The sequence below is a fragment of the Macrococcus epidermidis genome (assembly GCF_003259695.1).
GTDB classification, from domain to species: domain Bacteria; phylum Bacillota; class Bacilli; order Staphylococcales; family Staphylococcaceae; genus Macrococcoides; species Macrococcoides epidermidis.
This window is the reverse complement of record NZ_PZJH01000005.1, coordinates 57,672-107,730: the sequence shown is the minus strand read 5'-3', so window position 1 is coordinate 107,730 and position 50,059 is coordinate 57,672. Positions and strand designations below refer to the sequence as shown.

At 36.6% G+C, this 50,059-nt stretch carries 57 protein-coding genes, 3 tRNA genes and 1 riboswitch; of the genes, 4 read left to right on the top strand and 56 right to left on the bottom strand.

Annotated elements, in window-relative coordinates; all coding sequences use genetic code 11:
- Positions 1–174 precede the first annotated feature (174 nt).
- The 19 genes from BHU61_RS10555 to BHU61_RS10470 form a co-directional block, all read right to left on the bottom strand.
- Positions 175–248: transfer RNA gene (locus tag BHU61_RS10555), tRNA-Gly, on the bottom strand.
- Positions 249–274: 26 nt separating this feature from the next.
- Positions 275–357: transfer RNA gene (locus BHU61_RS10550), tRNA-Leu, on the bottom strand.
- Between the two features lie 137 nt (positions 358–494).
- Positions 495–566, bottom strand: a tRNA-Glu gene (locus BHU61_RS10545).
- Positions 567–734: 168 nt separating this feature from the next.
- Positions 735–1,184, bottom strand: coding sequence for a SprT family protein (locus BHU61_RS10540; RefSeq protein ID WP_111716746.1), 450 nt, complete (start codon positions 1,182–1,184; stop codon positions 735–737).
- On the bottom strand, positions 1,174–3,324 hold the full coding sequence (locus BHU61_RS10535; protein WP_111716744.1) for a Tex family protein: 2,151 nt from the start codon (positions 3,322–3,324) through the stop codon (positions 1,174–1,176). Before BHU61_RS10535 ends, BHU61_RS10540 begins: the two co-directional genes overlap by 11 nt.
- A gap of 80 nt (positions 3,325–3,404) precedes the next feature.
- Positions 3,405–4,172, bottom strand: coding sequence for an RNA polymerase sigma factor SigB (sigB, locus tag BHU61_RS10530; RefSeq protein ID WP_099581373.1), 768 nt, complete (start codon positions 4,170–4,172; stop codon positions 3,405–3,407).
- Between the two features lie 10 nt (positions 4,173–4,182).
- Positions 4,183–4,623 (bottom strand): anti-sigma B factor RsbW, encoded by a 441-nt coding sequence (gene rsbW / locus BHU61_RS10525; protein ID WP_111716742.1) that lies wholly within the window; start codon positions 4,621–4,623, stop codon positions 4,183–4,185.
- A 1-nt stretch (position 4,624) separates the two neighbouring features.
- Positions 4,625–4,951, bottom strand: a complete 327-nt coding sequence (locus BHU61_RS10520) for an anti-sigma factor antagonist (RefSeq protein WP_111716740.1) — start codon at positions 4,949–4,951, stop codon at positions 4,625–4,627.
- Between the two features lie 89 nt (positions 4,952–5,040).
- Positions 5,041–6,039, bottom strand: a complete 999-nt coding sequence (locus tag BHU61_RS10515) for a SpoIIE family protein phosphatase (protein WP_372486733.1) — start codon at positions 6,037–6,039, stop codon at positions 5,041–5,043.
- Positions 6,040–6,097: 58 nt separating this feature from the next.
- Positions 6,098–6,460, bottom strand: coding sequence for a type II toxin-antitoxin system PemK/MazF family toxin (locus tag BHU61_RS10510; protein WP_096078043.1), 363 nt, complete (start codon positions 6,458–6,460; stop codon positions 6,098–6,100).
- Positions 6,461–6,607, bottom strand: a complete 147-nt coding sequence (locus BHU61_RS13475) for a hypothetical protein (protein WP_170122538.1) — start codon at positions 6,605–6,607, stop codon at positions 6,461–6,463. It abuts the gene before it with no gap.
- 62 nt (positions 6,608–6,669) lie between these two features.
- On the bottom strand, positions 6,670–7,815 hold the full coding sequence (gene alr / locus BHU61_RS10505; protein WP_111716736.1) for an alanine racemase: 1,146 nt from the start codon (positions 7,813–7,815) through the stop codon (positions 6,670–6,672).
- Positions 7,816–7,871: 56 nt separating this feature from the next.
- A complete protein-coding gene (gene acpS, locus BHU61_RS10500) occupies positions 7,872–8,210 on the bottom strand; it encodes a holo-ACP synthase (protein WP_111716735.1) in 339 nt (112 codons plus the stop codon).
- On the bottom strand, positions 8,203–8,682 hold the full coding sequence (locus tag BHU61_RS10495) for a PH domain-containing protein (protein WP_111716733.1): 480 nt from the start codon (positions 8,680–8,682) through the stop codon (positions 8,203–8,205). Before BHU61_RS10495 ends, acpS begins: the two co-directional genes overlap by 8 nt.
- Positions 8,675–10,180: a PH domain-containing protein gene (locus BHU61_RS10490; protein ID WP_111716731.1), complete on the bottom strand. Its 1,506-nt coding sequence runs from the start codon at positions 10,178–10,180 to the stop codon at positions 8,675–8,677. Before BHU61_RS10490 ends, BHU61_RS10495 begins: the two co-directional genes overlap by 8 nt.
- Entirely contained in the window at positions 10,167–10,646 is a 480-nt protein-coding gene (locus BHU61_RS10485) for a PH domain-containing protein (protein ID WP_170122537.1), read from the bottom strand. The genes BHU61_RS10490 and BHU61_RS10485 overlap by 14 nt, the downstream gene beginning before the upstream one ends.
- Positions 10,647–11,034: 388 nt before the next feature.
- A complete protein-coding gene (gene cshA, locus BHU61_RS10480; protein WP_111716727.1) occupies positions 11,035–12,552 on the bottom strand; it encodes a degradosome RNA helicase CshA in 1,518 nt (505 codons plus the stop codon).
- 268 nt (positions 12,553–12,820) lie between these two features.
- Positions 12,821–14,158, bottom strand: a complete 1,338-nt coding sequence (locus BHU61_RS10475; RefSeq protein ID WP_111716726.1) for a UDP-N-acetylmuramoyl-tripeptide--D-alanyl-D-alanine ligase — start codon at positions 14,156–14,158, stop codon at positions 12,821–12,823.
- 5 nt (positions 14,159–14,163) lie between these two features.
- Positions 14,164–15,234 carry a D-alanine--D-alanine ligase gene (locus tag BHU61_RS10470; RefSeq protein WP_111716722.1) on the bottom strand — a complete coding sequence of 357 codons (1,071 nt, stop codon included), beginning with the start codon at positions 15,232–15,234 and terminating at the stop codon, positions 14,164–14,166.
- 170 nt (positions 15,235–15,404) lie between these two features.
- On the opposite strand from BHU61_RS10470, the gene BHU61_RS10465 reads away from it, so the two are divergent.
- Positions 15,405–16,616 carry an FtsW/RodA/SpoVE family cell cycle protein gene (locus BHU61_RS10465; protein WP_111716720.1) on the top strand — a complete coding sequence of 404 codons (1,212 nt, stop codon included), beginning with the start codon at positions 15,405–15,407 and terminating at the stop codon, positions 16,614–16,616.
- Positions 16,617–16,728: 112 nt separating this feature from the next.
- On the opposite strand, the gene BHU61_RS13615 is transcribed toward BHU61_RS10465, so the two are convergent.
- Entirely contained in the window at positions 16,729–16,863 is a 135-nt protein-coding gene (locus tag BHU61_RS13615) for an Lmo0850 family protein (RefSeq protein ID WP_165958643.1), read from the bottom strand.
- Positions 16,864–17,071: 208 nt separating this feature from the next.
- Here BHU61_RS13615 and cls point away from each other — a divergent pair, with 208 nt between their 5' ends.
- Entirely contained in the window at positions 17,072–18,547 is a 1,476-nt protein-coding gene (gene cls / locus BHU61_RS10460) for a cardiolipin synthase (RefSeq protein ID WP_111716718.1), read from the top strand.
- 265 nt (positions 18,548–18,812) lie between these two features.
- Positions 18,813–19,442 carry an HD domain-containing protein gene (locus tag BHU61_RS10455; RefSeq protein WP_111716716.1) on the top strand — a complete coding sequence of 210 codons (630 nt, stop codon included), beginning with the start codon at positions 18,813–18,815 and terminating at the stop codon, positions 19,440–19,442.
- A gap of 439 nt (positions 19,443–19,881) precedes the next feature.
- Here BHU61_RS10455 and yidC read toward each other — a convergent pair whose 3' ends face one another.
- From yidC to BHU61_RS10415, 8 genes are all read right to left on the bottom strand, one after another.
- Positions 19,882–20,742, bottom strand: coding sequence for a membrane protein insertase YidC (yidC, locus tag BHU61_RS10450; protein ID WP_111716714.1), 861 nt, complete (start codon positions 20,740–20,742; stop codon positions 19,882–19,884).
- A gap of 79 nt (positions 20,743–20,821) precedes the next feature.
- On the bottom strand, positions 20,822–21,463 hold the full coding sequence (gene thiE / locus BHU61_RS10445; protein WP_111716713.1) for a thiamine phosphate synthase: 642 nt from the start codon (positions 21,461–21,463) through the stop codon (positions 20,822–20,824).
- 3 nt (positions 21,464–21,466) lie between these two features.
- Positions 21,467–22,249 carry a hydroxyethylthiazole kinase gene (gene thiM / locus BHU61_RS10440; RefSeq protein WP_379883823.1) on the bottom strand — a complete coding sequence of 261 codons (783 nt, stop codon included), beginning with the start codon at positions 22,247–22,249 and terminating at the stop codon, positions 21,467–21,469.
- The gene (gene thiD, locus BHU61_RS10435; protein ID WP_111716709.1) at positions 22,249–23,046 is read right to left on the bottom strand and encodes a bifunctional hydroxymethylpyrimidine kinase/phosphomethylpyrimidine kinase; all 798 of its coding nucleotides are present in this window, start codon (positions 23,044–23,046) and stop codon (positions 22,249–22,251) included. The genes thiM and thiD overlap by 1 nt, the downstream gene beginning before the upstream one ends.
- The gene (gene tenA / locus BHU61_RS10430; RefSeq protein WP_111716707.1) at positions 23,039–23,716 is read right to left on the bottom strand and encodes a thiaminase II; all 678 of its coding nucleotides are present in this window, start codon (positions 23,714–23,716) and stop codon (positions 23,039–23,041) included. Before tenA ends, thiD begins: the two co-directional genes overlap by 8 nt.
- Before the next feature lie 82 nt (positions 23,717–23,798).
- Positions 23,799–23,894: riboswitch (TPP riboswitch) on the bottom strand.
- 86 nt (positions 23,895–23,980) lie between these two features.
- The gene (locus BHU61_RS13700) at positions 23,981–24,541 is read right to left on the bottom strand and encodes a transglycosylase family protein (RefSeq protein WP_111716706.1); all 561 of its coding nucleotides are present in this window, start codon (positions 24,539–24,541) and stop codon (positions 23,981–23,983) included.
- Positions 24,542–24,860: 319 nt separating this feature from the next.
- Complete coding sequence (locus BHU61_RS10420) at positions 24,861–25,700, bottom strand: LysM peptidoglycan-binding domain-containing protein (RefSeq protein WP_111716704.1); 840 nt, start codon at positions 25,698–25,700, stop codon at positions 24,861–24,863.
- A 230-nt stretch (positions 25,701–25,930) separates the two neighbouring features.
- Complete coding sequence (locus BHU61_RS10415) at positions 25,931–26,671, bottom strand: single-stranded DNA-binding protein (RefSeq protein ID WP_170122536.1); 741 nt, start codon at positions 26,669–26,671, stop codon at positions 25,931–25,933.
- Positions 26,672–26,879: 208 nt separating this feature from the next.
- Between BHU61_RS10415 and BHU61_RS10410 the strand changes: the two genes are divergently transcribed.
- Complete coding sequence (locus BHU61_RS10410; RefSeq protein ID WP_111716701.1) at positions 26,880–27,314, top strand: YwpF family protein; 435 nt, start codon at positions 26,880–26,882, stop codon at positions 27,312–27,314.
- Between the two features lie 50 nt (positions 27,315–27,364).
- On the opposite strand, the gene fabZ is transcribed toward BHU61_RS10410, so the two are convergent.
- From fabZ to BHU61_RS10270, 28 genes are all read right to left on the bottom strand, one after another.
- Positions 27,365–27,802 carry a 3-hydroxyacyl-ACP dehydratase FabZ gene (gene fabZ / locus BHU61_RS10405; protein ID WP_111716699.1) on the bottom strand — a complete coding sequence of 146 codons (438 nt, stop codon included), beginning with the start codon at positions 27,800–27,802 and terminating at the stop codon, positions 27,365–27,367.
- Entirely contained in the window at positions 27,802–28,026 is a 225-nt protein-coding gene (locus BHU61_RS13600) for a DNA-directed RNA polymerase subunit beta (RefSeq protein WP_239243277.1), read from the bottom strand. The genes fabZ and BHU61_RS13600 overlap by 1 nt, the downstream gene beginning before the upstream one ends.
- A 32-nt stretch (positions 28,027–28,058) precedes the next feature.
- The gene (gene murA, locus BHU61_RS10395) at positions 28,059–29,342 is read right to left on the bottom strand and encodes a UDP-N-acetylglucosamine 1-carboxyvinyltransferase (RefSeq protein WP_111716698.1); all 1,284 of its coding nucleotides are present in this window, start codon (positions 29,340–29,342) and stop codon (positions 28,059–28,061) included.
- Between the two features lie 127 nt (positions 29,343–29,469).
- Positions 29,470–29,691 (bottom strand): DUF1146 domain-containing protein, encoded by a 222-nt coding sequence (locus tag BHU61_RS10390; protein WP_111716696.1) that lies wholly within the window; start codon positions 29,689–29,691, stop codon positions 29,470–29,472.
- A gap of 215 nt (positions 29,692–29,906) precedes the next feature.
- The gene (locus tag BHU61_RS10385; protein ID WP_111716694.1) at positions 29,907–30,317 is read right to left on the bottom strand and encodes a F0F1 ATP synthase subunit epsilon; all 411 of its coding nucleotides are present in this window, start codon (positions 30,315–30,317) and stop codon (positions 29,907–29,909) included.
- A gap of 20 nt (positions 30,318–30,337) precedes the next feature.
- The gene (atpD, locus tag BHU61_RS10380) at positions 30,338–31,753 is read right to left on the bottom strand and encodes a F0F1 ATP synthase subunit beta (protein ID WP_099581428.1); all 1,416 of its coding nucleotides are present in this window, start codon (positions 31,751–31,753) and stop codon (positions 30,338–30,340) included.
- Between the two features lie 18 nt (positions 31,754–31,771).
- Positions 31,772–32,638 (bottom strand): ATP synthase F1 subunit gamma, encoded by an 867-nt coding sequence (gene atpG / locus BHU61_RS10375; protein WP_111716692.1) that lies wholly within the window; start codon positions 32,636–32,638, stop codon positions 31,772–31,774.
- A gap of 35 nt (positions 32,639–32,673) precedes the next feature.
- A complete protein-coding gene (gene atpA, locus BHU61_RS10370; RefSeq protein ID WP_111716690.1) occupies positions 32,674–34,185 on the bottom strand; it encodes a F0F1 ATP synthase subunit alpha in 1,512 nt (503 codons plus the stop codon).
- A gap of 22 nt (positions 34,186–34,207) precedes the next feature.
- Positions 34,208–34,741, bottom strand: a complete 534-nt coding sequence (gene atpH, locus BHU61_RS10365) for an ATP synthase F1 subunit delta (RefSeq protein WP_111716688.1) — start codon at positions 34,739–34,741, stop codon at positions 34,208–34,210.
- Positions 34,741–35,283, bottom strand: a complete 543-nt coding sequence (locus BHU61_RS10360; RefSeq protein ID WP_111716749.1) for a F0F1 ATP synthase subunit B — start codon at positions 35,281–35,283, stop codon at positions 34,741–34,743. The genes atpH and BHU61_RS10360 overlap by 1 nt, the downstream gene beginning before the upstream one ends.
- A gap of 65 nt (positions 35,284–35,348) precedes the next feature.
- Positions 35,349–35,561: a F0F1 ATP synthase subunit C gene (gene atpE, locus BHU61_RS10355; RefSeq protein ID WP_041636195.1), complete on the bottom strand. Its 213-nt coding sequence runs from the start codon at positions 35,559–35,561 to the stop codon at positions 35,349–35,351.
- A gap of 49 nt (positions 35,562–35,610) precedes the next feature.
- Entirely contained in the window at positions 35,611–36,336 is a 726-nt protein-coding gene (gene atpB / locus BHU61_RS10350) for a F0F1 ATP synthase subunit A (protein ID WP_111716687.1), read from the bottom strand.
- 23 nt (positions 36,337–36,359) lie between these two features.
- Positions 36,360–36,713 (bottom strand): ATP synthase subunit I, encoded by a 354-nt coding sequence (locus tag BHU61_RS10345; RefSeq protein ID WP_111716685.1) that lies wholly within the window; start codon positions 36,711–36,713, stop codon positions 36,360–36,362.
- 179 nt (positions 36,714–36,892) lie between these two features.
- A complete protein-coding gene (gene wecB, locus BHU61_RS10340) occupies positions 36,893–38,041 on the bottom strand; it encodes a non-hydrolyzing UDP-N-acetylglucosamine 2-epimerase (RefSeq protein WP_111716683.1) in 1,149 nt (382 codons plus the stop codon).
- 17 nt (positions 38,042–38,058) lie between these two features.
- Positions 38,059–38,688 (bottom strand): uracil phosphoribosyltransferase, encoded by a 630-nt coding sequence (gene upp, locus BHU61_RS10335; RefSeq protein WP_099581446.1) that lies wholly within the window; start codon positions 38,686–38,688, stop codon positions 38,059–38,061.
- 68 nt (positions 38,689–38,756) lie between these two features.
- Positions 38,757–39,992, bottom strand: coding sequence for a serine hydroxymethyltransferase (glyA, locus tag BHU61_RS10330; RefSeq protein WP_199798226.1), 1,236 nt, complete (start codon positions 39,990–39,992; stop codon positions 38,757–38,759).
- 23 nt (positions 39,993–40,015) lie between these two features.
- On the bottom strand, positions 40,016–40,537 hold the full coding sequence (locus BHU61_RS10325) for a TIGR01440 family protein (protein WP_111716679.1): 522 nt from the start codon (positions 40,535–40,537) through the stop codon (positions 40,016–40,018).
- Complete coding sequence (gene rpiB, locus BHU61_RS10320; protein ID WP_111716677.1) at positions 40,530–40,976, bottom strand: ribose 5-phosphate isomerase B; 447 nt, start codon at positions 40,974–40,976, stop codon at positions 40,530–40,532. Before rpiB ends, BHU61_RS10325 begins: the two co-directional genes overlap by 8 nt.
- Before the next feature lie 93 nt (positions 40,977–41,069).
- Positions 41,070–41,495: a low molecular weight protein arginine phosphatase gene (locus BHU61_RS10315; protein WP_111716676.1), complete on the bottom strand. Its 426-nt coding sequence runs from the start codon at positions 41,493–41,495 to the stop codon at positions 41,070–41,072.
- Positions 41,496–41,503: 8 nt separating this feature from the next.
- Positions 41,504–42,508 (bottom strand): L-threonylcarbamoyladenylate synthase, encoded by a 1,005-nt coding sequence (locus BHU61_RS10310; protein WP_111716674.1) that lies wholly within the window; start codon positions 42,506–42,508, stop codon positions 41,504–41,506.
- 87 nt (positions 42,509–42,595) lie between these two features.
- Positions 42,596–43,438, bottom strand: a complete 843-nt coding sequence (gene prmC, locus BHU61_RS10305) for a peptide chain release factor N(5)-glutamine methyltransferase (protein ID WP_170122535.1) — start codon at positions 43,436–43,438, stop codon at positions 42,596–42,598.
- Positions 43,425–44,501: a peptide chain release factor 1 gene (gene prfA / locus BHU61_RS10300; protein WP_099581460.1), complete on the bottom strand. Its 1,077-nt coding sequence runs from the start codon at positions 44,499–44,501 to the stop codon at positions 43,425–43,427. Before prfA ends, prmC begins: the two co-directional genes overlap by 14 nt.
- Positions 44,502–44,543: 42 nt before the next feature.
- Positions 44,544–45,119, bottom strand: coding sequence for a thymidine kinase (locus tag BHU61_RS10295; protein ID WP_111716671.1), 576 nt, complete (start codon positions 45,117–45,119; stop codon positions 44,544–44,546).
- Positions 45,120–45,256: 137 nt separating this feature from the next.
- On the bottom strand, positions 45,257–45,511 hold the full coding sequence (locus tag BHU61_RS10290; protein ID WP_099581464.1) for a type B 50S ribosomal protein L31: 255 nt from the start codon (positions 45,509–45,511) through the stop codon (positions 45,257–45,259).
- Positions 45,512–45,627: 116 nt separating this feature from the next.
- On the bottom strand, positions 45,628–46,944 hold the full coding sequence (rho, locus tag BHU61_RS10285; RefSeq protein ID WP_096078001.1) for a transcription termination factor Rho: 1,317 nt from the start codon (positions 46,942–46,944) through the stop codon (positions 45,628–45,630).
- Positions 46,945–47,108: 164 nt separating this feature from the next.
- On the bottom strand, positions 47,109–48,086 hold the full coding sequence (gene glpX, locus BHU61_RS10280; protein WP_111716670.1) for a class II fructose-bisphosphatase: 978 nt from the start codon (positions 48,084–48,086) through the stop codon (positions 47,109–47,111).
- Positions 48,087–48,236: 150 nt separating this feature from the next.
- On the bottom strand, positions 48,237–48,566 hold the full coding sequence (locus BHU61_RS10275) for a winged helix-turn-helix transcriptional regulator (RefSeq protein WP_111716668.1): 330 nt from the start codon (positions 48,564–48,566) through the stop codon (positions 48,237–48,239).
- Positions 48,567–48,693: 127 nt separating this feature from the next.
- Positions 48,694–49,950, bottom strand: coding sequence for a UDP-N-acetylglucosamine 1-carboxyvinyltransferase (locus BHU61_RS10270; RefSeq protein ID WP_111716666.1), 1,257 nt, complete (start codon positions 49,948–49,950; stop codon positions 48,694–48,696).
- Positions 49,951–50,059: the final 109 nt, after the last annotated feature.

Here is a 50,059-nt window from a genome sequence, read left to right as displayed (position 1 = left end):
GCCGCCAGCGTTCATCCTGAGCCAGGATCAAACTCTCCATAATAGTTTGTTTGATAATGCTCTTTGATTGCTTATGGCAATCACTCTTGGGAGTGAACTAAGTTCACTCAAATTATTGGAATTAACGTTGACATATTGTCATTCAGTTTTCAATGTTCATGTTTTAAAAATTTATGGAGCGGGTGATCGGAATCGAACCGACAACATCAGCTTGGAAGGCTGAGGTTTTACCACTAAACTACACCCGCATTATTATTATGTGTTAAAAGTAAAGTGCGACCGAGAGGATTTGAACCTCCACTGGAATACTCCAACTAGGCCCTCAACCTAGCGCGTCTGCCGTTCCGCCACGATCGCGCGTTGGCATGTTCTCACTCGTTATCTCTTTTAACGACAAGATTAAGTATATAATGTTTTGATTAATAAGTCAACAACTTTTTAAAAGTTTTTTTAATTTCTTAAATCTTTTATTAAGATTGTTAATTTATTAAAAGTGACCCCTACGGGATTCGAACCCGTGTTACCGCCGTGAAAGGGCGGTGTCTTAACCGCTTGACCAAGGGGCCGTGTTTTTAACAACGAAATTAATCTTATAATGATTCAGAAATAAAGTCAACAGTTTTTATAAAAAAACTTCTCGAATTGTAAACTTTCCTATCAATCCTTTAAAAAAGCATTATAAATGACACTAAAATACACAAATGAAAACAGCGCACCCATGGGTACGCTGCGCTTTACCATACTTTTGTTATTGAGATTTCTCCCAAACACTTCGAACATTTATACTTCCCTGTATTCACTTTACGTTTTCTTAAGTAAGTCTGTCCGCATTTTTTACATGCATATGTGTATTTATAACCTTTGACAGAAGGAATCATCTCACAAAATCTAGGCGCTCCAACTTTTTCAGATAGATTTTTAAAGTCTTTATCGCGATGTTTATATCCTTTCCCTGCTAGATGTAAGTGATAATGCACGAGCTCATGTTTAATAATATCAACAACCGCATTCTCGCCGAAAGTAATATATTGCTTCGGATTAATCTCTATATTATGACTGTTCAATAAATATCTGCCACCAGTAGTGCGTAAGCGATTGTTAAATGTCGCAAGATGCTCAAAAGGTTTATCAAAATATTCAATGGAGATACGTTCAACTAGCTGCTGTAAATCACTATTTTGCATTTGGATCCTTCATTGTTAATGCAACTTTACCTTTATCTTCAAAGATATCTTCAATCCACACATCGACAATATCTCCGACTGACACTACATCTGTAGGATGCTTAACAAATTTATTTGATAATTTTGAAATGTGCACTAAACCATCCTGTTTCACGCCAATATCTACAAATGCACCAAAGTCTACTACGTTACGTACAGTACCTGATAATTTCATCCCTTTACGTAAATCTTCTATTGATAGAACATCCGACTTAAGTAACGGTGTTTCAAAATCTTCACGTGGATCTCTTCCAGGTGCAATAAGTGCTGCAATGATATCTTCTAAAGTCGGTACACCGATAGAAAGTTTATCTGATGTTTGTTCCAGATTCAGTTGATTCAGTTTTTCTTTTAATGCATCGGTACCTAAATCATCAATTGTCATACCAATCGATTCGATTAACGCATATGTCGCATCATAACTTTCAGGGTGTATACCTGTATTATCTAACGGTTCACTACCATCAGGTATTCGCATAAATCCGATACTTTGTTCAAACGTCTTTTTACCGAGCCTCGGAATCTTAGCAATTTCTTTATTATGTTTAATAGGTCCATTCTCTTCACGATGTTTAATGATATTCTCAGCGACTGTAGAAGATAATCCTGAAACATACTGTAATAACGGAGCTGATGCTGTATTTACATTGACTCCAACTTTATTCACTGCAGTTTCTACAACAAATGATAAAGCTTCATTTAACGCTTTTTGGTTAACGTCATGCTGGTATTGGCCTACACCGATAGATTTTGGATCAATTTTCACAAGTTCTGATAACGGATCCTGTACACGGCGACCGATTGAAACCGCACTTCTCTCTTCTACCTGAAAATCAGGAAACTCTTTACGTGCTAGATCACTGGCAGAATAAACTGATGCTCCCGCTTCATTCACGATAATATATTTTACATCTAAATTATTTTCTTTAATAAGTGCTGCAACAAATTGTTCTGATTCACGACTTGCAGTACCGTTACCTATCGCGATTAATTCAACATTGTTCTTTGAAATTAACTCAAGCAGCTTCTTCTTTGATTCTGCTACTTTACTTACTGGCGGATGTGGATAGATAACTGCTTTTTCAACAAATGTACCAAACGCATTGATTACTGCTAATTTACATCCCGTTCTGTAAGCTGGATCTAGACCAAGAATGACTTTACCTTTAAGTGGTGCTTGTAATAAAAGATTCTCCAAGTTAACAGAGAAAATATCAATTGCCTGTGTTTCAGCTTTTTCAGTTAGTTCATTACGAATTTCACGTTCAATAGATGGTAATATTAAACGCTTTAATGCTTCTTCAATTGCCAGCTCAATATATTGATTTGAATCGACTTCTTTTTTTACCATCTGTTTGCGGATATATGTTTTTATACGTGTATCGTCGACATTTACACCTACTTTTAGTACACCTTCTTTTTCACCACGGTTAATCGCGAGTGTACGATGCGGTACAATCTTATTCACTTTTTCTGAGTAGTCATAATACATTTCAAATACTGCTTTTTCATCTTCGGCTTTTTTCTTCTTAGTAGTTACAATCAGACCATTTGTCTCTACAAACTTTAATATGTATTCTCGATACTTCGGCTCATCTGAAATAATTTCAGCAATAATATCAATCGCACCATTGATTGCAGCTTCAACATCTTCAACCTCTTCATTTATAAAGTTTCGTGCCTCACTTACAATATCTTTCCCTTCAAAAGAAAGGATCATCTGTGCCAAAGGCTCAAGACCTTTACGCTTCGCTTCTGTAGCACGTGTCTTCTTCTTTTGTTTAAACGGACGATATAAGTCTTCTACACGTTGAAGCTTCACCTGCTCCATGATTTCCTGACGTAATTCATCTGTAAGCAAACCTTGTGCTTCAATTGTTCGGATAACATCATCTTTTCTTTTCTGTAGTGTTTCCATATAGCGATATTCAGTTTCAATATCTTTAATTTCAACTTCATCTAATCCACCTGTTACTTCTTTACGGTAACGTGCGATAAATGGCACTGTATTCTTTTCTTCTAAAAGGTTCAATACAGATTCAATCTGTTCTTTTTTAAATGGTAATTTTTCAATAATTAAATCAATAATATGTTTTTGCATAGCTGCCTCCTTAAGATACGTATATTTTACCACAATAGAAAAACTGCTGAAAACAGTCGCTTGTTTTCAGCAGTTATAATTTAACTTTTTTGAACAGCATCGCGTAACTTTTTAATCGCTGTACGTTGTAACCTTGAAACATGCATTTGACTTAATCCGATTTTCTCGCCTGTTTCTTTTTGGCTTAAACCTTCTATAAATGTGCATTGAATAATTTCTTTTTCACGATCAGACAAAATCGGCAATACTTTTTCTAAAATCATACGCTTTTCAGTTAATTCATAACCTTCTTCAGTATCACCCATTACATCAAGTAATGTCACTGTTGAGCCATCTTTATCAGCTTCGATAGAATGATCGACACTCAGTGCATTATAACTTTGACCCATCTCCATCGCTTCCAGTACTTCTTCTTCAGATGCTTCAATATAATCAGCAATTTCTTTAATTTTAGGAGAACGGCCGAGTTCATTTGTTAACTCATCTGTCGCTTTCTTTATCTTTGGCCCGATTTCTTTGATACGTCTCGGTACGTGCACACTCCACGTTTTATCTCTTAAATATCGTTTGATTTCTCCAATGACTGTCGGCACTAAAAACGCTTCAAATTTACGGTCAAAACTTACATCAAATCGGTTAATGGCACCAAGTAAGCCGACCATACCAACCTGTACTAAGTCTTCATGATGACTTTGACCTTTTGAATAGCGATATGCTAATGATTCAACTAACTTCTTATAATGCATAACAAGTTCGTTTTGAGCCATTTCATCTTTAGTATCTTGATAAAGCTTTATCCAAGCATTTATCTCTTCTGGAGTAACATCATTATAATTAGAACTGGTCATGAAGTTACACCTACTCCCCCGCAATATACTTTGTCATACTAATTGTAACACCGCTATCTTTCTTAACGTTTACTTCATCCATTAATGATTCGATTAAGAATAACCCTAATCCACCTTCACGAATAAAATCGATATTTTCATTTTCCTGATAAGGTCCTAATTCTGATTTAGCACGTTCATAATCAAAGCTTGTACCAGAATCAGAAACGATTACTTCTACTTTGTCTTCAAAAATGACATATCCAACTAATACATCACCTTTAACATCACCTTTGTAGGCATGTTTCACTGCATTGGTAACTGCTTCACTGACAGCAATCTTAGTGTCTTCGATATCATCGTATGAAGCACCAGCTCTATTTAAGATACCTGATAATGTTAATCGTACTAAGCCCACGTACTCAGCGGCTGCAGGAAATCTCATTTCGACATAATCATATGTTTTTTCCATATTATTCTCCCTCCACCGGCTGGTTAACATGCATAAGATCTTTTAATCCTGTAATATCAAATAATCGCTCTATACGACTATTTACACCTAATACATATAACTCTTTATTGTTTTTATTGAGTTCTTTTAATGTACCGACAAATAAGCCTAAGCCAGTACTATCCATATATGTAACTTCATCAATATGTAAATGAATATCATGTGTTCCTGCACTTCTGATAGGGACTAATACTTCTTGTAATTGTGGCACAGTTGCAACATCTAACTCTCCTGCGACATTAATCTGATAAAAACCTTCTTGTTCAATCGTATCGATAGTTAAGTTCATGAATATTCTCCTTAAAATCATAAAATTTATAAATACTTAAAATATTATAGTATAAATATGAATACCCCCAACTTGAGGATATAAACATATTATTTTGTTCTTTTTATAATTAATATCGTTAAATCATCTCTTTTTTTAGGATCACCTATCGCAATCAGTTGTTCATAGACGACTTGAACGATATCTTGCGGATGTAAATCTTTGTATTGATAAATGAAACCTAAGAGTTCTTTAGTCGTGATAAAATCACCATTCAGATGACGTATTTCAGATACACCATCCGTATAGACAATGACCATATCACCAATCTCCAGCTCCAGCTCTTCCTGATCATATCGCGTTGATGGATGTACACCAAGTACTAAACCACGTGCATCCAGTTCTTCAAAAGAATCACTTTTTTTACGATAAACGTACCCCGGCTCATGTCCAGCAGATGCATAATAGAATTTATTGTTAATTTCTTCATATAAACCGTAGAACATTGTAACGAACATGTTTTGGTTTACATTCTTTTCGACTACGCGATTTAATCGCTTTAATCCATCACTTGGCAACTGACTGTGTCCATATGAGTCCATACCGAACTTGATCATACTCATCGCAAGTGCTGCCGGAATTCCTTTCCCGATGACATCAGCAACAGCAAAGCTCATCGTACCATCTTTATGATCGATTAAGTTAAAATAATCCCCATTTACGCGATGTGCAGGCACACTAATAGCACCAATCTGAACATTATTAAGATGTGGAATTTGCGTTTTTAACATCGTCGTTTGTAAGCTCGCCGCTAAATCCATTTCTTTATCATGCGCTTCCATCACTCTAACGAGCGCTTTATAATCTCGATATGAAAATCCAAACCCGATAATCATCTCTGTTAGTACGTCCATCGCATAATGCTGTTCAATCGCGTTATAACCGGATTCAACGACGATATCTTTATGAAGTATCACGATTTCTTCAGGCGAGATATCAAGTTCGATCGCTTCAAAGCTCAATGTCTGAACATCTTCTAATGCTGTTTCTTCTTTATGCTCGATATATTGTTTAAGAATTTGAGTATATCGTTCAACAATCTTGTCAATTTGACGCATCCAACTTTCCTCCCTATAAACCTTAAAAGAGACTTTAAGATAACTTATGTTAGCCTAAAGTCTCCGAGTCATCAATAGATAAATTAAGACTAATTGCTAGTGCTGCATCAACTTCCTCCATCTTCTCTTTTGGCAGGTAAGTCAACTTTTCAATAAGTCGATTTTTATCAATTGTTCTTATTTGTTCTAATAAAATCACAGAATCTTTATCTAGATGATGATTGGTCTTACCAATCTCTACGTGGGTTGGGATTTTTGATTTATTGATTTTTGCAGTAATTGCTGCAACTATAACCGTCGGACTATATTTATTTCCTATATCATTTTGAATGATTACTACAGGTCGTTTACCGCCTTGCTCTGAACCTTTAACAGGTGACAAATCAGCTAAATAAACATCGCCGCGTTTCATTTATTCACCATCAGTTTGTACTGACATATGATCCACATTATCATACACTTCACATTCAAGGAGATAATGTTCTGAAGCAATTAACAGGTTAATTTCAGCCATTGATTGATAACCTTCAATCAACTGTTGTTCTTGTAGTTTACTCATCTTTTCTCCTCCAGTTACACGATTAACATAATTTTATCAAAAAATTTGTGGCCGTACCATTTTTATTTTAATAATTCATTATATTTTTCGACCGAACCGTCAGTATTATAAAATTTCGGTAATCTTCTACTTAAACTTGTCAATACTTCATAACTAATCGTCCCGAGTTGCGCTGCCACCTGTTCAATAGATTGCTTGCTATCCGTATGATGATCGATAATAATCGCTTGTGTGCCAACAGGTGTTCCTTTAGGTACACGTGCGATAAACTGATCCATACATATACGCCCGATAATTTCAGCATCAGTTCCTGCAAGATTAATTTTATAACCTTGCAACTTTCGATTTAAGCCATCCGCATAACCTAATGGGAATGTCGCAACCGTTTCTTCATGTTCAGCAGTATACGTCGCACCATAACTAACAGTATCACCAGGCTGTATATCTTTAACGAAATTCACTGTTGAAACAAGCTGCATCGCCGGCTTTAATTTAAGTTTAGAAATACTCTGAATATACTCAGAAGGATAGTACCCATATAAGCTAATACCTAAGCGTAAAGCTGTACATGCTGAAGCATCAAAACGTAAAGCGGCTGCACTATTTTGACAATGAATATATGATGGCAGTTCGTTTGAATGAACGATATCTATAAATTTATTGTATGCAACTGACGCACTGTCATTATCTTCGTCCCCACAACTAAAATGCGTATATACACCTTCAAAGATTGTTTTATCGTGCGCTTGAACAAGATCAACAACTTGTTGATATTCCTGCTTATCACGCATGCCAATGCGACCCATTCCAGTATCCACCTTTAAATGAACCCAGAATGGTTTGTCGTCTTCGTCCAGTAACCGAAGTGCCTCTTCTAACCAGGATAATCCTGGCACAGTTAACGCTAATCTATGTTGACTTGCTTTATGTATATCTTTTGGTTCAATAATACCTAACACTAAAATTTTAGCTTTAATACCGTGCATTCTTAATTCGATTGCTTCATCAAGCGTTGCAACCGCAAAAAATTCAGCACCTTGATTATAAAGGTGTGTCGCAATTTGTACTGACCCTAGCCCATATCCATTTGCTTTAACTACTGCGATAACTGTCTTATTAGGATGTAATCTACCTACAGCTTTAAAGTTTTCATTGATCGCATCAAGATCAACATTGACGAAACTCGGTCTATATATCCTGTCACTCATCTCTCTCACCCCATCATTTAATACTCAAATTTTATCATACTTTTTGGAATAATCCATTATTCCTCTATCACTACATAAGCTGTTGCTACAGTTTCCGAATGTGCGATGCTCACATGTGCATCACTACCTACAATATAAGGCTTTCCATTATCATCATTTAAACAACAGATTTGATTAAATCTAAGTTGCCCAATGCCTGTGCCTAATGCTTTACTATAGGCTTCCTTAACACAGAACCTGCCCGCAAAAAATGCAACCTTACGTTTTTCACTTTCAAAACGATCATACAGTTCGATTTCTTTCGGATGCAAAATACGGTCAATCATCTTTTTATTTTCAAGTGATTTACGAATGCGCTCTAATTCAATAATATCTGTTCCAATACCTTTAATCATGACTGCTCCTTACATCGATGTTATTCATTTTTTGATGGATATATGCTTTTAATGTTTCGGCTTCATGTTCATGGACATAAGGTATTTCCATATCATTTTCAGCTGTAATAACCTTTAATGACTTAATATTAAAACGCTTCATGATAGGGCCTTGTTCCATTTCAACATTTTGAATCGTTACATAAGGCACAATTATTTTTTCTTTATTCCAGATACCGTTTAACGTTGTGATTTCTTCTTCACCTAATTGAAACAGTGATGTTTCATAAGTCAGTTTAGGAAATACAAAGAAATCCAGAACAAAGATTATCAATCCGATTAATGCTATTCCGATAAATACATATGGATGAACTGGAATAAAATCTTTAAACTGAATAAACCATAATACTGCTAAGACGATTAAAAAGACACTCGCTGTTAAACACGCACCAATCTTCATTAGTTTTAAGCTATCTCTATGCATCTTATTCATATTGACGTCGCTCCTTTAACAAGAACCAATCATAGATGTTTGCAGCATCAACTTGTTCGATATAATCTAAACGACATTGTATGCTGTTACTTCCTGATGAAATGCCTAAACCGACACTTCTCAAATCTGCACGATCCATAAATGGTGTGGATGATACGTCTAACCCGATAATGTTCTCTTCTTTAATAAAAGAAGTTTGCATTACAAATACACCACCATTACGCACATTAATCTGATCATCTAAAATAATATAGCCTGAATTTTTATATTTGATGATTGCTGTGATAAGGGTTAACACCATCAGCAGAATAACAATCAACCATGTATATTCAAACCAGTAATATTGAACGATACCACCAACAATTAATAATATTACCCAGGAAACCTGGAAGTATCTGCGGATACTGCGCTTTGGAATAACTTTGTTTACTTCATCAAATTGATACTTCGGAACGAGTCTTTGAATCAATTGATACGCCTCATCACGATTAATAAATGGTAATACTTCTTCATCACCTAAAATGCTGTCTTCTGAACCTTTCATTTCACTCGTTGTAGTGACGACAAATGATGTTTTATTCAATAACTTTCTAAGATAACTTTGTTTTTCTGTGACTTTCTGAATATTTTTTACTGCGATGTATTTATTTTTTCGTTCGAATAAACCATATTTAATGTTGATTAACTCACCGTCAAACTTCACAGTATACTGATGATATTTCAGCGCAGTAATAAATACCCCGATAATATAGCTAAATAAAAGTGCCACTAGAATGATAATACCTACCATCATATAACTTTCTCCAACGATACTTTCCAATTTATCCAAATATCTATCCAAATTAAAAATATCATTCACCTGAGAATAAATCGCACTCACAACCGCAATGACCGTAAACATCGACGCACTTGTTGAACTCATCAAAATTAAATCCATAAAAGATAATTGATAAATCGTTTCATAAGACTTTTCGTCGTATTTAATTATATCCTCTTCTTCATGATTTTCTATTAGACTATCTTGTACAACGGCACCCTGTTGCAATTGAAATTTTCGCTGATTAATATAATCACTTAAAGCTTGAGCATCATTCTTTCCGATACTATTCAATTCAATCCCGTCACCCGCTGTTTTAATATGCATGATGACACCACCAAGCAATTGATTCGCAATCCCTGCAGAAGTATCCATCGTCTGAATTTTACCGATATATATTTCTTTTATTGTACGACTGATAATACCCTTTTGAAGCATTAATTTATCATCTTCAATCCAGTATTTTATTATCTTTGCTTCAATCATGCTAAATATTGCACTCAATAAAGTAAATAATAAGATCAAGATAGCAAAGCCATTATCAAGTAGTGCCTCTTTAGAGAAACCATCTTTGATGATTAAGAACAACCCAAAACCTATCGGAAAGATATTACTTTTTAAAGATTTAAGCAGATTAGATAGATACGTAGAATAATGAAGTGATTTTTTAGTTGCGTCCATGATGAATCTCCTTAATTCTTGCAATAATACGTTCCGCTAACGCTTCAGCTTCTTTTGTTTCCATATAAGGTAGAACAACCATATCTCCACGTGTATAGACAGTAACAACTGCAAGATTAAATTTTTTCATGATAAATCCTTGTTCAATCTTTACTGACTGCATCAAGTCTAGTGGTACAATCTTTCTACTCATGAAAAAAGCACCACTATTCATTTCAAGTGTAGCCTGATTGAGCTGATAACGTGTGTATTTATAACTTAAAAAAATACCGAGTGAAAGAATATAGATGGGTATCAGCATCAATAAGAATATCAAGTATGTATAACGCCATTCATACAACCAATTGATACCAAAATATAATCCCGTACAGATGGCTAAAGTGAGTAACGTATAGATGCTCCATTTAATACGTCTGTATTTAGGAGTATTTGCAGGTTGTGCATGTGGTAACGGTTCAAAATACAATTCAATCGCCTCCATTTATGTAAATTATAACAAAGAACATAAGATTTTCATAAGGTGAGTATTATATGTGAAGTTTGTCTCTGTTTTTTTGTGCGGAAGTGGCGTGAGATTCATTTTGAAAACACTTACTCACGCTTGTTTCTGGTTTCGTTTGCGGAAGTGGCGGCAAATTCATTTTGAAGACACTTACTCTCACTCACTTCTGGTTTCGTTTGCGGAAGTGGCGGCAAATTCATTTTGAAGACACTTACTCACGCTCACTTCTGGTTTTCTACACGGAAGTGGCGGCAAATTCATTTTGAAGACACTTACTCACTCATCCCCAAAAAAAACAAAAAACACCTTAAACTAATCTCTTCGATTAATTCAAGGTGTCTAAAATAACTATTTATTTTTTATGGTCTGCAAATGTTCTTGCTTTAAAAGGTTTTTTTCCGCCTTTTGAAGCACCTGCTTTACCAGAACGATCAAATGATTTACGACGGTTATCTTTACCACCATCTTTAGAACGACTGCGAGATCCGCCTGGACGTCCGCTGTTTCCACCGCGGCCACGGCCATAAGATTTACCGCTTCCGCCTTTACGGCCAAGTGGTTTTTCGAATGTTAATTGTACATCCACATCGTTATTAGATTTAATTAATTCTTGTAATAATGATGCTACTAATTTCACATCACCATGTTCGTTAATTAATTCCTGAGCGATTGACTCGATACGTGCTTCAGTATCTTTTTCAACCCATCCTTTAACTTTCGTCTTAACATCTAATTCACGGGCTTTCATTACTTCACCAGGTGTTGGTGGACGTAAAGCCGTCATTGTACGGTTTTTAGACTTTTCAATTTGACGGATGTAATCCATTTCAACTGGGTTAACGAATGAAATCGCCATACCATGTTTACCGGCACGGCCAGTACGACCGATACGGTGTGTATAACTTTCAACATCTTGAGGAATATCAAAGTTATAAACGTGTGATACGCCAGAAATATCTAATCCACGTGCAGCAACGTCTGTTGCAACAAGGATGTCAATTTGGTCATTTTTAAATTTCTTAAGTACTTCTAAACGTTTCGCTTGAGTGATGTCACCATGTAAACCTTCTGCACGGTATCCTTTAGAGATTAACGCACTTGTTAACTCATCTACGCGACGTTTCGTACGTCCGAATACGATTGCAAGTTCAGGTTGATGAACATCTAAGAAATTCGTGAATGTATCAAACTTCTCTAATTCTTTAACGATTGTGTAATGCTCGTCGATATCAGGGTTTGAATCAACGTTTGTCATTGTCTTAACAATGATAGGATCTTTCATGAACTTTTGAACTAACTCTTGAATGGCTCTCGGCATTGTTGCTGAGAATAACATTGTTTGACGTTGTTCTTTCGGTAATTTATCCATGATAAAACGCATATCATCGATGAATCCCATATTCATCATTTCATCCGCTTCATCTAAGATTAACGTATTGATGTCTTCAGTTTTTAACGTACGACGGTTTAAATGATCGATTACACGACCAGGTGTCCCAACTACGATTTGGGGTTTCTTTTTTAATTCTCTAATTTGACGGTCAATCGGCATTCCACCGAATACTGTCGCTACTTGAATCCCTTGTCCACGACTAAATGCTTTTAATTGTTCAGCAACCTGGACAGCTAATTCACGTGTAGGAGCAAGAATTAAACTTTTGATCCCCTCTTGGCCTCTAACTTTTTCAATTAAAGGAATTCCAAAAGCACCAGTTTTACCAGTACCAGTTTGCGCTTGGCCTAATACGTCACGGCCTGCCATCGTATGAGGGATACTATCCGTTTGAATCGGTGTAGGTTCTGTAAATCCCATTTTCTCCAGCGCATTTATGGTAGGTTCGCTGATACCTAGGTCTCTAAATTTTTGCAATATTATTTCTCCTTTTATCTTTCATAAATTACGCCTCTATAGTGTGCGCATTCGACTTGTCCTCATGGCATAGAGTAATTTTCCACTCTCTTACCTATTCAACTTCTCTATCTTAGCACCTATCGTATATTTTTACAATCAATACAATTGTAAATACAAGTTTAAAAATATCAAAAAAATGACTGTAAGCTATACAGTCATTCATTTTATATGAACCGGAAATATTTTTTATTTATTTTATTTATTACGTTATTTATCCCACAATCATTTAAATGAGATGATTAATAATCGTTTCAAGCGCCATGCCGCGGCTTGCTTTAAATAGTATAACCGTTTCTGGATTTAAATATGGTATAAGTGCTTCTTCAAGTGCTTCTTTCGTTTCAAAATGCATAGCATTCGTGAAATCTTGTGCTTTATCATGGATGTATTTCGCCTCAGTGCCGACAGTAAATAAATGATCAATTGATTTATTTTCGAAATAACCACCTACTGCTTCATGATACATTTTTGAATCAGGACCGAGTTCTAACACATCACTAAACACGATAATCTTCGTCGGAACATCCATGATTGATAACGTATCAATAGAAGCACGCATGCTCGTCGGACTTGCATTATACGCGTCATTGATTAAACGGGATTTATTCTGGCCAATAATTTGTTCCATGCGCATATTTGTTAAATGCAGATGTCCTAAATTATTATTTATTACTGCGTCACTTAATCCAAGTAATCGACCAATTGCGATTGCAATCGTAGCGTTACGTGCATTATGTGCTCCAAGTGTCGGAATACTAAATTGCGCTGCTCCTACTTTAAAAGCAATACTTCTTTCAGATGCTTGTAAGTCATGAATGTAAAAATCATTATCCTGATTAAAGCCGATACTTTTAAAGTCACCATTAGTCTTATCTACTAACTCATTTAATAATGGTTCATCGCCATCATAAAATAATGGCCCCTTTAATCCTTCAGTAATTTCAAACTTAGCTTGTGCAATACCAGCGCGTGACCCTAAGTCACGCATATGACTTTCACCGATATTAGTAATTGCAGCAATATCAGGTTGTACGAGATTTGATAAAAATGCAATCTCACCAAAGCCTGACATACCCATCTCTAATATAGAAATTTCTGTGTCTTCATCTAATTGGCAAAGCGTAATCGGTAGACCGATTTCATTATTGTAGTTCCCCTGCGTCTTCTTAACTTTAAAATTCGGTGCTAAAACAACTTCTACCATATCTTTTGTAGAGGTCTTACCGTTACTGCCTGTAATCGCAATAACTTTCGGATTTACTTCTTCTAAATAAGCTTTACCGATTGCCTGTAATGCGCTTAAAGTATCATCGACCACAACTAGCGGCAAACCTTCAGGCATATTTGGCGCATCGCTTTGCCATAAAGCAGCTGCAGCACCACTTTCAATTGCTTGCGCCACATATTGATGGCCATCAACATGTTCACCTTTAAAAGGGATAAACAATACATCCTCATTAATATGTCTTGAATCAATCGATACACCATCAATCATCACATCATGATTCCCTTTTAACGTGCCATTCGTTTGTTCTGCAATCCATTGTAAATTTCTTTTTATCATCTTAATCAGTCCATTTTGTATTTAATTTTTTTCTTTTCTGCATGACGTTCTTTTGCTAAATTAATCAGTTCAGTAATAAGTTCACTATAACTCATACCCATGTTCTGCCAAAGTAATGGATACATACTAAATTGTGTGAAACCAGGCATCGCATTTGTTTCATTGATGTAAATCGTATTGTCTTCAGTTAAGAAGAAGTCTGCACGAACTAAACCTGAACAATCTGTTGCTTTAAAAGCTTCAACAGCCATATTACGCATTGTTTCCTGAATTTCTGAAGGAATATCAGCTGGAATTTCTAACTGAACTTTCCCGTCTTTATACTTTGATTTATAATCATAAAAATCTACATCTTTGACAACTTCTCCAGGTAATGTCGTTTTAGGATTATCATTCCCTAATACCGCAACTTCGATTTCACGCGCAACGACACCTTGTTCTACTACAAGTTTACGATCAAACTGTAGCGCTTCTTCAATGCCTTGAATTAACTCTTCACGATTCGTACATTTTGAAATGCCGACAGATGATCCTAAGTTCGCAGGTTTAACAAATACCGGATACTCTAATTTATTATTAACAAGCTCTAAAATATTATGCTTATAAGTCTCATATTCACTACGTAAAAAACTTACATATGGTAATTGTGGTAACCCGCGATTTGCAAATAGTTGCTTCATCACTAATTTATCCATAGAACTTGCAGCAGCTAATACTCCATTACCCACATACGGTAAATCTAATACTTCGAATAATCCTTGTATTGTGCCGTCTTCACCATTAGGTCCGTGAAGTAATGGGAAAATGGCATCATAAGATTTACCTTCAGTAGATGCTGTTAATAGATGCATAATAGAGTCATCATTTGATGATGATAATCTTAAAGTTTCGCTATCTTCAATACGTTCAGTGATTTGTGGACCTTTAATCCATTCACCTTCGTTTGTTATATAAATTGTATCTATCGCATATGTTGCTTTGTCCATAGCGTTGATTACTGATTGTGCCGTTAAGATAGAAACTTCATGCTCAGCACTTTTACCGCCATAGACGATACATATATTTTGTTTAGACATGTTAATTCCTCCAGAATATTAATATAATAATACTATCACGATATATGATGATATGCATGTTTTTTATCGAAAGGCGTAAATCATTCATAAAAGAAACATTTATTCCTATAATGTTTCAGCTTATTTATGTATAATAATGACTATAATTTATTTAGAGTAGGAGTTTGGCCATGGCTCAATCAAGTAATACAACACGCACCAAAATTAAGCGCCCATGGATTGAAAAAATCGATTGGTGGCTCATTATTCTTATATTATGTTTTTTTACTGTTAGTTTAACTGTAATCACATCTGCAATGGATGGTCAGCAATATGGTACGAACTTTGCTGAACGTCAAGTATTCTATTATATTCTCGGATTTATTCTCGCATTCAGTATTATGCTTATTAAACCGAAACTGATTAATAAATGGGTTTTCGTACTTTATTTTTTAGGTAATCTGGCCCTGCTCGGCTTACTGATACTACCTGAATCTTCTTTGACACCAACGATTAACGGTGCAAAAAGCTGGTATGTATTCTTTGGACGACTCAGCTTACAACCTTCTGAATTTATGAAGATTATCTTAATCCTGACATTAAGTAAGGTTGTATACGATCACAATCGTTTCACATATTACAAATCTTTTCAGACAGATATCATTTTACTGATGAAGATTGGCTTAACTGCGATTATTCCAATGATATTAATCTTGTTACAAAATGACTTAGGTACAACACTTGTGTTACTGGCGATTATTTTAGGAATTACTGTGGTCTCAGGAGTAACCTGGCGTATCCTTGCACCATTTTTAATTGGGCTTACAGCAATTGGTGCCACGCTTATACTTGCAATCATCTATAAACCTGAACTTATCGATAAAGTACTCGGCATTAAGACGTATCAGCTTGGCCGAATCAACTCATGGCTAAATCCGGCACAGTATAGTGACGGTGAAGGATTCCACTTGATGGAGTCATTAAAAGCTATCGGATCTGGTGGATTATTCGGTAAAGGATTTAAAGGCGGAGAAGTTTACATTCCTGAGAATCATACCGATTTCATCTTTTCAGTTATCGGTGAAGAATTTGGGTTTATTGGTACTGTAATCGTACTCGTATTATTCCTGGCATTATTTACACATTTAATTCGTATGGCACAAGTATCCACAAATCAATTCGCATCTATATTTTTAGTTGGATTAATCAGTATGATTATCTTCCATGTATTTCAAAATATCGGCATGACGATTCAGGTTGTGCCAATTACAGGTATCCCATTACCATTCATTAGCTATGGTGGTAGTGCGCTTTGGGCATTGATGTGTGGGATAGGTGTTGCATTATCTATCTTTTATCACTCTGATGCCGAACAAATTAAAAAGTATAAGCAAGTGAGATAATCAATATCCACATAATAAAACTCTTTATCAACCAATATTGGATGGATAAAGAGTTTTTAATTTAAACAACAAAAAAAGACACTCTAAATTCGAATGTCATCTCATATGTATATTATTTTAATTTTGCGGGTGCTACATGTGGTAACGTACGCATAACTTCAAGTCGTGATTTTGTTTTTGAGATATTAACACCAAGTGAAGAAAGCAGAGTGACAACATTTTTCATTTTTTCCTGAGATTGTTTCATTTCGATCACTCCTAATCAATTTGTTAATACTAGTGTACCCGAAAATAACCAATATAGCTATAGGTCCATAGACTTATTTATGTAAAGATTTTGTGAACAATGATAGTGATTTGTAAAAAACAGATTCATTATGAAAATTGTATAAACACAAAAGTATTTAATTGTTTTTTCATGTATAATAAAGCTAATTCTAAAGGAGGAATGCTTTTTGTCAGTATTCTCAAACATCGATTATTCTCAAGTTTTTTCAATACTTTTCTTTGTTGCATTTGTCTTTAACATATTTTTAGCTTTCGCAATTATCTTTTTAGAACGTAGACAGGCGGGATCCACATGGGCATGGCTACTTGTACTATTCTTCCTGCCGATTATCGGTTTCATAATTTATTTACTATTCGGCCGTCAAATCAAACAGTCAAGTATCTTTAAGTTAGATGAAGAAGATAAAATTGGTCTTCAGCAAATTGTGCATGAACAGATGCATGCAATTGATGAAGATGATCTAATGGTGCGCTCTAAAGAAATTATGAAGCATAAAGATATTATTCGTATGAACTTAAATAATTATTCATCATTTCTGACGACAGATAATGCAGTTGAAATTCTTACAGATGGTCGCAAAAAGTTTGATGCGCTTATCCAGGATATACGTAATGCTGAAGATCATATTCATATTCAATATTATATATTTAAGCGAGACGGTATCGGTAAAGAAATATTAGATGTATTGATGCAGAAGCTTGAAGAAGGTGTCGAAGTTAAGATGCTGTACGATGATATCGGATCTCGTACATTAACTTTATCCCGTTTTAAAACATTTAAGAAGCTTGGCGGGCAGGTAGAAGCATTCTTCCCTTCTCACTTTCCTCTTATTAATTTCAGGATGAACAATCGAAATCATCGTAAGATCGTTGTAATAGATGGAAAAATCGGATATATCGGTGGCTTTAATGTCGGCGATGAGTATTTAGGACTAGATAAACGATTTGGGTATTGGCGAGATACCCATTTACGTGTCGAAGGTGACTCAGTCAATGCATTACAACTACGTTTTATGATGGACTGGAATTCCCAGTCAACGCGTAATTTTATGCATTATGATAAAAAATATTTCCCGGATGTTGATAGTAAAGGCGAAATCGGAATTCAAATTGCTTCGAGTGGGCCAGATTCCAGTGAACAACATATCAAATTCGGTTATCTGAAGATGATTACATCAGCTAAAGAATCTATATTTATTCAGTCACCTTACTTTATACCTGACACTTCTTTGCTTGATGCATTGAAAATCGCTGCGCTTACCGGAGTAGAAGTCAACATCATGATTCCTAACAAACCCGATCATCCTTTCGTATATTGGGCCACATATTCAAACGTCGGTGAACTGATTCAGGCCGGTTGTAATATATTTATCTACGAAAATGGATTTATCCATACGAAGATGATGGTGATTGACGATGAAGTCGCAAGTGTCGGTACAGCAAATATGGACTTTAGAAGTTTTGAACTAAATTTTGAAGTTAACGCATTTATATACGATCATGATATTGCCTATAAATTACGTAAGACGTTTGAAGATGACGTTAAAGTTTCCAGTCAGCTCACACAGGAAATTTATGATCAACGCGTATTACTCATCAGAGTTAAGGAAGCCATTGCAAGATTAATATCACCGATATTATAAAAGAGAGTGAGAAATCAATTCCCACTCCCTTTTTATTTAATGTATCAATAAGAAATCAGCTGCTAAATTTAAGAAAAATACACTATGAACAATCAAATATGTAAATCCTAGTTTCTTTTGTTGTTTCGTGAGTTCGAAATGATATGTATTTTGCATGATTTACATCCCCTTTGTCATATAAATATGTTTTGAATTTTCTGATAATTCGTAATCTTATTATACCAACTTTTTATATAAAGTAAACATTTAAAAGGAGTTGTTTCACATGAATAACAAAGAAGTACTACACATCACCGAATCATTTGTGAAAAATGTGCATAAAGATGAATCGAGCGGTCATGATTATGCGCATATCGAACGTGTCCGAAAAATGGCTGTTGAAATCGCTGAAAAAGAAGATGCTGATCTTTTTATCGTTGAGATGGCAGCGTTATTACATGATACTGTCGACGAGAAATTATTTGATACTATTGCAGCATGGGAACGATTGAATAAATTTTACGAGGAAATTCAACTTCCTATAGAACATCGACAAGCTATTAATCATATTCTTAAATATATGAGCTTTAATGGCGGAAAGAATGAAGGGAAGTTGAAATCGCTTGAAGGCAAAGTTGTTCAGGATGCTGACCGACTTGATGCGTTAGGTGCGATAGGAATTGCCAGAACATTTATGTTTGCCGGAAAGTTTGGTGAAGCGATGTATGATCCAAACATACCTGTTCGCGATGATTTAAGTGACTATCGAACACCGAGTACTGCTATCAATCATTTTTATGAGAAATTATTTAAGCTGATTGACTTGATGAATACAGAAACTGCAAAGACAATGGCAGAAGAACGTAATGCATATATGAAAACATTTATTGAACAATTTAAAAAAGAGTGGTGTTAGTGCGTTTGAAAGCGATTTGGGAAGGGATGATGGAAGTGACTTCAAATTTATTTTGACGACACTTATTACAGGGTTTTGCATTTATGGTGGACGGAAGTGGCTTCAAATCTATTTTGACGACACTTACTCGCTGGATTTAGCTCTGCGCTACACGGAAGTGGCTTCAAATCTATTTTGACGACACATACTCGCTGGATTTAGCTCTGCGGTACACGGAAGTGACTTCAAATTTCGTTTGACGACACTTACTCGCTGGATTTAGCTCTGCGCTACACGGAAGTGGCTTCAAATCTATTTTGACGACACTTACTCGCTGGATTTAGCTCTGCGCTACACGGAAGTGGCTTCAAATCTATTTTGACGACACTTCCGAACCCCTTTCCTCTCACCAATTAAAAAAAGTGACCTCAAATCAATTTTGAGGTCACTTTCTATCTAATTATTTCTTTTTCTTCTTTTTAGATGATACAACTTGCACATTTTTAGTTTTATTTTCTGCTTGATTTTGTTCATGTGCTGCTACTAAAGGTGCAATTTCTTCATGTACTTTCTTCTTATAGAACTTATTCCCTAACCATGTTTGAACAACTAAGAATGCTCCGCCGACAGCCCAATATAATGGTAACGCTGCTGGAGAGATTGCTGACATCCACACGATCATAATCGGTGAGATGAACATCATCATACGCATTTGCGCTTTTTGTTCTTCGGGAATATTCTGCATTGATACATAAGCCTGAATTGCATAGACGATACCTGCAATAACAGTCATTGCAATATCAGTCTTTGTTAAATCGAACCATAAGAAATCTGGATATTTTGTAATACCACCTGATGTCGGATATTTCAATACATAGAATAATCCAGTTACGATTGGTAATTGAATCAGTAAAGGTAAACATCCCATGTTCAGTGGATTGATACCGTTATCTTTGTATAATGCCATCATTTCCTGGTTTGCAGCCATCTTCTCTTCTTGTGTTCGTGCGCGTTTCACACGTTCCTGAATTTCAGTCATCTGCGGCTTGATTAACGCCATCTTTTCTTTCATTACATACTGGTTCTTATATGTACGCATCATAAATGGGAAAAGTGCTAAACGTACGATTAAAGTAATCGCGATGATTGCTAAACCATAGTTATGTCCCATATTTGCACCTAACCAATGGATCAATTGGTCTAACGGATGTACAAATGTATCATAGAAAAATCCAGTACGATTCTCTTCTTTTGAATAATCACAACCCGCTAAAAATAATGCAATTGCAATGATTAACGGCCAAATTGCCTTTTTCTTCATTCTTTCACCTCATAATATTATTCACATAGAGGTTATTTTATCACAAAAAGTGATAATCATAAACAAAAACCATATATTTTTATTTATCTGTATAATATTTCAGGTAATCAGTAACAACCTGTTTAATATCGTCACTTTTCGTAATAGAAGAAATTGTTGAAATGCCATCAGCACCGGCAGCAAGAATCATCTCGCTATTGGCACTTGTAATACCACCGATTGCAACGATCGGAATGTCTTCATCATATAGTCTCATTTTACGAATGAGTTCTATGCCTCCAGGTTTCTTTGCATCACTTTTACTGCTTGTTTCATATACTGGTCCTACACCGATATAATCAACATGCGTCAAATCAGATTGATCATATTCTGCAAAATTACCGACAGAGAGCCCGATAATCTTATCATTGAAATCATCAATGATGTTTTCGATTTTCTCATCATCCTGACCAAGATGAATACCGTCTGCATCAATTTTCTTCGCTAGTTCAATGTCATCGTTAACAATAAACGGTACACCTTTTGCTTTACACATCGCAAAAAGTTTTCGCGCTAATATTTCTTTAGCTTCTCCAGTCAGAGCATTCGGACCTTTTTCTCTAAATTGATATAGCGTTATACCGGCTTCAAGTGCTTCCTGTAATACTCGCTCAAGATTACCGTCAGATGTATCCTGAGTACCTGCAATAAAATAAACGCGCAATAATTTTCTATCAAACATTCGCTACACTTCTTTCACAAGTCTATTCTCTGCCACATCACTTTCCTGTATTAAATATAACTGATCGATTAAATTTACAGCAAAATGTCCCGGCAAAGTGCCGTTAGACGCACGTTCAGCAAACTCTGAGGCAACAGTATATGTCGTCAATGCTTCTGTTAATGTTTCTAACGTTGGTTTAGTTTCATTATATATGAAACTTGCAACAACTGCCCCTAATAAACATCCACCACCAGTGACTTTTGTTAAAAGTGCAGTACCATTCTCAATTAAGTTAATTTTTCCATTCACACAAATTGCATCGATTTCACCTGTTACGACAATCGCACAATTAAATTTATTATATGCAGCACGTGCCACATCTTCAGTTGACAGACTTGTATCTGCATCTGTCCCTTTCATATTCGCCTCCCCTGTCAAAGCTTGTAATTCAGAAGCATTCCCACGAATTACTGTAATATCATATGTTTCTAACAATTTTAAACAGAAATCTTTACGAAATTTAGATGCGCCACATGCAACTGGGTCCAATACGATAGGTACGTCATGGTGATTGGCATATTTTGCAGCAGCCAACATATTTTCAATATCATGTTCTTCAATTGAACCAATATTGATGAGCAATGCACCAGCATGTGTCAGAAATTCGTCCATCTCTAACTTTTCTGTCGCCATCGCAGGGCTGGCACCTAATGCCAGTAGGCCGTTCGCTGTAAAATTTTTAACTACATCATTTGTAATACAAATAATGAGTGGATTATCTTTTCTTATCTGTTCTAATATCATTATTCCATCTCCTGAAATTTAAAGTGATTAACTGGGCCTTGACCATGCCCTAATTCTGGTGTGAATCGGATTGCTGCATCCATATAACGTTTTGCAAGTTGTACAGCTTCTACAATAGATTTTCCTTTCGCAAGTTCAGATGTAATTACTGCTGAATATGTGCATCCAGTGCCATGTGTGTGTTTTGTATCATAACGTTCACCTTTCAAAACAACAAAATCATCTCGAGTAAATAAATAATCTGTAGCATCTCCTTTAAGATGACCTCCTTTAATCAGCACACTGTCAGAACCAATTTCATTGATAAATATTTTACCGGCACGTTTAATATCATCGAGTGTTTCAACTTTCATCTGTACGATTTCCTCAAGCTCCGGAATATTTGGTGTCACAACCGTTGCTACATCTAAAAGTTTCGTACGCACCGCACTACGTCCATTTTCGTCAAGCAATGCATCACCACTTTTAGCTACCATGACAGGATCGATTACATAAGGGATATCATGTTTTACAATATAAGGACGCACGACATCCATGACTTCACTCGTTGCAAGCATTCCTGTCTTCACTGCATCCGGTACGATATCACTATACACACTCTCTAGTTGTGCTGCAATAACATCTACATCCTGGTTAAATACTTGCTGAACGCCTAACGTATTTTGTGCAACAATGCTTGTTACGACACTCATACCATAGACGCCTCTTGATTGAAATACTTTTAAATCTACTGTTGTTCCAGCGCCACCCGTTGGATCTGTTCCTGCAATTGACAAAGCTGTCTTCATATTATTCAACCACACTTTCCCAAGTTTCTTGTGTATAAGCCATATTAAAGAAACGTTTCTCATGTATACAGCTTTCTTTAAAGTTCTTTGTTAATACCGCGCGTTCCGCTTCACTTGCGTGTTCAGCAAATTCATCTACCCAGCCATCCAGATGTTCCATTAACAGCTTCATCTCTGTAGCATAGAAATCTACCCAGTCTTTAAATGGATTGCCGTTGAAATCATGACGTTCTTTCATCTTTAAAGCAACTTGCTGATAAACATATGGACACGGTGCCATCGCGCAAATTGTAAATGCTGCATCACTATAACGATATGCATTAAAATACATGTGTTTAATATAATGATCACTTGTTGGGTACCATTCTCCGTCTTTAATGATTGTTTTATAATCAACCTGTGCATAGTCTGCTAAAGTATAATGTGCAGTTACTTCTCCGTTCATTACAAAATCGATTTGTTCTAATAAAAATTTAATACCTTCTTTATCATCTAATTTCGGAATTAATAAGCTATAAATTTTCGCAAACTCGTTTAAGTAAAGATGGTCTGCTTTTAAATAATGAATCACTGCTTCTTTACTTAAATCACCACGCACCATTCCCTGTATAAATGGGTCATTGTAAATTGACTCAATAATTGGCTCTACTTCTTCTTTTAATTGTTGTGTAAACATCATTTACCTCCTAAAAGTTTATAAAGAAAGCCCATCTCCAAATAGGAAATGGGCTAAATACCATTATTAAAAATATAAAATCAATAAAGGAATTTAACTACTTTCCTACGCTAGCATTATCTAGATCAGGTAAAGGGTTTGACAAAGTCATCTCAGCCAAAAGGCACCCCTAGTAGTAATATATGTATTTAATGTTAGTGTAACGTAATCAAATTATGAAAGCAAGAATTGAAAAAAAGACTAACGACATTGTCGTTAGTCCTAAAATTATAAGCGAAGTCCACATACTGGCCAAGGTTGTGCGCCACGCATGTTATATAAAATTTGAGCACGTTTCGTTTGTTCTGCAGCTGATGCCTGATGCGGATATCCTGATCCACCAACGCCACGCCATGTTTGTAAATTAAACTGATACATACCATAGAACCCGTTTCCAGTATTAATAGATGGATTACCACCAGATTCACATTGTGCTAACGCAGCCCAATTTAAACCTCTGTTAATATAAGTAGTGTTTGTTGTTTTTACAGTTTTTGAACTTGTATAAGCAGTTTTACTTACAGGTGCTTTATACGTAGCTTTTTTGTATGATGTATTTTTGTAAACGACACTATTCTTATTATTAATCTTTAACACTTGGTTCGGATGGATTAAGTTAGATCTTAAGCCATTTGCTGATTTAATTGCTGCAATTGACGTACCATATTTATTTGCAACACTCCATAATGAATCGCCAGCTTTAACTTTGTATGAAGCTGCATCTGCTGTTGAAACTGCCATTGTCGTAGTGATTGCAATTGCTGCTGTAACACTTAAGATTTTTTTCATGTTTATTTTCCTCCGGGAAATGTTTATATTTTATTTTATTGATGAATTCTTTTGAATGAATATGCTTTGTTCTTGTAATTAACTATATCAGAAATAAATATTTCATAGGTTACAGCCAAATAAAAGATACGCTCTTTTATTACGCTTGCGTTACAATAAAAAATAAGAAATAAAGCAATTACCATATAGTGTTAAATATTTAAGGAAAATATCAGAAACCTCGCTATATTATTAATTATGAAGATTGTCACACTTTTGAAACAATACACTAAGATTTATCAAAAAAAGCAGAACGTAAAGTTCTGCTTAAAATTTATTATTAGTATGCTGTTGACCAATGTTGCGCGCCGTGTTGTGTATATAAAATACGTGCACGTTTCCATTGTTCTGCTTCTGAAGCTTGTGCTGGGTTACCAGTTCCGCCTACAGCTGCCCATGTTTGTGGAGAGAATTGGAATAATCCGTAGTAACCTGCTGCGTTAACTGCTCTTGGATTTCCACCTGATTCACGTTGCATGATTAAACGTAAATGTGCGTCTACTGATGAATTACCAGCTGGTGCTGACGTTTGTTGTACTGCAGCGCGTTTAGTTTGTTGTACCGGTGCTTGTTGTACTGGCGCTTTTTGAACTGGTGCTGGTTGTACACGAACTGCTTTTTGAGTTTGTTGTACTGGTTGAGCTTGTGGTTGTGCAGTTGCTGCAGTATTTTGCGTTGTAACCGGTGCTGAAACTGGTGCTGCTACTTTTTTAGCAACAGGTGCTGCTTTTACTGGAGCTGCATTCACATGTTTACGATGTGATTTTTTCTCAACAATTAATAATTGACCTTCTTTTAATTCTTTAGAAGATTCAATTTTATTCCATTTTTTTAATTCAGTAATTCTTACGTCGAATTTACGTGCGATTTTACCTAAAGTATCTCCAGCTTTAACTTCGTATTTACCTTTAACTAGTACTTCTAACTTTTGGTCAGGAACGATTACGTCTGATTCTAATTTATTGATCTTTTTAATCTTTTCGATTGTAGTGTCATATTTATCTGCAATCGTCCATAAAGATTCACCTTGAGCGACTTTATGTTCTTTTGCGTCTGCTTGTGTTGTAGCTACGCCTGTAGTAAGTATTGCCATTGTAGTAATTGCTGCTAATTTTTTCATTATATATAATTCCTCCGAATAGTCTCTTTTATCAATAACACTACTTTATCACGATTTTACATTTCTTTGGTTACAGCATTATTATAAGTAACTTCCTTAAATTACAAATATATTACAGCCTTATCTCAATTCGATACAAAAACCGTCTATCGCTCCGGCACGAGCGATAGACGGTTTAATTTGGGAGGTGTATTAGGATGTGAGGTGTGTGAGTAATGAAGCAATCTAACTTAAAATGGTAGTTGTTGATCTGTTATTTCTTCCTCTGTCATTTCAGAAGAACTATCATTATCTTCGTCTTCAATCACGCTATCATTATGATTAACTGACGATGCAACTTTATCATTTTCATTTTGCGTTGTTTCATTGTGATTAAGAGATGACTCGCCACTGAACTTCTGCACAATTTCTTCTGCTTGTTCCTGAATCTCAGCAGACATCTTTTCGTCTTTATTCAGTTCAGTAGACCATCGCTGATTATATGTTGTTACTGAATCACGTTCTTGTTGAGCTGTCGTTACATTAGAAACTGTTTCCTTTTTGTAATCTGATGTTTCTTTTTTAGCTGCACGATATCCATTAATAACAATTAACTTTTCATCGTATGACAGTTCATCCCATGTTTCATCAGGTGTCTTTTCTTTATTATTACCGCCGAATGAAGGGAGAAACTTAATACTTTCTATTACGATTTCAGTTGAATACCTTGTCTGACCATCTCTTTCATAGCGATTATTATGAATTTGTCCTGTCACACAAATGAGCGAACCTTTCTTACAAAATGAATGTATATTTGTAGCTGTACGATTAAATGCTTTACATCTCAGAAAATCAACAGTACTTTCTTTCGCACCTTTCTTCTTTCCGCGATCAACAGCCAGAAAGAATGATGCAATTTGCAGTTTGTCTGAAAAGTCCTTTAAATCTATATCACTGGAAATCCTACCTGCTAATATTACTTTATTTATCAATGTGTCACCTCCTTTCTTAATAGCACTATATAATGAAAATAAATTGTTGCAAAAATGCAGCAATTCAATTTTAGATATGAAGTACATTCAAAAATTGAATAATGCTTCATTTTCTATCAAAAACGAAAAGATTTTCGATATAAAAAGAAAAATTTTATAATTTGAAAATTATATGTGATAATTTATAATAGATAATGGAGGGATATACATGAAAACGTTTAAAGCAGTAAGATTTCAAATCGTCGAAAACGAATCAGTAACAGAATATGCGCTGCATGACGGTGTTATTATTAATAAAGAAAACAGCGGTACAGGCTGGCTGCTTGAAATCGTTATCGATGATATTCATCTTGAAAAAATGCAGCACTATTTAGATAATGAGACGATGCTCGATACACGTGTTGTTATTACACGTGCATCAAATGATCCTGCCTTATTTGAATCAACTGTAAAACAGATTATTCCTTTAAAAGATAAAATCTCTGTAATCATCGAATGCCACATTTATACGTTACGACAAGTTTATGCAGAGAAGTTACTTGAACAGCTTGTAGTGGACGGACTAAGTGGTCAGGAGCTACTTATCGCATTCAACCGTATGATGAAATCAAAACCAAAATTAAAAGATGAAATAGAAGAATAAAAAAAAGAAGATAATCCAGAAGCCTATGCTTTCCGAATTATCTTCTTTTATTATCTCTCTAAAATTGCAAAACTGATTTCACAGCTACAAGCAATCTCACCATTCACTGTAGCCTTTGCTACACCTTTACCTAATGGGCCTTTTACTCTTGTCATTTCTACTTCTAACTGTAACGTATCACCAGGTGTAACCTGCTTTTTAAATCTACATTTATCAATACCGGTAAACATTGCAAGCTTCCCTTGATTCTCTTCTAACTTTAGCATTGCAACAGCACCAACTTGCGCTAGTGCTTCTACAATTAATACGCCGGGCATTACTGCATATTCCGGGAAATGCCCTTGAAAGAATGGTTCGTTCCCACTTACCTGTTTAATACCAGTACATTTTTTTCCATCTTCTAATTCAATGATTCTATCAATCAGTAAAAATGGATAGCGATGCGGAATAATCTTTTTAATTTCGTCAAAAGTTAGTAATGTTTCCATCAACTTTCACTCCCAGTTAGTTTTAATAAATGTGTCCATGTCGATGGTTTAAATACATCCATCGGAGAATGTAAGATACCATACCCAATCATCATTCCGATAACAAATAAAATTATCATCAATAAGATTACGATACTTACTGTTAACAGAATGGGTATACGTCTATGTATTACTTCTGTGCCATTAATAACACTCACTTTTTGATTTAAGATCGGTCTTTTCAAATCAATCACCCCTCAGGTTTGATTGTACATCATTAAGATTTTACAGTAACTTTTTTATCGCCTGTACGTTCAATTTCCGCACCTAAACTTCTTAATTTAAGATGGAAATCTACGTAACCTCTATCTAGATGATAAAGTTCAGTGACTTTAGTGTAACCTTCAGCTACAAGTCCTGCCAGTATTAAAGCTGCCGCTGAACGTAAGTCTGTTGCTTTTACTTCAGCACCTTGTAACTTACTTTCTGAGACGCGAGCAATACGTTTATCTACTGTAATCTTTGCATTCATCTTAGCAAACTCTGCAACATGCATAAAGCGATTTTCAAACACTGTTTCATGCATCGTACTTTCTTTTGGTAAGACAAGCATAAGCGCCATCATCTGAGCCTGCATATCTGTAGGAAAGCCAGGGTGTGGTAAAGTCTTCACATGAACTTCTTTTAAAGGTTGTTCAGCGCGCAGTCGAATACCAACTTCATCAATTTCAATGATACAACCTGTTTCTTCTAATTTCGCAATAAGTGCCTGCATATGTTCATAAATTGCTCCTTCAACATACACATCACCTTGCGTTAAAGCTGCAGCCACTAAAAATGTTCCGGCAACAATTCTATCCGGTACAATTTCATGTTCCGCACCTTTAAGCGCTTCGACACCATTGATTACGATACGATCAGTACCAGCACCTTGCACATCAGCACCCATCTTATTTAAATAGTTTGCTAAATCAACGATTTCTGGTTCTCTTGCAACGTTATCAATAATTGTCTTTCCTTCAGCGAGTGATGCTGCCATCATAATATTTTGCGTAGCGCCAACGCTCGGGAAATCAAAATAGATTTGTGCACCCTTTAATCTACCATTTACACTACCCATTAAATAACCGTTTGTCTGTGTGATTTCTGCCCCTAAAGCACGTAACCCTTTTAAATGCTGCTCAATTGGACGAGAACCTATCGCACAACCACCAGGCATCGCGACTTCAGCTTTTCCAAAACGCGCTAATAATGGCCCTAACACCAGTACACTTGCACGCATTTTACTAACGTATTCATATGCAGCATGCGTTAATAGTTCTCCACTTGCGTCAACTTCAACAGTATTAACATCTAATCTTTTATATACTTTCGCATTTAAGCCTTCTAAAACGGCAGAAATCGTATCAACATCTGATAAATCCGGTACATTTGTAAATACACTTTTACCTTCAGCAGCAAGAATTGACGCTGTTATAATCGGTAACACTGCATTTTTAGCACCTTCAACTTTAACATGACCCTTTAATTTAGCGCCACCTTTAACGATAATTGTATCCATTTTAACCTCCAAATTAACATAGCTATACATCTATTCTATACCAAATACTTCTTACATGGATAATAAAAACTGTAAATGAGATAAATTTATTAATATTCTTTAAATATAACGTATGTTAATTATAGCACTAAAATAATACCATAATAAGATTTGTTTGCTTAATTAAATCAACGATAAAGTTTGTCACTAAATAGCTTATAGCCATACTGAAACATATTAACAATATTTGAATTTCTCTTGTTTTACCTGCTTTAAATAAATGATCAAAACGCAGTGTCTGTAAACTGTTAAAACTCACGGCTGTGACAGTTAAATATAAAAATACATATGTTAGTGCGTAAATATTCATATTTCTCCTCTACAAAAAAAGTACACAGATAACTGTGTACTTTAAATTTCTTAATTAATTGGCATGTTCAAAGCAGACGCTTTGTCGACAGCCTCTTTTGAAACGGCGTAAAAGAAGCAACTACTTCAACAATAAGTTAACAAAGCTAAAATCAAAAAGCGATTTAGCGCTTTGTTACCTTATTGCTTGTAGCTTAACGCTTCTTTCACAGCCTCTTAGCGATATTTTGCAACTTCTAATCGGTTCATTGCACGATGTAATGCACGTTCTGCGCGGTGGAAATCAACATGTTCTGCTTTGTCTTCTTTCATGCGCTCTTCAGCACGAAGTAATGAAGCTTTAGCTCTTTCAATGTCAATTTCATCAGCTTGCTCAGCTGATTGAACAAGAATCGTAACTTTCTCCGGACGGATTTCAGCAAATCCTTCCGTTACAGCAATATGATCTTTATCATTACCTGAACGTGTAACACGTACGGCCCCAATTTTTAGAGGTGCGACTGTAGGAATATGACCAGCCATCACACCCATTTCACCTGATTCAGTCTGTAATACTACTAACTCTGCTTCATGCTCTGAGTAAACTGAACCGTTAGGAGTGACGATATCTAATGCGATTTTATTCATAGTTCCATCCTCCTAAGAAATTAAACTTCAACACCCATACCTTTAGCTTGTTCTAACACAGCCTCGATGCCACCAACTAAACGGAATGCATCTTCAGGAATGTGGTCGTATTTACCATCTAAGATCGCTTTAAAGTCTTGTACCGTTTGTTGAACTGGTACGTAAGAACCTTTTTGACCTGTAAATTGTTCAGCTACGTGGAAGTTTTGAGATAAGAAGAACTGAATACGACGTGCACGGTTTACAGTCTTTTTATCGTCATCAGATAATTCATCCATACCTAAGATAGCGATAATATCTTGTAACTCACGATATTTTTGTAATGTTGCCTGAACGCGACGTGCTACTTCATAATGCTCTTCTCCAACTACTGCTGGTGTTAATGCACGTGATGTAGACGCTAATGGGTCAACGGCTGGATAAATACCCATCTCCGTTAATTTACGCTCTAAGTTTGTTGTTGCATCTAAGTGAGCGAACGCTGTTGCTGGCGCCGGGTCAGTATAGTCATCGGCAGGTACGAATACCGCTTGGATAGATGTTACTGAACCAACGTTCGTTGACGTGATACGCTCTTGTAATTGACCCATTTCAGTAGCAAGTGTTGGTTGGTAACCAACGGCAGAAGGCATACGACCTAAAAGTGCCGAAACTTCTGAACCTGCTTGTGTGAAACGGAAGATGTTGTCGATGAATAAAAGTACGTCCTGTCCTTGTTCATCACGGAAGTATTCAGCCATTGTTAAACCAGATAATGCTACGCGCATACGTGCACCAGGTGGCTCGTTCATTTGTCCGAATACCATCGCTGTTTTCTTAATAACGCCTGAGTCACTCATTTCGTGGAATAAGTCATTACCTTCACGTGTTCTTTCACCAACACCTGCGAATACTGAGATACCACCGTGTTCTTGTGCGATATTGTTGATTAATTCCTGAATTAATACAGTTTTACCTACACCGGCACCACCGAATAGACCGATTTTACCACCTTTAATGTAAGGTGCTAATAAATCTACTACTTTGATACCTGTTTCTAAGATTTCAACTTTTGTAGATAATTCTTCAAATTTAGGTGCTAAACGGTGAATTGGATCACGTCGAACGCTTGCATCTAATTCTTCACCTAAATCGATTTTTTCTCCTAATACGTTAAATACGCGACCTAAAGTTACGTCTCCAACTGGTACTGAGATTGGTGATCCAGTATCGACTACTTCTGCTCCACGTTGCACGCCATCAGTAGAACTCATAGCGATTGTACGTACAGCATCGTCACCTAAATGAAGGGCAACTTCTAACGCTAACTTCGTAGTTTTGCCTTCTTCACGTTTAATATCTAAAGTTAAGGCATTGTTTAATGCTGGTAATTGACCGTTTTCGAACTTAACGTCGATAACAGGACCCATAACTTGGATTACGTGACCTACTGCCATGTTTATTCCTCCTAAGTGTTATTCTAATGCGGCTGCTCCACCAACAATTTCAGTAATTTGTTGCGTGATTGCTGCTTGTCTCGCACGGTTATATTGTAATGATAAATCATCGATTAATTCTTTTGCATTGTCTGTTGCATTTTTCATTGCCGTCATACGTGATGCATGTTCACTTGCTTTACCATCTAAAATGGCACCATAGATTAAACTTTCCGCATATTGTGGAAGAATAACTTCTAAAATGGCATCTTGATCAGGTTCAAACTCATAGTTAGATAATGAAGATTCACCTGATACTTCATCTTTAGATATCGGTAAAATTTTGCGCTCCTGAACTTCTTGCTCTAGCACACTGATGAAGTGGCTGAAATGCATATAAATTTCGTCATATTCTCCAGTTTCAAAACGTGAAACAGCTTTTTGACTGATATCTTTAATTGATTTAAATGATGGTTGCTCAGAAAGCCCGATAATTTCACCTTCAACGTTATATTCACGCGAACGTAAGAAATCACGACCAACACGACCAATTACTAAAATACCGTATTCAGCAGGATTGTTATTATGACGTTCTTTTATTTTAGCTGTAACGCTTTTTAAAATGTTTGCATTATAAGGTCCAGCAAGACCCTTATCACAAGTGATTACTAAGTAACCTGTCTTCTTAACAGGACGTGACTGCAACATTGGATGGTTTGAGTCTGAACTGTTACCGCCGATTGCTGTAATTGCTTCCTGCATTTTATTCATATATGGATAAAAGCTTTTTGCATTTTCTTCAGCACGACGAAGTTTAGAGTTAGAAACCATGTGCATCGCTTTTGTAATTTGACTTGTTTTTTTAGTCGAATTTATGCGGCCTTTTATGTCTCTAAGAGAAGCCATTTTGTCACCACCTTCTGATTAATTTCCTTTAAAGATTATACTTCTGATTTTCTGAAGACTTTCTTGAATGCATTGAAAGCATCAACAAATGTTTCATCAGCTGGTAAGCCTTTAGTTTCACGGATTTCTTGGTAGATATGTGGTGCATTTGAACCGATCCATGATAATAACTCATCTTCAAAACGTGTAATATCTTCAACAGGAATATCATCTAAGTGACCTTTAGTTAATGCATAAAGAATTGTAACTTGTTTATCAACTGTTAAAGGTTTGTTTTGATCTTGTTTTAATACTTCAACCGTACGTTTACCACGTTCTAATTTCGCTTTAGTTTGTGGATCTAAGTCAGAACCAAATTGTGCGAATGATTCTAATTCACGGTAAGATGCTAAGTCAAGACGTAATGTACCCGCTACTTTTTTCATCGCTTTAATTTGTGCAGAACCACCAACACGTGATACTGATAATCCGGCGTTGATCGCAGGGCGAACACCAGAGAAGAATAAATCTGATTGTAAGAAGATTTGTCCATCTGTAATTGAGATTACGTTCGTTGGTACGTAAGCTGAGATATCCCCTGCTTGTGTTTCAACGAATGGTAATGCAGTGATAGAACCGCCACCTAAATCATCATTTAATTTAGCTGCACGTTCTAACAGACGGCTGTGTAAGTAGAATACATCCCCCGGATAAGCTTCACGACCTGGCGGACGACGTAATAATAATGATAACTCACGGTAAGCTGCTGCTTGTTTCGTTAAATCATCATATACGATTAATACGTGTTTACCATTGAACATGAATTCTTCTGCCATTGCTACACCAGCATAAGGCGCGATGTATAATAATGGAGCTGGTTGAGATGCTGATGCTGATACTACGATTGTGTAGTCTAATGCACCGTGTTGACGTAATGTTTCAACTGCAGTACGTACAGTTGATTCTTTTTGTCCGATCGCAACATATACACAAATCATATCTTCATCTTTTTGGTTAAGAATTGTATCGATTGCAACTGTTGTTTTACCAGTTTGACGGTCACCGATGATTAACTCACGTTGTCCACGTCCGATTGGTACTAACGCATCAATCGCTTTGATACCTGTTTGTAATGGCTCATCAACTGATTTACGATCCATAACACCAGTAGCTGGTGATTCGATTGGACGTGTTTTAGTTGTGTTAAGCGGTCCACGTCCATCAATTGGTTGCCCTAATGGGTTAACAACACGTCCAATTAACTCTTCGCCAACTGGAACTTCCATGATACGACCTGTACGTTTAACTTCGTCGCCTTCTTTAATATCTAAGTAAGGGCCTAAGATTACGACACCTACGTTATTTTCTTCTAAATTTTGTGCAAGACCTAATACACCGTTATCAAACTCGACTAGTTCCCCAGCCATAACGTTGTTTAAGCCATGTACTAAAGCAATACCGTCACCGACCTGGATAACAGTACCTACATCCGTTACTGTCATACCAGACTCGTAGTTTGCAATCTGTGATTTTAGTAACGCACTGATTTCTTCAGCTTTGATGGCCATTGATGTCACTCCTTATAAGAAATTATTGTTTTTGAAACGACTTACTTAATTGATTTAATTCATTGATAACTGAACCATCATAGACTGTCGTTCCGATTGTAGCGCGAATACCGCCGATTAAAGATTCATTAATAACATTTTCAATTAATAATTTTTTATAGCCTGTTTTTTCGATGAATACTTTTCCTAACTCATCTAGTTCTTCAGAAGATAGTGGATAAACAGATTCTACTTTCATCTTAGCTTGTTGATTTGCATTGTTATAATATTCAACGAATGCGTCTACAATACCAGGAATAAGTCCTAATTGTTTGCGGTCAGCTAAGATTTTTAGTAAGTTCATAAGTGGTGCATCCACACCTTTAAATGTTTCTGAAACAAACTGAGTACGTGCTTCTTTAGATACTTTAGGATCTTCAGCAAATGCAGCAAATGTTGAATCATTTACTAATGCCTGCTTAATCTCTAAAAGATCAGAATAAACACCCTGTGCTACACCTTGTCCCTTTGCAACTTCTAATAAACTCTCTGCGTATTTATTTAAGACGTTGGCCATTATTTATCGCCTGCCTCTTGAATAAATTGTTGAACAAGTTGTTTTTGATCTTGTTCGTTAATTTCCTTATTGATTACTTTTTGTGCGATTAATACAGATAATTCAGCAACGCGATCGTTGATGTCTGCAATAGCACGTTGTTTTTCATTTTCAATTTCGACTTGTGCGTCGCTCACGATTTTGTTTGCACGCATATTTGCTTCGTGGATGATTGCTTCTTGTTGTGTTTTAGCTTGTGCTTTAGCATCTTCCATCATGATAGATACTTCATTTTGAGTCTTAGTAAGTAACGCTTTGTTTTCTTCAGCGTAACGTTTTGCATCTTCATTTTGCTTTCTTGCATTGTCAAGGTCAGCATTAATGCCATGTTGACGTTCGTCCATAATATTCTTTAATGGACCCCAAGCGAACTTGCTTAGTAAAGCTAATAATACTAAAAATGCGAATAGTGTAAATAATGCAGTACCCCATTCAACGCCAGGTGCTGCAGTATGTGCAGTTTCGCCTAAAATTAAGAAATTCAAGATTAACGCTCCTTTCATCGCAGTTATGTTCATAAATGAATGGCGAAATCATAGTGACTTCGCCTTAACGAGTTATATTTAAATTAACGGTTCATTACCATGAATGCTACTACTACCGCGATGATAGGAAGGGCCTCAACTAAACCTACACCGATGAACATGATAGTCATTAATGGACCACGTGCTTCTGGTTGACGCGCTACACCTTCAACTGTACGAGATACGATTAAACCGTTACCAATACCTGCTCCTAATGCTGCTAAACCGATTGCGATTGCTGCTGCTAATAAATTCATTAATAATTTCCTCCTAAAGAAATATGATAGTTTTTTTTAATTTTTTATATTAATGGTCATCTGACACTTTATGTGACATATAAACCATTGATAACATTACGAAAATGTAGGCCTGAATTGACCCTACGAAAATTGAGAAACCTTGCCAGATAACTAATGGAATAAATCCACCGATTGCACCAAGTGCACCAAATGTTGTTAATAGACCAGCGAGTAGTCCGAGTAATACTTCACCTGCAAAAATGTTACCGTAAAGACGCAGACCAAGCGTTAATGTAGAAGAGAATTCTTCAATAATCTTGAACGGTACCATAAACCATACCGGCTGAGCAAAACTCTTGAAATAATTGCCGCTCCCACGCATTTTGATACCATAAAAGTGTGTCAGTAGTACCATCAGTGTTGAAAGTGTTAATGTGACTGTTGGATCAGCAGTTGGAGATTTCCACCATAAAGTGTGACCACTTACAATTGCAAATGGTAATCCTAGCATGTTTGCAACAAAAATGAATAATAACAACGTTACAGCTAGAAAATGAAAGCGTCCACCTTTGTTCCACGCCATATTACTGTTGATAATGCCTCTAGTGAAATCGAAAACCCATTCAATGAAGTTTTGTTTACCGTGTGGGCGTACACTTAAGTTACGTGTACAAAGTACCGCAATAATAAATACGATAACTGCAGCTACAGTAATCATCAGCATTGAAGACAGATTAAAAATCAAATCATGTCCAGCGATTTTCAAAGTATAGAGGGGTGATTCGTGTTCCATTTCTTCACCTCTTCCTATATGTATTATTTTTTCAAACTGTTCACCCCATGAATGATAATCATTACATAGGTGAGCATTAGGCCAAGCGCGATCCCTAATAAGTGAAACGTATCAGGATATCTCACCCAGAAGAGGCATGCCATGACCGCTATTAAAAAGCGAATGCCCATACCACTTGAGATGTACAATGCATCACTCTTAATCGCACGCGATAAATTGTGATACCATACAAAAGTACTGATCGCAGACGCAATCGTACCAATAACTAATCCTAACACAAAATCATTATGCGTGAACATAGCGATTAATAAGAGTATTAAGATTAGGTATATAAAATATTGCAGGTATTGCTTAAAAAATGTCTTAAATTCTGACATATTGGGAACTCCTTAGAAATAGTTTTCACGCGGATGAAAACCGTTTCATTCCACATTTTATGATAATATAGGCAAAATACCGTGTCAATGCTATGTCAAAACTTTAGAAACATAAATTTCACGGAAAGTTCACAAATTAGACAAATAATTATGTTTCGTTTAAAAATTTATTAATTTAATTATTTTTCAGATGCTTCTACCTTAAATGGTACCGGTTTTTCCTGTGTCAAGTTAAAATAATATTTTATATGTTCACAAATTCTTTTAGAAGTTTCACCATCACCATAAGGATTGCTTGCTTTTGACATACTTTGGTAAGTCGCTTCGTCTGTTAATAACGTTTTCGTTAACTGATAAATATTTTCTTCTTCAATGCCTGCAAGTTTTAATGTTCCAGCTTTAACACCTTCAGGACGCTCAGTTGTATCGCGAAGAACTAATACAGGTTTACCTAAAGATGGCGCTTCTTCCTGAACACCACCAGAATCAGTTAGGATAAAGTGGCTACGTGCTGCAAAGTTATGAAAATCAATCACATCTAAAGGCTCAATAAGTTGCACACGTGAATGATCTGCTAAATGTTCTGAAGCAATTTCACGCACTTTAGGATTTTTATGCATTGGATAGACTACTTCAACATCTTCAAATTCATCCACAATACGGCGAATCGCTTTAAATATATTATGCATTGGCTGTCCAATGTTTTCTCTGCGATGGGCTGTAAGTAATACTACTTTCCTACCATCAGCTTTATCTAATATTTCAGAAACATAATCATCTTTTACAGTCGTCTTTAAAGCATCAATCGCAGTATTACCGGTAATAGCGATTTTATCTGCCGGTTTATTCTCATTCAGTAAGTTTTGTGCAGCTTCTTCCGTCGGTGCAAAGTGAATATCAGCAAGTACACCTGTCATTTGGCGATTCATTTCTTCCGGGAAAGGAGAATATTTCTGGAAAGTACGTAATCCCGCCTCTACGTGACCGATCGCAACTTCGTTATAGAAAGCAGCAAGACTACCTGCAAATGTTGTCGTTGTATCGCCATGCACTAAAATCATATCCGGCTTAGCTTCCTGAATCACTTCTTCTAAGCCTAAAATTACGCGACTTGTCACTTCTGATAACGTTTGTCCTGCTTTCATTATGTTTAGATCATAATCTGGCGTAATATCAAAGATTGTTAATACTTGATCCAGCATTTCTCTATGCTGCGCAGTTACTACTACAATTGGTTCTAATTCCGGATCTTCTTTTAAAGCGAGTACAAGAGGGGCCATCTTAATCGCTTCAGGTCTTGTACCAAAAATCGTCATAATTTTTTTCATGATAATCTCCTAGATTCTTATTTTGTACCAAATAATCTATCGCCAGCGTCACCTAATCCAGGGACGATATAGCCATGGTCATTTAATTTCTCATCTAATGCCGCGATATAGATATCTACATCAGGATGTGCTTCTTGTAATAACTTAACACCTTCTGGCGCCGCAATTAAACACATAAAACGAATTTTAGTAGCGCCACGTTTCTTTAACGAATTGATCGCTTCAATTGCAGAACCACCTGTCGCAAGCATTGGGTCAACGACGATAAAGTCACGTTCCTCAATATCCTGAGGTAACTTTGCGAAGTATTCAACAGGTTGCAGCGTTTCAGGATCACGGTATAATCCGATATGTCCGACACGGGCTGCCGGAATTAACTTTAATACACCATCAGTCATACCTAACCCTGCGCGTAAAATAGGCACAACAGCCATCTTCTTACCTGACAATCGTTTCGCTGTCATTTCAGTAACGGGTGTCTTCACTGTAACATCATCTAATTCTAAATCGCGCGTAACTTCGTATGCCATTAACATACCTACTTCATCTACAAGCTCGCGGAATTCTTTCGTTCCTGTCTGCTCGTCTCGAATGTAACTCAACTTATGTTGAATTAATGGGTGATCAAAAACATGGACTTTGGCCATAATCATCTTCTCCAAACTATATTGTATTTATTTCTTTTTATAAACTCGGGTGATTTATCGTTAAATCTTTACTGATATAAAGGAAACTTATCTGTAATTGATTTAACTTGCTCTCTTGCTTTCGCTAACACTTGCTCATCTTCATGATTTGCTAATACGTCAGCGATAATATTACCAATTAATTTCATTTCATCTTCTTTTAAACCACGCGTTGTTACTGCTGGCGTACCAATTCGAATACCGCTTGTTACAAATGGACTTGTCTTATCAAATGGAATCGTATTTTTATTCGTAGTAATACCAACTGCGTCTAACGCATGTTCTGCAACCTTACCTGTTAAATCCATCGGTGTAACATCAACGCTAAACAGATGATTATCTGTGCCACCACTTACGATGCGCAGTCCTCTTTCTGATAATGAGGCAGCAAGCGTCTTCGCATTGTTAATAACTTGTGTTTGATACGTCTTAAATTCAGGTTGTAACGCTTCACCAAATGCCACAGCTTTCGCTGCGATTACATGCATTAAAGGTCCGCCTTGAATACCTGGGAATATTGCTTTATCGATTGCTTTTGCAAATTCTGCTTTACATAAAATCATACCACCACGTGGCCCGCGTAATGTCTTATGCGTCGTTGTCGTCACAAAATCAGCATATGGAACTGGGTTTTCGTGAAGGCCTGTAGCCACAAGTCCAGCGATGTGTGCCATATCAACCATAAATAATGCGCCTATTTCATCAGCAATTTCCCTAAATTGTTTAAAGTCAATTTCACGTGAATATGCTGAAGCACCAGCAATAATTAATTTCGGTTTGTGTTCCTTTGCTAAAGCGCGAACGTTATCGTAATTAATCGTTTCAGTTTCCTTATCAACTTCATACGCTACGAAATGATAATCGATACCACTGAAATTCACATGTGAACCATGCGTTAAGTGCCCGCCGTGGCTTAAATCCATGCCTAATACAGTATCTCCGGGTTTAATCGCTACACGATAAACCGCCATGTTCGCCTGAGATCCTGAATGTGGTTGAACGTTTGCATGTTCTGCTCCAAATAATTCTTTCGCTCTATCTCTTGCTAAATCTTCAACGATATCGACAAACTCACACCCACCATAATAACGTTTATGTGGGTAACCTTCAGCGTATTTATTTGTTAATACTGAACCTTGAGCTTCCATTACAGCTTTAGAAACAAAGTTTTCTGAAGCAATTAATTCAATGTTGTTATTTTGTCTTTCTAATTCTTTATGCATTGCTTCAAATAGTACATTATCCTGCGCTTTAATTTCGTTCATCATATATCCCCCTTGATATTCACTTAATATCGACTTCTTGGTCCACCAATTAACTTCGGACGATGCGTTGCAATTGTAACAACTGCTTCGCCGACTTTTTTCGTTGCTACGCGTACAGGAATCTGTACATGTTTAATATGCTGACCGATCAATGTCTGACCGATATCAATGCCTGTATCACAAACAACATGCTCAACAACTACAGGATCTTCGAAACTTTGATATGCCAGACTACTCATACTGCCACCTGCCCCTTTTACAGGTACCACGCTGACTATTTCAAAGCCATATCGTTCCTGCACACGACGTTCCATCGTTATCGCACGATTAATATGTTCACAACCCTGGAAACAGAAATCAACACCAGTTTGTTTGTGTATACGTTGAAATGCTTCAAAAAATACTTTTGCTACTTCATCAGAACTATTTGTACCGATACGTTCACCAATGACTTCAGACGTTGAACATCCAATCACACATAACGTATTTGGCTTAAAGAAATCAATTGCTACGAGTTCATCTAGCAGTGTATTAATGTTATCCATTGCAAGACTCCAGTTGCGCTATTTTATCGATACGTTTCTGATGGCGTCCACCTTCAAATTCAGCATCCAGCCAAGTTTTGACGATAAGTAGCATCAATCCTTCACCGATAACGCGTTGTCCCAATGCCAGGATGTTCGAATTATTATGTTCGCGTGTCACTTGAGCAGTAAATACGTCATGAACGAGCGCACAACGAATACCTGGCACTTTATTTGCTGCAATACTCATTCCAATACCAGTACCACAAATTAAAATACCTCGGTCATATTCACCGTTTGCTACTGCACGTGCGACAGGACCTGCATAATCCGGATAATCTACTGATTCAGTTGACGCTGGACCAAAATCTTTAAATTCAATACCTTTTGCAGTTAAAAATTCTGTAATTTTAGCTTTGTACTCAAATCCACCATGGTCACTTGCAATCGCAATCTTCACAATATCCCTCCTTATTACATACTTCATATTATAGCCTATTTAAAAAGTGAGATAAAACATTTCCGAAAAATGAGACGTTATTTTTTGAATTGTCTATTTTTCATCAATTTTTGTTAATAATTTCGTGATATTTTCCTGTAATTGTTCGTAAGTCTGTTGATATATTTCATACTCTCCACCATATGGATCCTGGATATCCTGGCTAACACCATCCGCGTATTCAATTAGCGTATATACATTGCTTGCTGGATACATCGAACGAATTGTATCACGGTGATTTGCTGTCATCGTTAAGATTAAATCTTTTTCACTGTCTGCGCGGTCAAAGCCAGCACTTAATGAAGCAGCTGGTAAGTGATTCGTTTCAATAATTTGTTGCGTATGGCGTGAAGCAGGCATACCATCTATCGCAAAAATACCTCTCGATGAAAATGAATGTTCATTTGACATTGATTTTGCGATACTTTCTGCTAGCGGGCTACGACACGTATTTCCTGTACAAACAAAAACGATCTCCATCTTTCTCCCTACTTTCCTGAAGTTGCTTTATTGATGCGGTTCATTAATGCATCGCTCCCTGCAATATGGGAATAGTCAGCGATATAAATCTTCGTAATTTCTTTTTGCTGATCCATTTCTCGTAATGCACTATATAAATTATGCATGGCACCATCGATATCTTCAAATGTATCGCTTAAAGCATATGTCACATTATCATTAAAACGTGACAACTCTTTACGTGGTGCAATCAACGCTTCATTTGAGGCAAGCTGTAATTGCGTCAGATTAGACACGAGTACCATAGGACTATTTGGCGCATAATGACGATATTTCATACCGGGAGCTATCGGTTGCTCTGTTTGATAATTTGCTGTCGTAATACATTCTGGAATAATGCGTTCTAAATCATCTTTTGTAATCGCACCAGGACGCGCAATTTTATATGGATAAGATGTACAATCGAGAACTGTGCTTTCAATACCTACTTCCACCTGAAACCCTTCGACGATGCCATAAATTTTCCCATCCATATCGTACTTCACATGGTCTGCAGTTGTTGGCGACGGCTTTCCACTTGTATTTGCAGAAGGTGCAGCAAGCGGCAGATAAGTTAATTTCAGAATTTGGCGAGCAACTTTGTCACTCGGCATACGCACAGCAACAGAATTAAGTCCGGCAGTAACTGCAGGTGCCAGCACCTCTTTTTGAAGCGGTAAAATAAACGAAATGGGTCCTGGCCAGAACGCATCCATCAATTGATGTACTTTATTATCCGGAATATGTGCAAAGTCATCGATTTGTGCTTTTTCATAAATGTGGACGATAAGCGGATTATCCTGTGGTCGTCCTTTTGCTTTAAAAATTTTATCCACAGCCGTACTGCTCAAAGCATTCGCGGCTAATCCGTAAACTGTTTCAGTAGGAATTGCAATGATTTCATCTTGTTTAAACCCTGTAATGATTTCCTGTACTTGTGGATATGTTGATAAGTCATCCACATTGTTACGCACATTCCAAATTTTTGTCTGCATGCTGCATCCCCTCTCTTTACTCATATTTTAAAACAAAATAAAAAGTTATGCACAAATTGTGGATAAATCCTGTAATTTGTGCATAACTTATTCACACCATTCAAACCAGACAATGCGATCCAAACCGTTAATATCCTGAACGACTTGTGGCGTAATGTGTGGATAAAGTTGCAAGACATATTCTGATATCGCTGCACCTTGTGCATGTCCAATCTCAAAAGCTACAAGTGCATCTGCATTTAATATTTCCGGCATACGCTCAATCATACGTTTATACAATGCCAAACCATTATCTTCTGCAAACAGAGCGATATGAGGATCATGCAACGCACTTTCATTCATTAACTCCAGTTCACTTTGTGCGATATACGGTGGGTTACTTACTAAACAGTCTACTCTAATACCTTCAGTAATCAACGGTTCGAGTAAATCGCCTTCCAAAAAGGTGACATTTGCATTAAGTGCTGCTGCATTATTTCGTGCAATATTGAGCGCATCACTTGAAATGTCTATTGCATAAGCTTCAATTTGTGATAGCTCTAATGCAAGTGTTATTGCAATAGCACCACTGCCTGTACCGATGTCAACAAAAGATTGACGATGTTGCCACTTTTCAATGATGAGTTGAACTAGCTCTTCCGTTTCATTGCGCGGCACAAGTACATCTTTTGTCACCTTAAACTTGCGGTCATAGAACATTTGAAATCCCGTAATATGTGCTAGCGGTATATGATGCGCTAATTGTTCGATACAAGTTAGATAATGCGTTCGTTCTGCTTCAGTTAGTTGTTTGTTATCCATCAATATGTCCATTTGGGATAAATCAAACAAATCCATCATTAAATATCTCGCACCGATAATTGGTTCATCATTTTGAGCTAAAAGCGTTTCACCATGCTTTATCAGTTGATGAACATTATAGCACGCCATCATTTAATGCTTCTAATTTAGACGTTTGTTCTGCAATCGTTAACGCATCGATGACTTCACCTAATTTACCTTCTACGATCTGATCTAGCTTTTGAATCGTTAAACCGATACGGTGATCTGTCACTCGGTTTTGAGGATAGTTGTATGTTCTGATACGTTCAGAACGGTCACCTGTACCTACTGCTGATTTACGTTGTTCAGAATACTTCGCTTGTTCTTCCTGCAATTTCGCATCAAACACACGCGTTTTAAGTAATTTTAATGCTTTTTCACGGTTTTTAATTTGAGATTTCTCTGAAGACGTTGCCACAATCCCAGTCGGAATATGCGTAATACGTACTGCTGAGTCAGTCGTGTTAACGTGCTGACCACCAGATCCAGATGAACGGTACGTTTCAATACGTAAATCTTCCTGACGGATTTCAATTTCAACATCTTCTACTTCTGGTAATACCGCTACTGTCGCTGTAGACGTATGAATACGTCCACCACTTTCAGTCGTTGGGATACGTTGTACACGGTGGGCACCATTTTCGAATTTTAACTTACTGTATGCACCTTTACCGATAATAGTGAAACTGATTTCTTTAAATCCACCATGGTCAGCTTCGTTTGTTTCCATCACTTCAATCTTCCAGCCTTGTTCTTCTGAGAATCTTGAATACATACGGAATAAGTCTCCGGCAAAGATATTTGCTTCATCTCCACCAGCTGCTCCACGAATCTCCATCACTACGTTTTTATCATCCATAGGATCTTTAGGGATCAATAAAAATTTCATCTTTTCTTCTAATACTGGAATCTGCGGTTTTAATTCATTGATTTCTTCTTTAATCATTTCCTGCTCATCCGCATCACTTGCGTCACCCATCATTTCTAATGCTTCTTCAAGTTGTTGCTTTACTTCTTTATACTCCCTAAACACTTCAACTGTTTCCTGAAGGTCTGCCTGTTCTTTTGAGTATTCTCTTAATTTATCAGTATCACTTACGATATCTGGATCACTTAACAATTCATTTAATTGTTCATAACGTTGTTCTACGATTTCTAACTGATCAAACATATATATTTACTCCTTTTTAGTTTATTTAATGTGTTTTATATTTTATTTCGGAACAATATGATGCTCACGACATCTCGGTTCATAGCTTTCTTTTGCGCCCACCAAAATAATCGGATCATCAAAGCGTGCCGGCTCACCGTCAATAAGACGCTGTGTTCTTGAACTAGGGGCACCACATACACTACAAACTGCCTGCAATTTCGTAACATGTTCAGCAACTGCCATAATTTCAGGTACAGGTTCGAAAGGTACACCTCTGAAGTCCATATCTAAACCGGCAGTAATCACACGATAGCCTTCTTCCGCAAGCTGTGTTGCTACACCGACGATATCATTATCAAAAAACTGAATTTCATCTATCGCAATAATATCATGGTCTTCCTGCACATGTTCCATAATTTCTGACGAGTGTGAGACATTAACCGCTTCAACTTTGTTGCCATTATGAGAGACGACTTCTAAATCGCTATATCTGTCGTCGATGGATGGTTTAAAGACGATGACACGCTGCTTCGCAAAAAGTCCGCGACGCACACGACGAATCAATTCTTCACTTTTCCCGCTAAACATACTACCTGTAATACACTCTATCCAACCCGAATGATACTGCTCATACATCTTGAATGCCACCTTTTTAAGTCATAATCGCTTTATTATATCATAATTCAATCCTATATTACATTGTGATTTATAACTCATGTTCAACATTAAAAAAACTCCTACACCAAAAGGTATAAGAGTTTAAGGCTTCAGTATTAGTTGTTTGACTTAAGACCGAATTTTTTGTTGAAACGTTCAACACGTCCATCCGCAGATGCGAATTTTTGACGGCCTGTGTAGAATGGGTGAGAATCAGAAGAAATATCCAAACGGATTACTGGGTACTCGTTACCATCTTCCCAAGTCATTGTTTCGTTTGATTTACGTGTAGATCCACTTAAGAATTTGTAGTCTGTAGTAGAATCTAAAAAGATTACTTTTTGGTAATCTGGGTGAATTCCTGGTTTCATAATTGTTTTCAGCTCCTTTGCCCTGAACCATCTGGAACAGAGTTATTTCGTGAAATATTTTCACGTCAATACTTACATATTATATACGTTTCGCTATAAAAAAGCAAGGTTAATTTTTAAATGATTGGTTTACCTGACTTCGCACTTTCAACCATGCGTTCACCGAGTTGTTTAAAGAAATCTTCATTTGATTCACTTTGTTTTAGACGGCGTAAAAAACGCTCTGTAAAATCATTGCTATCCGTAAATAAATTTCTCAGCTGCCAAACCATTTCTAATTCTTTCTTATCAAGTAATAATTCCTCTTTACGCGTTGAACTTCTGCGGATATCAATGGCCGGATAAACACGCTTTTCAGCAAGCTTTCTATCTAACGTAAGCTCCATGTTTCCTGTCCCTTTGAACTCTTCATAGATCATATCATCCATACGTGAACCTGTTTCAACAAGCGCCGTAGATAGAATCGTCAAACTTCCGCCTGCTTCAATGTTACGCGCTGCTCCGAAAAATGCTTTCGGACGATGTAGACTGGCAGGATCTAATCCACCTGATAATGTACGACCACTCGGTGGTACTACTAAGTTATAAGCACGTGCCAGTCGCGTAATCGAATCCATTAAGATAATAACGTCTTCACCAATCTCAACAAGACGTTTCGCACGCTCTAATAATAGTTCAGCAACTTTTACGTGATGTTCTGGTGGTTCATCAAATGTTGAATGTACGACTTCTGCTGCTTCTACTGAACGCTCAAGATCCGTTACTTCTTCAGGACGTTCACCAACCAGTAGGATAAACAATTTCGCTTCCGGATGATTGACACAGATTGCATTTGCGATTTCTTTCAGCAATGACGTTTTCCCTGCTTTAGGAGGTGCTACAATCATCCCACGTTGCCCAAATCCAATCGGTGTCACTAAGTCCATGATACGCGTTGAATATGCTGTCTTCGTTGTTTCAAGACGAATTCTTGTATCCGGATAAAGTGGTGTTAATGCCTGGAAGTGAGGACGCTTCTTAACTTCTTCAGCATTTTGATCATTAACAAAGTCCACTTGTAATAATCCATAATATTTCTCATTTTCTTTTGGTTTACGAACTTTCCCGGTAACTTTATCACCTTTTTTAATTTCAAAACGACGAATCTGACTCGCAGAGATGTAAATGTCTTTCTCACCTTTTGAATAGTTAACCGTTCTTAAAAATCCATATCCATCTGGCTGTATATCATCTAATATACCTTCCATATAGTAGTTGCCGTCTTTTTCCATCTGTTTCTCCATGATGGCCAGCACTAATTCTTTTTTATTTAATTTACTATAATTAACAAGACCTAGTTCTTTCGCTTTCGCTGTTAATGCTTTTGTTGTGTGATTTTTATATAATTCGTGAAAAGACTCATACTGAGGGCTTGTTCTCACTTTTTCTACCATTTCTACACCCATTTCTATATTAATTTATCGTTAAAGCTCTATACATTCGTTTTGGAAAATTCAAAAAGAAAAAGAGGAAGTTTCAAGAGGAATATCATTAGATAGTTTAGCATGTTTTGATAAAAAGAAAAAGCTCGAGCGTCTGCTCAAGCTTTCAATTATGATTAAATAGTATCTTCATGGTTGATTGTTAAGCCTGGTTTCTTCTCTAAACTATGGCGACCTTGTACGAAACGTACCGTACCTGATTTTGCACGCATTACTAAAGAATGTGTTTCAGCATATCCACCTTTGAACTGAACACCCTTCATTAATTCACCGTCAGTTACTGCTGTAGCAGCAAAGATTGCATCGTCACCTTTTACCATATCATCCAATTGTAATACAGTGTTTGGCTCGATTCCCATCTTGCGGCAACGCTCTTCTTGTTCTGCATCTTCCGGTAAAAGAATACCTTGGAAGTCGCCACCTAAAGCTTTAATACCCACAGCAGCGATAACGCCTTCAGGAGCACCACCTGAACCGAATAAAATATCAACACCCGTAAAATCAAACGCTGTATTAATCGCACCTGCAACGTCTCCGTGTTCGATTAACTTAATGCGCGCACCCGCTTCACGGATTTCTCTAATGATACCTGCATGGCGCTCACGATTTAATAATGTTGCTGTAACATCAGAAATATCTTTTCCTTTCGCTTTTGCCACTGCATGTAAATTTTCCGTTACTGATTTAGAAATATCAACTACACCTACACAGTCAGGACCAACTGCAATTTTCTCCATATACATATCCGGTGCATGAAGTAACGTTCCTCTATCACCAACAGCAAGTACTGTCATTGCATTCCATGAACCTTCAGCAACAAGCGTTGTTCCTTCTAATGGATCTACCGCGATATCAATTTGAGGACCTTCTTTTGTTCCTAGTTCTTCACCGATATATAACATTGGTGCTTCATCCATTTCACCTTCACCAATAACTACAACACCGTCCATCGGAATTGTATCAAATACTTCGCGCATTGCTGTTGTTGCTGCGTCGTCCGCTTCGTTCTTTAAACCTTTACCAACCCAACGCGCACTTTTAAGCGCTGCTGCTTCTGTAACTCTGACTAATTCCATTGACAAACTACGTTCCATAAACATTCTCCTCTGCATTAGATATGTAACATCGTTAATAGTATAACACATTCCATCATTATGAGTACCATTAGTTATCAAATGATGCTTATTTTTATAAAGACAAAATAAAAAGCCTACTTGCTGGCTATTCAGCAAGTAAGCTTCTTATTATGCTTGTTTTTCGTCTAGTTCTAAGTGCTCTTGTGCCCATGCTTCAATCGGATGCATTGCTTCAGATAAGGCATAACCTTTATCTGTTAATACATATTTAATTGAAAGAGGGGTTGTAGAAACGACTTTCTTTTCAACAAGACCCCATTCAGCTAATTCACTCAATTTCAAACTTAATGCACGTGGCGTAATTGATTTTAAGTCACGTTTCATATCAGAAAAATGTGCCGAGCGATCTTCTGAACGCGATAAATAGTTTATAAGTAGGCCATTCCAACTGCGACCAAGAATCTTAAACGTCTCTTCTAAATACGGACATACTTCCATATGACTCACCTCTTTATATTACTATTGTACACCGATATAAAAAATATATCAAATATATTATATATATAATGTATTTGTTACTGCTTAAGAAAAAAACGGCATTATCGCCGTTTTAGGAAATTAATTATTAGATCTCTTCTCTCCAGATATCTGCGCCCAGTGTCTTTAACTTCTCAACAATACCGCTATATCCACGGTCAATATGTCTAACATTATAAACCGTCGTAATACCTTCAGCAGCAAGACCTGCTATAACCAGACATGCACCTGCACGTAAATCACTTGCAGCAACTTCTGCGCCTGATAGTTGAGATGGTTTAACAATTGCAGTTCCACCAGACTCAGTAATATCCCCGTTCATACGTGACAATTCATCAACGTGTTTGAATCTTGCTGGATAGATTGTATCTGTTATCGTACTTTGACCATCTGCCATAAATAATAATGGTGTAAATGGTTGTTGTAAGTCAGTTGCAAATCCTGGATAAACATTTGTCGTAATTGTTACCGGGTTATACTTTTCTGGTTTAGAAATTAATGCTTTATCTTCACCAATCTGAACATTAACACCCATCTCTATCAGCTTAGCTGTTAATGGTTCCATGTGTAATGGGATGATATTTTCAATTAACACTTCTTCACCCATCATTGCAGCAGCACACATATATGTACCCGCTTCAATTCTATCAGGAATAATTGTGTGTGAAGTACCATGAAGTGATGCTACACCTTCAATTTTTAAAGTATCCGTACCTGCGCCACGAATTTTGGCACCCATGTTATTTAAAAGTGTTGCAACATCAACGATTTCAGGTTCTTTTGCAGCATTTTCAATGACTGTTTTACCTTTAGCCATCGAAGCAGCAAGCATAATATTGATTGTTGCGCCAACAGATACAACATCCAGGAAGATTTTCGCACCTTTTAATTCTTTAGCTTCAAGGTACATACCACCAGCTTCATTCGTAACAGTAGCACCTAACGCTTCGAAACCTTTAATGTGCTGATCAATCGGACGTGGTCCTAATGGGCAACCACCAGGTAAACCAATCACACATTTTTTAAACTTTCCAAGCATTGCACCCATCATATAATATGAAGCACGTAATGATTGAACTTTATGATTAGGAAGTGGCATGTTAACAGCGTTTGAAGGATCTACTGTTAAGCGGTCACCATCTAAAGTTGTCGTTATATTCAAATCTTCTAATAAACTCATTAATGTCACAACGTCTGAAATTTCTGGTAGACCTTCTAAAGTAACAGGGCTACTTGCCATTAAAGTTGCCGGAATTAAAGCAACTGCGCTATTTTTAGCACCACTGATTTGAACTGATCCTTTAAGAGGATTGCCGCCTCTTATTTTAATTACTTCTTCTGACATAATTGTACTCCTTTAACTTTTATCACACACATTTATCTTATTATTGTTGATTATTTTTATTATAAACTAATTCATTTTAGTAATGCAAAACAAAAAGCATGAAGTTCAA

Bases quoted from the DNA above. Each gene is read 5' to 3' on its own strand.
- BHU61_RS10360 (WP_111716749.1), bottom strand. From the start codon at position 35,283: ATGAAAGGAGCGTTAATCTTGAATTTCTTAATTTTAGGCGAAACTGCA.
- BHU61_RS10385 (WP_111716694.1), bottom strand. From the start codon at position 30,317: ATGAATAAAATCGCATTAGATATCGTCACTCCTAACGGTTCAGTTTAC.
- BHU61_RS10345 (WP_111716685.1), bottom strand. From the start codon at position 36,713: ATGTCAGAATTTAAGACATTTTTTAAGCAATACCTGCAATATTTTATA.
- tenA (WP_111716707.1), bottom strand. From the start codon at position 23,716: ATGATGTTTACACAACAATTAAAAGAAGAAGTAGAGCCAATTATTGAG.
- atpD (WP_099581428.1), bottom strand. From the start codon at position 31,753: ATGGCAGTAGGTCACGTAATCCAAGTTATGGGTCCTGTTATCGACGTT.
- rsbW (WP_111716742.1), bottom strand. From the start codon at position 4,623: ATGGAAAAAACATATGATTATGTCGAAATGAGATTTCCTGCAGCCGCT.
- BHU61_RS13700 (WP_111716706.1), bottom strand. From the start codon at position 24,541: ATGAAAAAAATCTTAAGTGTTACAGCAGCAATTGCAATCACTACGACA.
- BHU61_RS10490 (WP_111716731.1), bottom strand. From the start codon at position 10,180: ATGGACGCAACTAAAAAATCACTTCATTATTCTACGTATCTATCTAAT.
- BHU61_RS10310 (WP_111716674.1), bottom strand. From the start codon at position 42,508: ATGCAGACAAAAATTTGGAATGTGCGTAACAATGTGGATGACTTATCA.
- BHU61_RS10455 (WP_111716716.1), top strand. From the start codon at position 18,813: ATGAATAACAAAGAAGTACTACACATCACCGAATCATTTGTGAAAAAT.
- atpA (WP_111716690.1), bottom strand. From the start codon at position 34,185: ATGGCCATCAAAGCTGAAGAAATCAGTGCGTTACTAAAATCACAGATT.
- atpE (WP_041636195.1), bottom strand. From the start codon at position 35,561: ATGAATTTATTAGCAGCAGCAATCGCAATCGGTTTAGCAGCATTAGGA.
- prfA (WP_099581460.1), bottom strand. From the start codon at position 44,501: ATGTTTGATCAGTTAGAAATCGTAGAACAACGTTATGAACAATTAAAT.
- BHU61_RS10275 (WP_111716668.1), bottom strand. From the start codon at position 48,566: ATGGAAGTATGTCCGTATTTAGAAGAGACGTTTAAGATTCTTGGTCGC.
- thiM (WP_379883823.1), bottom strand. From the start codon at position 22,249: ATGATATTAGAACAGATAAGAAAAGATAATCCACTCATTATTTGTATT.
- upp (WP_099581446.1), bottom strand. From the start codon at position 38,688: ATGGCCAAAGTCCATGTTTTTGATCACCCATTAATTCAACATAAGTTG.
- atpB (WP_111716687.1), bottom strand. From the start codon at position 36,336: ATGGAACACGAATCACCCCTCTATACTTTGAAAATCGCTGGACATGAT.
- sigB (WP_099581373.1), bottom strand. From the start codon at position 4,172: ATGACCAGTTCTAATTATAATGATGTTACTCCAGAAGAGATAAATGCT.
- BHU61_RS10540 (WP_111716746.1), bottom strand. From the start codon at position 1,184: ATGCAAAATAGTGATTTACAGCAGCTAGTTGAACGTATCTCCATTGAA.
- BHU61_RS10315 (WP_111716676.1), bottom strand. From the start codon at position 41,495: ATGGAGATCGTTTTTGTTTGTACAGGAAATACGTGTCGTAGCCCGCTA.
- BHU61_RS10390 (WP_111716696.1), bottom strand. From the start codon at position 29,691: ATGAATATTTACGCACTAACATATGTATTTTTATATTTAACTGTCACA.
- BHU61_RS10470 (WP_111716722.1), bottom strand. From the start codon at position 15,234: ATGTCTAAACAAAATATATGTATCGTCTATGGCGGTAAAAGTGCTGAG.
- glpX (WP_111716670.1), bottom strand. From the start codon at position 48,086: ATGGAACGTAGTTTGTCAATGGAATTAGTCAGAGTTACAGAAGCAGCA.
- atpH (WP_111716688.1), bottom strand. From the start codon at position 34,741: ATGGCCAACGTCTTAAATAAATACGCAGAGAGTTTATTAGAAGTTGCA.
- prmC (WP_170122535.1), bottom strand. From the start codon at position 43,438: ATGGCGTGCTATAATGTTCATCAACTGATAAAGCATGGTGAAACGCTT.
- fabZ (WP_111716699.1), bottom strand. From the start codon at position 27,802: ATGGAAACATTACTAACTTTTGACGAAATTAAAAAGATTATTCCGCAT.
- atpG (WP_111716692.1), bottom strand. From the start codon at position 32,638: ATGGCTTCTCTTAGAGACATAAAAGGCCGCATAAATTCGACTAAAAAA.
- BHU61_RS10290 (WP_099581464.1), bottom strand. From the start codon at position 45,511: ATGAAACCAGGAATTCACCCAGATTACCAAAAAGTAATCTTTTTAGAT.
- BHU61_RS10410 (WP_111716701.1), top strand. From the start codon at position 26,880: ATGAAAACGTTTAAAGCAGTAAGATTTCAAATCGTCGAAAACGAATCA.
- BHU61_RS10295 (WP_111716671.1), bottom strand. From the start codon at position 45,119: ATGTATGAGCAGTATCATTCGGGTTGGATAGAGTGTATTACAGGTAGT.
- BHU61_RS10510 (WP_096078043.1), bottom strand. From the start codon at position 6,460: ATGAAACGCGGCGATGTTTATTTAGCTGATTTGTCACCTGTTAAAGGT.
- BHU61_RS10420 (WP_111716704.1), bottom strand. From the start codon at position 25,700: ATGAAAAAATTAGCAGCAATTACTACAATGGCAATACTTACTACAGGC.
- glyA (WP_199798226.1), bottom strand. From the start codon at position 39,992: ATGAACGAAATTAAAGCGCAGGATAATGTACTATTTGAAGCAATGCAT.
- BHU61_RS13475 (WP_170122538.1), bottom strand. From the start codon at position 6,607: ATGAGTAAACTACAAGAACAACAGTTGATTGAAGGTTATCAATCAATG.
- BHU61_RS10495 (WP_111716733.1), bottom strand. From the start codon at position 8,682: ATGAATAAGATGCATAGAGATAGCTTAAAACTAATGAAGATTGGTGCG.
- BHU61_RS10270 (WP_111716666.1), bottom strand. From the start codon at position 49,950: ATGTCAGAAGAAGTAATTAAAATAAGAGGCGGCAATCCTCTTAAAGGA.
- rho (WP_096078001.1), bottom strand. From the start codon at position 46,944: ATGGTAGAAAAAGTGAGAACAAGCCCTCAGTATGAGTCTTTTCACGAA.
- thiE (WP_111716713.1), bottom strand. From the start codon at position 21,463: ATGTTTGATAGAAAATTATTGCGCGTTTATTTTATTGCAGGTACTCAG.
- alr (WP_111716736.1), bottom strand. From the start codon at position 7,815: ATGAGTGACAGGATATATAGACCGAGTTTCGTCAATGTTGATCTTGAT.
- BHU61_RS10520 (WP_111716740.1), bottom strand. From the start codon at position 4,951: ATGAACTTAACTATCGATACGATTGAACAAGAAGGTTTTTATCAGATT.
- murA (WP_111716698.1), bottom strand. From the start codon at position 29,342: ATGGATACAATTATCGTTAAAGGTGGCGCTAAATTAAAGGGTCATGTT.
- BHU61_RS13615 (WP_165958643.1), bottom strand. From the start codon at position 16,863: ATGAAACAATCTCAGGAAAAAATGAAAAATGTTGTCACTCTGCTTTCT.
- BHU61_RS10535 (WP_111716744.1), bottom strand. From the start codon at position 3,324: ATGCAAAAACATATTATTGATTTAATTATTGAAAAATTACCATTTAAA.
- BHU61_RS10465 (WP_111716720.1), top strand. From the start codon at position 15,405: ATGGCTCAATCAAGTAATACAACACGCACCAAAATTAAGCGCCCATGG.
- BHU61_RS10325 (WP_111716679.1), bottom strand. From the start codon at position 40,537: ATGGATAACATTAATACACTGCTAGATGAACTCGTAGCAATTGATTTC.
- acpS (WP_111716735.1), bottom strand. From the start codon at position 8,210: ATGATTAAAGGTATTGGAACAGATATTATTGAATTAGAGCGCATTCGT.
- wecB (WP_111716683.1), bottom strand. From the start codon at position 38,041: ATGAAAAAAATTATGACGATTTTTGGTACAAGACCTGAAGCGATTAAG.
- yidC (WP_111716714.1), bottom strand. From the start codon at position 20,742: ATGAAGAAAAAGGCAATTTGGCCGTTAATCATTGCAATTGCATTATTT.
- BHU61_RS10475 (WP_111716726.1), bottom strand. From the start codon at position 14,158: ATGATAAAAAGAAATTTACAATGGATTGCAGAACAAACGAATGGCACG.